This window comes from Bacillus sp. FSL K6-3149 (assembly GCF_038630515.1).
In the GTDB taxonomy this organism is placed as follows: Bacteria; Bacillota; Bacilli; order Bacillales; family Bacillaceae; genus Bacillus; species Bacillus pumilus.
The window spans coordinates 1960184-2017854 of sequence record NZ_CP152034.1 but is presented as its reverse complement, the minus strand read 5'-3'; the positions used below and the strand labels follow the sequence as shown (position 1 = coordinate 2017854).

At 40.9% G+C, this 57671-nt stretch carries 57 protein-coding genes and 1 pseudogene (2 of these 58 running past the window's edge); 26 read left to right on the top strand and 32 right to left on the bottom strand.

Annotated features, from left to right (window positions below):
* A protein-coding gene (locus tag MHB83_RS10115) for an SDR family oxidoreductase (RefSeq protein WP_342496288.1) crosses the window boundary here: on the bottom strand, window positions 1-19 show its start. 842 nt of this gene lie to the left of the window's left edge; 19 of the gene's 861 nt are visible here — the first part of the coding sequence; it begins with the start codon at window positions 17-19; its stop codon lies off the left edge, out of view.
* 145 nt (window positions 20-164) lie between these two features.
* On the opposite strand from MHB83_RS10115, the gene MHB83_RS10110 reads away from it, so the two are divergent.
* The 4 genes from MHB83_RS10110 to MHB83_RS10095 all read left to right on the top strand — a co-directional run bounded on the left by MHB83_RS10110 (window position 165) and on the right by MHB83_RS10095 (window position 5264).
* Window positions 165-1697, top strand: coding sequence for an FAD-dependent oxidoreductase (locus tag MHB83_RS10110; protein WP_342496287.1), 1533 nt, complete (start codon window positions 165-167; stop codon window positions 1695-1697).
* A gap of 91 nt (window positions 1698-1788) precedes the next feature.
* A complete protein-coding gene (locus tag MHB83_RS10105) occupies window positions 1789-3084 on the top strand; it encodes a globin-coupled sensor protein (RefSeq protein WP_003211980.1) in 1296 nt (431 codons plus the stop codon).
* 61 nt (window positions 3085-3145) lie between these two features.
* The gene (locus MHB83_RS10100; protein WP_251191019.1) at window positions 3146-3730 is read left to right on the top strand and encodes a histidine phosphatase family protein; all 585 of its coding nucleotides are present in this window, start codon (window positions 3146-3148) and stop codon (window positions 3728-3730) included.
* A 388-nt stretch (window positions 3731-4118) separates the two neighbouring features.
* Window positions 4119-5264 (top strand): S8 family peptidase, encoded by a 1146-nt coding sequence (locus tag MHB83_RS10095; protein ID WP_034620013.1) that lies wholly within the window; start codon window positions 4119-4121, stop codon window positions 5262-5264.
* Between the two features lie 40 nt (window positions 5265-5304).
* Here MHB83_RS10095 and MHB83_RS10090 read toward each other — a convergent pair whose 3' ends face one another.
* Entirely contained in the window at window positions 5305-6588 is a 1284-nt protein-coding gene (locus MHB83_RS10090; RefSeq protein WP_342496286.1) for a M48 family metallopeptidase, read from the bottom strand.
* Between the two features lie 177 nt (window positions 6589-6765).
* Here MHB83_RS10090 and MHB83_RS10085 point away from each other — a divergent pair, with 177 nt between their 5' ends.
* The gene (locus MHB83_RS10085; protein WP_003211259.1) at window positions 6766-7173 is read left to right on the top strand and encodes a hypothetical protein; all 408 of its coding nucleotides are present in this window, start codon (window positions 6766-6768) and stop codon (window positions 7171-7173) included.
* 86 nt (window positions 7174-7259) lie between these two features.
* Here MHB83_RS10085 and MHB83_RS10080 read toward each other — a convergent pair whose 3' ends face one another.
* The 3 genes from MHB83_RS10080 to MHB83_RS10070 form a co-directional block, all read right to left on the bottom strand.
* Window positions 7260-8813, bottom strand: coding sequence for a fatty acid--CoA ligase family protein (locus tag MHB83_RS10080; protein WP_050945383.1), 1554 nt, complete (start codon window positions 8811-8813; stop codon window positions 7260-7262).
* Window positions 8814-8984: 171 nt separating this feature from the next.
* On the bottom strand, window positions 8985-9974 hold the full coding sequence (locus tag MHB83_RS10075) for a lipoate--protein ligase (protein WP_137054826.1): 990 nt from the start codon (window positions 9972-9974) through the stop codon (window positions 8985-8987).
* A 2-nt stretch (window positions 9975-9976) separates the two neighbouring features.
* Window positions 9977-10720, bottom strand: a complete 744-nt coding sequence (locus MHB83_RS10070) for an MBL fold metallo-hydrolase (protein WP_050945473.1) — start codon at window positions 10718-10720, stop codon at window positions 9977-9979.
* Between the two features lie 156 nt (window positions 10721-10876).
* Here MHB83_RS10070 and yhfH point away from each other — a divergent pair, with 156 nt between their 5' ends.
* Together yhfH and MHB83_RS10060 are read left to right on the top strand one after the other, a co-directional pair.
* Complete coding sequence (gene yhfH / locus MHB83_RS10065; protein ID WP_008359029.1) at window positions 10877-11014, top strand: protein YhfH; 138 nt, start codon at window positions 10877-10879, stop codon at window positions 11012-11014.
* Between the two features lie 339 nt (window positions 11015-11353).
* Entirely contained in the window at window positions 11354-12643 is a 1290-nt protein-coding gene (locus MHB83_RS10060; RefSeq protein ID WP_003211494.1) for a cation:dicarboxylase symporter family transporter, read from the top strand.
* A gap of 33 nt (window positions 12644-12676) precedes the next feature.
* On the opposite strand, the gene MHB83_RS10055 is transcribed toward MHB83_RS10060, so the two are convergent.
* From MHB83_RS10055 to MHB83_RS10025, 7 genes are all read right to left on the bottom strand, one after another.
* Complete coding sequence (locus MHB83_RS10055; protein ID WP_003212389.1) at window positions 12677-13726, bottom strand: M42 family metallopeptidase; 1050 nt, start codon at window positions 13724-13726, stop codon at window positions 12677-12679.
* Window positions 13727-13844: 118 nt separating this feature from the next.
* The gene (locus MHB83_RS10050; protein ID WP_137054828.1) at window positions 13845-16154 is read right to left on the bottom strand and encodes a YhgE/Pip domain-containing protein; all 2310 of its coding nucleotides are present in this window, start codon (window positions 16152-16154) and stop codon (window positions 13845-13847) included.
* Between the two features lie 62 nt (window positions 16155-16216).
* On the bottom strand, window positions 16217-16795 hold the full coding sequence (locus MHB83_RS10045) for a TetR/AcrR family transcriptional regulator (RefSeq protein ID WP_034620016.1): 579 nt from the start codon (window positions 16793-16795) through the stop codon (window positions 16217-16219).
* A gap of 174 nt (window positions 16796-16969) precedes the next feature.
* Window positions 16970-18382: a protoporphyrinogen oxidase gene (hemY, locus tag MHB83_RS10040; protein WP_050945386.1), complete on the bottom strand. Its 1413-nt coding sequence runs from the start codon at window positions 18380-18382 to the stop codon at window positions 16970-16972.
* Window positions 18383-18404: 22 nt separating this feature from the next.
* On the bottom strand, window positions 18405-19343 hold the full coding sequence (gene hemH, locus MHB83_RS10035) for a ferrochelatase (RefSeq protein WP_137054829.1): 939 nt from the start codon (window positions 19341-19343) through the stop codon (window positions 18405-18407).
* A 32-nt stretch (window positions 19344-19375) separates the two neighbouring features.
* Entirely contained in the window at window positions 19376-20434 is a 1059-nt protein-coding gene (hemE, locus tag MHB83_RS10030; protein WP_003211982.1) for a uroporphyrinogen decarboxylase, read from the bottom strand.
* A gap of 124 nt (window positions 20435-20558) precedes the next feature.
* Entirely contained in the window at window positions 20559-22694 is a 2136-nt protein-coding gene (locus MHB83_RS10025) for a PBP1A family penicillin-binding protein (RefSeq protein ID WP_342496285.1), read from the bottom strand.
* 127 nt (window positions 22695-22821) lie between these two features.
* Here MHB83_RS10025 and MHB83_RS10020 point away from each other — a divergent pair, with 127 nt between their 5' ends.
* Window positions 22822-23307: an antibiotic biosynthesis monooxygenase gene (locus MHB83_RS10020; RefSeq protein WP_003211655.1), complete on the top strand. Its 486-nt coding sequence runs from the start codon at window positions 22822-22824 to the stop codon at window positions 23305-23307.
* Window positions 23308-23371: 64 nt separating this feature from the next.
* Here MHB83_RS10020 and MHB83_RS10015 read toward each other — a convergent pair whose 3' ends face one another.
* Window positions 23372-23524: a hypothetical protein gene (locus MHB83_RS10015; protein ID WP_253622765.1), complete on the bottom strand. Its 153-nt coding sequence runs from the start codon at window positions 23522-23524 to the stop codon at window positions 23372-23374.
* A gap of 282 nt (window positions 23525-23806) precedes the next feature.
* Here MHB83_RS10015 and MHB83_RS10010 point away from each other — a divergent pair, with 282 nt between their 5' ends.
* On the top strand, window positions 23807-24994 hold the full coding sequence (locus tag MHB83_RS10010) for a M20 family metallopeptidase (protein WP_050945390.1): 1188 nt from the start codon (window positions 23807-23809) through the stop codon (window positions 24992-24994).
* Window positions 24995-25022: 28 nt separating this feature from the next.
* Here the strand turns inward: MHB83_RS10010 and MHB83_RS10005 are convergent, their stop codons facing one another.
* Genes MHB83_RS10005 through MHB83_RS09995 form a run of 3 tightly spaced genes read right to left on the bottom strand, consistent with a single transcriptional unit; the run spans window position 25023 to window position 27737 of the window.
* Window positions 25023-25730: an EcsC family protein gene (locus MHB83_RS10005; protein WP_253622766.1), complete on the bottom strand. Its 708-nt coding sequence runs from the start codon at window positions 25728-25730 to the stop codon at window positions 25023-25025.
* Window positions 25731-25783: 53 nt separating this feature from the next.
* Window positions 25784-27004: an ABC transporter permease gene (locus tag MHB83_RS10000; RefSeq protein WP_106029917.1), complete on the bottom strand. Its 1221-nt coding sequence runs from the start codon at window positions 27002-27004 to the stop codon at window positions 25784-25786.
* The gene (locus MHB83_RS09995) at window positions 26997-27737 is read right to left on the bottom strand and encodes an ABC transporter ATP-binding protein (RefSeq protein WP_003212171.1); all 741 of its coding nucleotides are present in this window, start codon (window positions 27735-27737) and stop codon (window positions 26997-26999) included. Before MHB83_RS09995 ends, MHB83_RS10000 begins: the two co-directional genes overlap by 8 nt.
* A 487-nt stretch (window positions 27738-28224) precedes the next feature.
* Here MHB83_RS09995 and MHB83_RS09990 point away from each other — a divergent pair, with 487 nt between their 5' ends.
* From MHB83_RS09990 to MHB83_RS09980, 3 genes are all read left to right on the top strand, one after another.
* The gene (locus MHB83_RS09990) at window positions 28225-28653 is read left to right on the top strand and encodes an HIT family protein (protein ID WP_003212458.1); all 429 of its coding nucleotides are present in this window, start codon (window positions 28225-28227) and stop codon (window positions 28651-28653) included.
* 357 nt (window positions 28654-29010) lie between these two features.
* Window positions 29011-30090 carry a 3-phosphoserine/phosphohydroxythreonine transaminase gene (gene serC / locus MHB83_RS09985; RefSeq protein ID WP_342496284.1) on the top strand — a complete coding sequence of 360 codons (1080 nt, stop codon included), beginning with the start codon at window positions 29011-29013 and terminating at the stop codon, window positions 30088-30090.
* A 125-nt stretch (window positions 30091-30215) separates the two neighbouring features.
* Window positions 30216-30734 carry a tryptophan transporter gene (locus MHB83_RS09980; RefSeq protein WP_003212065.1) on the top strand — a complete coding sequence of 173 codons (519 nt, stop codon included), beginning with the start codon at window positions 30216-30218 and terminating at the stop codon, window positions 30732-30734.
* Between the two features lie 49 nt (window positions 30735-30783).
* Here MHB83_RS09980 and MHB83_RS09975 read toward each other — a convergent pair whose 3' ends face one another.
* Window positions 30784-30975 carry a hypothetical protein gene (locus MHB83_RS09975; protein ID WP_342496283.1) on the bottom strand — a complete coding sequence of 64 codons (192 nt, stop codon included), beginning with the start codon at window positions 30973-30975 and terminating at the stop codon, window positions 30784-30786.
* Window positions 30976-31103: 128 nt separating this feature from the next.
* On the opposite strand from MHB83_RS09975, the gene MHB83_RS09970 reads away from it, so the two are divergent.
* Window positions 31104-31460, top strand: a complete 357-nt coding sequence (locus tag MHB83_RS09970) for a YtxH domain-containing protein (RefSeq protein ID WP_007497160.1) — start codon at window positions 31104-31106, stop codon at window positions 31458-31460.
* Between the two features lie 187 nt (window positions 31461-31647).
* Complete coding sequence (locus MHB83_RS09965) at window positions 31648-32271, top strand: HTH-type transcriptional regulator Hpr (RefSeq protein ID WP_050945393.1); 624 nt, start codon at window positions 31648-31650, stop codon at window positions 32269-32271.
* On the opposite strand, the gene MHB83_RS09960 is transcribed toward MHB83_RS09965, so the two are convergent.
* Window positions 32246-32593, bottom strand: coding sequence for a YhaI family protein (locus tag MHB83_RS09960; protein ID WP_050945394.1), 348 nt, complete (start codon window positions 32591-32593; stop codon window positions 32246-32248). The genes MHB83_RS09965 and MHB83_RS09960 overlap by 26 nt on opposite strands.
* 233 nt (window positions 32594-32826) lie before the next feature.
* Between MHB83_RS09960 and MHB83_RS09955 the strand changes: the two genes are divergently transcribed.
* Window positions 32827-33345, top strand: coding sequence for a DUF3267 domain-containing protein (locus tag MHB83_RS09955; protein ID WP_003210901.1), 519 nt, complete (start codon window positions 32827-32829; stop codon window positions 33343-33345).
* An 82-nt stretch (window positions 33346-33427) separates the two neighbouring features.
* A complete protein-coding gene (locus tag MHB83_RS09950; RefSeq protein WP_072368131.1) occupies window positions 33428-33613 on the top strand; it encodes a hypothetical protein in 186 nt (61 codons plus the stop codon).
* 53 nt (window positions 33614-33666) lie between these two features.
* Here the strand turns inward: MHB83_RS09950 and MHB83_RS09945 are convergent, their stop codons facing one another.
* A complete protein-coding gene (locus MHB83_RS09945; RefSeq protein WP_017360317.1) occupies window positions 33667-33756 on the bottom strand; it encodes a YjcZ family sporulation protein in 90 nt (29 codons plus the stop codon).
* Window positions 33757-33902: 146 nt separating this feature from the next.
* On the bottom strand, window positions 33903-33989 hold the full coding sequence (locus MHB83_RS09940; RefSeq protein ID WP_008361129.1) for a YjcZ family sporulation protein: 87 nt from the start codon (window positions 33987-33989) through the stop codon (window positions 33903-33905).
* Window positions 33990-34150: 161 nt separating this feature from the next.
* On the opposite strand from MHB83_RS09940, the gene MHB83_RS09935 reads away from it, so the two are divergent.
* Window positions 34151-35035 carry a peptidylprolyl isomerase gene (locus MHB83_RS09935; protein ID WP_003211354.1) on the top strand — a complete coding sequence of 295 codons (885 nt, stop codon included), beginning with the start codon at window positions 34151-34153 and terminating at the stop codon, window positions 35033-35035.
* Window positions 35036-35088: 53 nt separating this feature from the next.
* Here MHB83_RS09935 and MHB83_RS09930 read toward each other — a convergent pair whose 3' ends face one another.
* The 4 genes from MHB83_RS09930 to MHB83_RS09915 form a co-directional block, all read right to left on the bottom strand.
* Window positions 35089-35319, bottom strand: a complete 231-nt coding sequence (locus MHB83_RS09930; protein WP_003211592.1) for a sporulation YhaL family protein — start codon at window positions 35317-35319, stop codon at window positions 35089-35091.
* A gap of 114 nt (window positions 35320-35433) precedes the next feature.
* Window positions 35434-36378: a 3'-5' exoribonuclease YhaM gene (yhaM, locus tag MHB83_RS09925; protein WP_003211952.1), complete on the bottom strand. Its 945-nt coding sequence runs from the start codon at window positions 36376-36378 to the stop codon at window positions 35434-35436.
* Window positions 36379-36440: 62 nt separating this feature from the next.
* Complete coding sequence (locus MHB83_RS09920) at window positions 36441-39230, bottom strand: AAA family ATPase (protein ID WP_342496282.1); 2790 nt, start codon at window positions 39228-39230, stop codon at window positions 36441-36443.
* Window positions 39231-39246: 16 nt separating this feature from the next.
* Window positions 39247-40461: a DNA repair exonuclease gene (locus MHB83_RS09915; RefSeq protein ID WP_212046112.1), complete on the bottom strand. Its 1215-nt coding sequence runs from the start codon at window positions 40459-40461 to the stop codon at window positions 39247-39249.
* 172 nt (window positions 40462-40633) lie between these two features.
* Between MHB83_RS09915 and MHB83_RS09910 the strand changes: the two genes are divergently transcribed.
* Window positions 40634-40822 carry a YhzD family protein gene (locus tag MHB83_RS09910; protein WP_003210963.1) on the top strand — a complete coding sequence of 63 codons (189 nt, stop codon included), beginning with the start codon at window positions 40634-40636 and terminating at the stop codon, window positions 40820-40822.
* Between the two features lie 31 nt (window positions 40823-40853).
* Here the strand turns inward: MHB83_RS09910 and MHB83_RS09905 are convergent, their stop codons facing one another.
* Complete coding sequence (locus MHB83_RS09905) at window positions 40854-41627, bottom strand: enoyl-CoA hydratase (RefSeq protein WP_137054839.1); 774 nt, start codon at window positions 41625-41627, stop codon at window positions 40854-40856.
* Window positions 41628-42065: 438 nt separating this feature from the next.
* On the opposite strand from MHB83_RS09905, the pseudogene MHB83_RS09900 reads away from it, so the two are divergent.
* Window positions 42066-42290 (top strand): annotated as a pseudogene (locus MHB83_RS09900) (hypothetical protein); the annotation flags it as partial.
* On the opposite strand, the gene MHB83_RS09895 reads toward MHB83_RS09900, so the two are convergent.
* The 5 genes from MHB83_RS09895 to MHB83_RS09875 all read right to left on the bottom strand — a co-directional run bounded on the left by MHB83_RS09895 (window position 42275) and on the right by MHB83_RS09875 (window position 48168).
* Complete coding sequence (locus MHB83_RS09895; protein WP_268458979.1) at window positions 42275-43549, bottom strand: SidA/IucD/PvdA family monooxygenase; 1275 nt, start codon at window positions 43547-43549, stop codon at window positions 42275-42277. The pseudogene MHB83_RS09900 and the gene MHB83_RS09895 sit on opposite strands and share 16 nt — an antisense overlap.
* A gap of 75 nt (window positions 43550-43624) precedes the next feature.
* Window positions 43625-45124: a coproporphyrinogen III oxidase gene (locus tag MHB83_RS09890; protein ID WP_137054841.1), complete on the bottom strand. Its 1500-nt coding sequence runs from the start codon at window positions 45122-45124 to the stop codon at window positions 43625-43627.
* A gap of 114 nt (window positions 45125-45238) precedes the next feature.
* On the bottom strand, window positions 45239-46105 hold the full coding sequence (locus MHB83_RS09885) for a Cof-type HAD-IIB family hydrolase (protein ID WP_050945401.1): 867 nt from the start codon (window positions 46103-46105) through the stop codon (window positions 45239-45241).
* 451 nt (window positions 46106-46556) lie between these two features.
* Window positions 46557-46913, bottom strand: a complete 357-nt coding sequence (locus MHB83_RS09880) for a YlbF family regulator (RefSeq protein ID WP_003211109.1) — start codon at window positions 46911-46913, stop codon at window positions 46557-46559.
* A 121-nt stretch (window positions 46914-47034) separates the two neighbouring features.
* A complete protein-coding gene (locus tag MHB83_RS09875) occupies window positions 47035-48168 on the bottom strand; it encodes a DUF445 family protein (protein WP_342496281.1) in 1134 nt (377 codons plus the stop codon).
* A gap of 214 nt (window positions 48169-48382) precedes the next feature.
* On the opposite strand from MHB83_RS09875, the gene MHB83_RS09870 reads away from it, so the two are divergent.
* From MHB83_RS09870 to MHB83_RS09840, 7 genes are all read left to right on the top strand, one after another.
* The gene (locus tag MHB83_RS09870; protein WP_050945403.1) at window positions 48383-49486 is read left to right on the top strand and encodes a YheC/YheD family protein; all 1104 of its coding nucleotides are present in this window, start codon (window positions 48383-48385) and stop codon (window positions 49484-49486) included.
* Window positions 49443-50801: a YheC/YheD family protein gene (locus tag MHB83_RS09865; RefSeq protein ID WP_321999213.1), complete on the top strand. Its 1359-nt coding sequence runs from the start codon at window positions 49443-49445 to the stop codon at window positions 50799-50801. Before MHB83_RS09870 ends, MHB83_RS09865 begins: the two co-directional genes overlap by 44 nt.
* A gap of 155 nt (window positions 50802-50956) precedes the next feature.
* The gene (locus tag MHB83_RS09860) at window positions 50957-51166 is read left to right on the top strand and encodes a YheE family protein (RefSeq protein ID WP_003211787.1); all 210 of its coding nucleotides are present in this window, start codon (window positions 50957-50959) and stop codon (window positions 51164-51166) included.
* Between the two features lie 20 nt (window positions 51167-51186).
* Entirely contained in the window at window positions 51187-52062 is an 876-nt protein-coding gene (locus MHB83_RS09855) for a helix-turn-helix domain-containing protein (protein WP_342496280.1), read from the top strand.
* A gap of 139 nt (window positions 52063-52201) precedes the next feature.
* Entirely contained in the window at window positions 52202-53308 is a 1107-nt protein-coding gene (gene ugpC, locus MHB83_RS09850; RefSeq protein WP_342496279.1) for a sn-glycerol-3-phosphate ABC transporter ATP-binding protein UgpC, read from the top strand.
* A gap of 231 nt (window positions 53309-53539) precedes the next feature.
* A complete protein-coding gene (locus MHB83_RS09845) occupies window positions 53540-53743 on the top strand; it encodes an alpha/beta-type small acid-soluble spore protein (RefSeq protein WP_003210761.1) in 204 nt (67 codons plus the stop codon).
* Window positions 53744-54029: 286 nt separating this feature from the next.
* Window positions 54030-54647 (top strand): NAD(P)H-binding protein, encoded by a 618-nt coding sequence (locus tag MHB83_RS09840; RefSeq protein WP_003212493.1) that lies wholly within the window; start codon window positions 54030-54032, stop codon window positions 54645-54647.
* A 103-nt stretch (window positions 54648-54750) separates the two neighbouring features.
* Here MHB83_RS09840 and MHB83_RS09835 read toward each other — a convergent pair whose 3' ends face one another.
* A complete protein-coding gene (locus MHB83_RS09835; protein WP_342496278.1) occupies window positions 54751-56766 on the bottom strand; it encodes an ABC transporter ATP-binding protein in 2016 nt (671 codons plus the stop codon).
* On the bottom strand, window positions 56763-57671 hold the 3' portion of the coding sequence (locus tag MHB83_RS09830; protein ID WP_342496277.1) for an ABC transporter transmembrane domain-containing protein. 849 nt of this gene lie beyond the right edge of the window; 909 of the gene's 1758 nt are visible here — the last part of the coding sequence; its start codon lies off the right edge, out of view — the gene reads right to left on this strand; it ends in the stop codon at window positions 56763-56765. Before MHB83_RS09830 ends, MHB83_RS09835 begins: the two co-directional genes overlap by 4 nt.

The following is a 57671-nucleotide window of genomic DNA, read 5'->3' as shown; positions in this document are numbered from 1 at the left end:
TCGGCTGCTTTGTTGACACGTCTGACCACTCCTTCCTTTTATCTTGTTTATTTTTATGTGTTGGCTATTTTTTTATGTATGCCAGACTAGTTTCCTTTCAAATGTATGATTTTCTTCATTGTGGAAAAATTATACACAATAAGTCACTAACTGGAGGCGACAGTATGGAGCAAGAACATAAAGGATTGGAACAGGCAAAATCGTTATGGATAGCGGATAGTCAAAAGCATTCTTTTCCTACAGTAGATGAGGATCTCACAGCAGATGTCATCATTGTAGGCGGTGGTATTACCGGTATCGCTACCGCGTTTGAAATGACAGAACGCGGGCTGGATGTCATCATCATTGATGCTGATCAACTGCTGCAAGGTACGACCGGACATACGACAGCTAAGATTACCTCACAGCACGATGTTTATTACCATGAACTGATCCAGCAAATTGGTATGCCCAAAGCCCGTTTGTATGTAGAAGCAAATGAGAAAGCAAAAGAGCTAATTCAAGCTCGCGTCCAAAAGTACGACATCGATTGTCAGCTAGAAGTCAAGGATGCGTACCTTTATACAAAGGAAGAAAGCGGTGTAAAAAAATTAAAAAAGGAATTAGATGCCTACAAACAGCTTGGGATTGATCGGGGATGGAAAACAGCGCTTCCTTTTGATGCTGACATCAAGGCTGCCCTAGCAATGACGCAGCAGGCACAGTTCCATCCCCTTCATTATCTCAATGCACTCATTGACCAGCTCCTAGAGCGTGGTGTACGTATTTATGAACAGACAACTGCTGTTGACGTAAAAGAAGGAAACCGCCCTGCTGTCGTCACAAAAGACGACCATCACCTGACAGGCCGCTATATCATATCCTGTTCGCACTTTCCTTTTTATGATGGAAAGGGACTTTATTTCACGCGCATTCACCCAGAGCAATCTTATGTGGTAGCAGCCAAAACAACGAAGCCGCTCCCAGATGGAATGTACTTAGGGATCGACCAGCCTGCTCATTCTTTAAGAACGACAGAATGGCATGGTGAGGAAGTCGTTCTCATCGGAGGAGAAGGTCATAAAACTGGTCAAGGCGGGGATGAATCTGCTCACTATGAAGGACTAGAAAGGTTTGGAGACGCTACCCTTGGAATTGAAGAGGTGCTGTATCGCTGGTCGACACACGATATGGTCACAATGGATCAAATCCCTTACATTGGCCGCCTAACCAAGCACCATCAAAATATCTTCGTTGCGACCGGTTTTAGAAAATGGGGCATGACGACAAGCCACGCGGCAGCTACTCTTATCGGTGATTTGATTGAAGGAAAATCGAATCCATACGAATCCATTTTTACGCCATCAAGACCTGTTTCTGATTCTTTCGTCAAAGATTTCGTTAAAGAAAACAGCAATGTCGCTACCAAGCTGATCAGTGGTAAATTAAAACGAACCGATCAAACCATTGATGATTTAAAGCCAGGTGAAGGCGGCATTGTATCGTACGAGCATAAAAAATGCGGCGCCTTTAAATCAGAGGATGGGAATATCTTTCTTGTCGATACAACGTGTACTCACCTAGGCTGTGAAGTCGCTTGGAATAATAGCGACCGCACTTGGGATTGCCCGTGTCACGGTTCACGTTTCTCCATTACTGGAGAGGTAGTAGAAGGCCCAGCAAAGAAACCACTAAAAAGGTCTTATAAAGAACAGTAAAATTTTACTGATCCCCTTTAAAAAATCCAATATTATCCGATAGATAATATAAAGTCTGATAATTTGTGATGATTATAGGGGGACAAAAACATTGTTATTTAAAAAAGAGACGAAAAGAAAAAACACTGCTTTTTTCACACAGCAGGATGATGGGATAAAACGTATCAACTTTTCTGACAATACGGATATCGCGAAACAAATTAAAATGATAGATCTGACGCAGCATGACCTATTTATTCTAAAACAGCTCAATCCAATTGTTCAGGAGGATATTGCACGTATCGTTGATAAATTTTATAAAAATTTAGAAGTCGAATCTTCCTTGATGCATATCATTCAAGATAATAGTTCTGTCGACCGTTTGAAAAAAACACTCCGCATTCATATTAGTGAAATGTTTGCAGGTGTGGTTGATGAAGCCTATGTGGCAAAACGAATTAAAATTGCGCAAGTTCATTTACGGATTGGCCTCCAGCCTAAGTGGTATATGGCTGCATTCCAGGACCTTCTGCTATCAATTATGGATTTATTTGCTCAGCATATCCAAGATTTCAAAGAATATCAGACAGCAGTCAAAGCGACGACAAAAATCTTAAATTTAGAGCAGCAGCTTGTCCTTGATACATTCCAAAATGAATATTCTAAAATTCGTGATGAAGCAGAACAGCAGCAGCAGGAGCTCCATACAAAAATCACAGAAACATCAAATTCACTTGCTTCTCTCTTCTCAAACACAACAAATGCCGTGGACAAGCTTGTATCAAAATCTGATGAGATGGCAGACATGTCGCAAGCTGGCACGCAAATTTCAGCACAGGTCGAGGAAAAATCGATTGGCGGTAAAAAAGAATTAGAGATTCAACAAACACAAATGAACCAAATTGATGGCAGCATGACAAAGATTGAAACAGAAATTAAGCGTTTAGAAGAAATCGCCAAACAGATTGAACAAATCTTTGGGATTGTCACAGGCATTGCAGAGCAGACGAACTTGTTATCTTTAAATGCTTCCATCGAATCTGCACGAGCAGGCGAACACGGGAAAGGCTTTGCTGTCGTCGCAAACGAGGTTCGTAAATTATCAGAGGACACAAAGAAAACGGTTTCAACCGTATCTGAACTCGTCAACAATACCAATTCACAAATCTCCATTGTGTCTCAGCACATTGGGGACGTGAATTTACTCGTGACAGATAGTAAAGAAAAAATGACTCAAATCAATTCGCTCTTCGATGATATCGTCAGCAGCATGAACTTAAGCAAAAATCAAAATGGAAAAATTGAAATAGACCTTCAAACCTTCCTGAACGAATTGAAGGAAGTCAAACAAACGGTTTCTCAAGTTGCCAGCTCAGTCGAATCCTTAACAAGTCTCACAAATCGCTAATCCAGTCTTTTTTCTTCTGCTTTAGTATAATAGAAGAAAAGATAGAAAAGGCGGGATTTGATTGACAACAATTTGCCTAGTCAGGCACGGGGAAACAGATTGGAATGCAGCGAAACGAATTCAAGGACGAACAGATATCCCTTTAAATGATACTGGTAAATGGCAGGCTGAACAAACGGGTCTTTATTTGAAGGATGCCCATTGGGATGTTGTCATTTCCAGTCCACTCACAAGGGCAAAAGAAACAGCACACTTGATTTTAAAACATATAGATGCGCCTCTTGTCATCATGGATGATTTCATTGAGCGTGATTATGGCGATGCTGAAGGCATGTCATTTGAGGAGCGCCAAAAGCTTTTTCCAGATAAACAGTATCCAAATATGGAGCCGCTTGAAGCGATTCAGGATCGAATGGTAGAAGGCATTGAGAAAGTTAGAGCAGCCTATCCGAATCAACAAGTCCTGATCGTGGCACACGGCGCTGCCATCCATGCTTTACTCACCACCTTAGCGGATGAACATCTTGGTCTTGAGAACACGAGGCTCGTCAATGCTTGCTTAAATTATGTGGAATGGAAAGATGGTAAATGGAAGGTGCTTGATTACAACGTGGTCAGCCATTTAACTCAATCCTCTCCTATTTAAAGAACCTGTTATGTAAACAGGTTCTTTTTAAATGACAAAAACAATGATAAAATAGTATTTTTTTATATCGAAATTCGAAATAGATGCTAGACATTTCTACCTATTTTAAGGCTTTTCGGGTATCGAATATTTCTCCGAAAATGGATCATAAGAAAAAAAGCACATTTCCTTTTTAATAGATAACCACTGAAATAGTAGAATAAACATATTTTACCATTATTTCCAAGTGACTTAATTCCCCAATTTTCGCTAGGACTTTCACAAAAATTCGGGTCTACTCTTATTTGCCTACTTCCCTTAAACTGAATATACAGAATAGTCAAACGGATCATTCTTATAGACTACGGATGATTATTCTGAAATAAGAAAAAAGGGATGTGGATTGTGCGTGAAAAAGAAAAATGTGATGACAAGTGTTTTATTGGCTGTCCCTCTTCTGTTTTCAGCAGGGTTTGGAGGCTCCATGGCAAATGCCGAGACGGTCTCAAAGTCAGATAGTGAAAAGAGCTATATTGTTGGCTTTAAAGCCTCTGCCACTACAAACAGCTCTAAGAAACAAGCCGTCACTCAAAATGGTGGAAAACTAGAAAAGCAATATCGTCTCATTAATGCCGCACAAGTAAAGATGTCCGAACAAGCCGCAAAAAAACTTGAACATGACCCTAGCATTGCTTACGTAGAAGAAGACCACAAAGCAGAAGCATATGCACAAACCGTCCCTTATGGAATCCCTCAAATCAAAGCTCCAGCTGTACACGCTCAAGGTTATAAAGGGGCTAATGTCAAAGTAGCTGTCCTTGATACGGGCATCCACGCTGCCCACCCTGACTTAAATGTTGCAGGCGGTGCCAGCTTCGTCCCTTCAGAGCCAAATGCCACCCAAGACTTTCAATCACATGGAACTCACGTAGCCGGAACCATTGCTGCCCTTGATAACACAATTGGTGTTCTTGGGGTCGCTCCAAGTGCTTCCCTATATGCTGTTAAAGTATTAGACCGCTATGGCGACGGACAATATAGCTGGATTATTAGCGGTATTGAATGGGCAGTAGCCAATAATATGGATGTCATCAACATGAGCTTAGGCGGACCGAATGGTTCAACAGCGCTTAAAAATGCCGTTGATACAGCGAATAACCGCGGAGTCGTTGTTGTGGCGGCTGCAGGTAACTCAGGTTCCACTGGTTCTACTAGTACAGTTGGCTATCCAGCAAAATATGATTCTACCATTGCCGTTGCCAATGTAAACAGCAACAATGTCAGAAATTCGTCTTCTAGCGCAGGTCCTGAATTAGATGTTTCTGCACCTGGTACTTCTATTTTAAGTACAGTACCAAGCAGTGGATACACATCTTATACTGGAACGTCTATGGCGTCTCCTCATGTAGCAGGAGCAGCAGCGCTTATCCTTTCTAAGTACCCGAATCTATCAACTTCTCAGGTTCGCCAGCGCTTAGAAAACACAGCAACACCGCTTGGTAACTCCTTCTATTACGGAAAAGGGTTAATCAACGTTCAAGCGGCTTCTAACTAAACAATAAAAAAATCCGGCTAATACAGCCGGATTTTTTTATTTATTGCTTCCTCGACGTTTCCTCTTTTTCCGCTGCTTTTTCCATTTCCATGATTCTCTCCATCATAGTTGGGTGCCCGTAGCGGAAGACCTTCACTAAAAGTGGCGGATTCACCTGAGACAGCCCTGATTTTGCAAGCTTTTGAAAAGACGTCACCCCTGCCTCTCCGTCTTTTGTCAAGTTTAGCGCATACTCATCAGCTGCACGTTCTTGATGTCTTGAAACTGCATTTGTAAAAGGTGATGCTGCAAATGACAGCATCGATACAATCATGAAAAGAAGCGGAAGAGCAGCGATGTCGCGCGGCTCCCTCAGCCGAAATAGAACTGCTCCTTTACGATAGAAATAAAAATAGAGACGGTCGATCGCAAAAAATCCCGCAAGTGACAGTACTAGATATCCTGCTAATCCTATATAGACATGCTTCATGACGTAATGTCCCATTTCATGTGCCATGATAAATAAAATTTCGCGATCTTTCAGCTTTTGCAGTGTCGTATCCCATAACACAATACGCTTATTTTCACCAATTCCTGTGACATAAGCATTCATCGTGTTCGTTTTCTCAGACATATTGACCTCATATACATGACCTGCCGGGATATGAGCTTTGTCTGCAAGTGTTAAGATCTTGTTCTCAAGAGTTTGATCCTTTAGTGGATAAAAATTGTTATATAACGGATCAATGACGACCGGCTGTATAAAGAAGAGAAATAGCGTGAATGGAACTGTCAAACACCAGGCATACAGCCACCAGCGCTTTCTTCTTTTTTGAATAAGCCAAAAGAATACAATAGCACATAGGGCAAGAAGCGGATATTGAATCCAGAAATCCAGTATTTGATCTTTCAACCAGCTTGCCGTACTTTGAGCAGATACTCCGTAGTGCAAAGACAGCTGATAACCAATCCACTTAATGGGAAGTGAAATCAGCATTGTCAAAAGCGACAGCACAAACACATATACAAGTTTACTTAAAAATGTGAAACGAGCTGCTGCCAGGCTCCAGTCTGCTAATTTTCGTGAAAACCCTGAAATGAGCAGAAGAAAAAAGACATACCAATCTAATGGAATTGTCATGAAAAATAGCAAGTTACGTAATCTCGAGAAATTCTCGCTGATGACAAGCTCATGGCTTGTCATAAAGGTATGCGGATCTGCACTTGTTCCTTTTACACTGTCAGGAACCGCTACATCCCCAAATAGAAACAAATAAGAATAAATAAAAAGACCGTACAATATGTATGCTACCGTTGCAAGAGCTACCCATTTACGTACTCGCACAGGTCAGCCTCCTTTCCATCCCTCTCTCTATTCTAATCATCCATTATTTTGTTTAGAACCTGTCTCATGTGGCTCCATCATAGCATGCCCTATCTGAAAAAGCTTTCACGAAAAAAATGATTATGCTACTCGAAAATCGGAGATGCTACATATAAAATAGAGAGTTGGAGGATCGAAATGAAGAAAATCCTTGCAGGAGTTGTGATCTTTGGACTTTTACTTATTACCTTCTTTTATGTATTCAGCCGGACGAGCGAAATTTTTGATGAGAATCGAGCTGAAAAATTGCTCCTTTCATCTGAAAACGAGTCCACTTCTTATGAAATAGATGATAAGGACACAGCAGAAGACTTAATAGAAGAATTAAACAAAGGCAAACAAACAAGCAATCATCTCAAGAAAAATTTAAAGAAACCAGATTATATCGCCAAGGTGATGTACGGCCGAACAAACGGCACCACCTTTCAGCTTTGGACAAACCGTTCGCAGGTCGTTTTTTTAGTAGATGGGACTTATTATGAGCTGAATCAAAAACAGTCTAATTCTTTTCAGAAACAGTTAAAAGAAGCGATTCTAAAGGGCTGAAATTTTATTTTATCCCTTTGTCTTCTTATCAGCGTGATAGAACCTTAGCACACTAAGGGAGTCTCTTCATAAGAGACCCCCTTTTCTTATTTACTTTCCTCTGCTTGATACTTTTCCTTTAGTGCTCTTCTTAAAATTTTACCTGTTGTGTTCTTTGGAATATCATCTATGAAATGGATCGTTTGGGGCTGCTTATATTTCGCTAAAAAGCGTGAACAATGTGTGATGATGTCTTCTTGATCGATGTGAGCATGTTTCTTGGGGGAAATGTAACAGACGACAGCCTCTCCGGTGTTCGGATCTGGCACACCGATGACAACGGCTTCTGCTACAGCTTCATGTTGATAAAGCACTTCTTCTACTTCTCTTGGATACACATTATAACCGCCAACAAGAATCATATCCTTTTTCCGATCGACAATATAAATGTATCCTTCTTCATCTCTTCTTGCTAAATCACCGGTGTACAGCCATCCGTCTCTTAGTGCAGCTTCAGTATCTTCTGGCATTTGATAATAGCCTTTCATAATGTTGGGTCCTTTTGCTATGAGCTCTCCGACTTCATTTGGACCGACTTCTTCTCCCAGTTCATTCACAATCTTATTCTTCACATTCATAATGTCGGTCCCGACTGAACCGGGTTTTCTTTTTCCATCAAGAGGATTGAATGCAGTTACTGGGGAAGCCTCTGATAATCCGTAACCCTCCAGCACCGTGACACCAAATTTTTTCTCAAAACCGTGAAGTAAAGCAACAGGCATTGAGGCACCGCCTGATATACAAATCCTCACAGAGGACATTGCTTTCTCATGCCCTTCCTGGCGGTACAAATAGTTATACATAGTTGGAACACCAACAAATAACGTTGGCTTCTCTTTTTCCATCATACGCAAAAGCTCTGATGGGCTGAAATGCGGCAGGACATAGATGGTCGCGCCATGAATCAATGGTGCATTCATACAAACCGTTAAACAAAATACATGGAACATCGGCAATGCAGCAATCACCTTGTCCTTTTCATCAATGGATAGGTACTCAGCAACGTCTCTGGCATTTGAATACAGGTTGAAATGAGTCAGCATCGCACCCTTTGGTTTTCCTGTCGTGCCAGATGTAAATAAAATAACTGCCGTATCGTCCTGATGAATAGATGGATGCACGTTCTCTTTCGCATGACCAGACACAAGCTTTCCAAAGAAGACAAGTTGATCTGATACTTCCTTAAAACTTGATCTGCACGCAGATTCATTTTCTGCACAAATAATCACCCGTTCAATAGACGGAAGCTGTTCATACACTTGCTCGTACACTGGCAGCAGTTGTTCAGGGGCAACAATGCCTTTTACATCACCTGTAATCAGCATATAGCCAATTTCACTAGGCGTGTATGTTGGATTGATTGGTACTACGACAAGCCCGGCTTTTAAAGCACCAAAAAAAGAAATGACAAAATGCGGTGAATTTCCTAAAATAAGCGCGATATGATCCCCGGCTTGAAATCCTTCGCCCACTAATCCATCTGCAAAGCGCTCGATACTTGTCATGAGCTCTCGATAGGTCCACTGATTTCCTTCAAAGATCAGTGCGATATCTTCTCCTTTCGTCATCGCCGTCTGCTCTAGATTTTTGATCAAATCCATTCTCCCACCCCTTACATGTCATCAATGAATGAATAACCATTCATTTTATGGCCAAACATTCCTCCTTTCTATTATAATAGACAATCGAAAAAATCCACAAGATCAAATGTAAATCGCTTTCAATTCTTTCAATCAAAAAAGCACCGCTATCTCTAGCCGTGCTTGTTCCTCTTAATAAATCAAATCAAGAAAATCCTCTTTTGATACATTGCCGAAGTAGTGGCGCATGTCCATATCTTCTAATACGTCGCTGATCGTTTTGCGATCATATTGTTGCCCAATGAGTCTTTTTTCAATATCAGCAATATCCCCTACACCGAAGAAATCACCAAAGATCTTGCAGTCCTGGATCATCCCTTTTTTCACTTCTAATCGAAGATCAATGGAGCCTGCTGAGAATCTTTTAGAATGCTGTAAATTAAATTTCGGTGAACGGCCGTAGTTCCATTCCCATTTTTGATATCGATCCCGGGAAATCTCGTGAATCTTTTCCCAATCCTTCTCAGTCAACTGATATTGAGGAACATCCCCATTCGTATCGAAAATGTAGCTTAACAGAATTTTTCTAAATTCTTCTGTTGTCATCTTTTGATCCATTAATTCACTAATATTGGCAACCCTGCTCCTAATGGATTTAATGCCTTTTGATTCAATCTTTTCTTTTTTCACATTTAAAGCCGAAACAACATGTTCAATTTCTGAATCAAATAGCAGCGTGCCATGGCTGAAAATACGTCCTCGTGTTGCGAACTGGGCATTTCCAGAAATTTTTCGACCTTCTGCCATGATGTCATTTCTGCCACTTAATTCAGCTTTGACGCCTAGCTTTTCAAGCGCTTGGATGACTGGCTCCGTAAATTTTTTAAAATTATGGAAGCTGTCCCCATCGTCTTTTGTGATAAAGCTGAAGTTTAAGTTTCCTTTGTCATGGTAAACTGCGCCACCACCGGACAGGCGGCGGACAACTTTGATGCCGTTGTCTTCCACATACTTCGTGTTGATTTCTTCTATTGTATTTTGGTTCTTTCCTATAATAATCGACGGCTGGTTAATATAGAACAGCAAGTACGTTTCTTCTGGGTCTAAATATTTTAAGCAATATTCTTCAATTGCCAAATTAATCATTGGATCATAATGTTGTTCGTTATCGATAAACAGCATCTCTATCTTCCTTCCTTGTTCCATCTAAGCCCTGAATGGGCAAGCTGTATATTGCCAGTATATAACGCCTGTGCTTCATTGACTAGGTCTTTATGACGACCAAAATGGGGCAGGTGGGTGATGATCAGTTCCCCAACATTTGCTTCCTTTGCAAGCTTGCCCACCTCTGTACTATTCATATGTCCTGCACTCGATCCATCCTGTCCAGCGTAAAAATTGCTTTCAGCAATCAGTAGATCTGCATCCTTGCTAAATGGGATAAATGCCTCCTGATCACTTGAGTCTGCTGTATACACCACCACAGCATCCCCCGCCTGAATTCTCATCGCATAGCATTCTGCCGGATGAACCGTTTTCAAAAAATCAATTTGAAATGGACCAATTTGAATACCCTCTTCTGGCTGATAAGCCTTTGCCTTAGTATGTACATCATCCGCAAGCCGCCCAAATGCTTCTTGATTACCTGTATGTCCATAGATCGGAAGCGGACCGCTGCTTTTTCCTAAATGATATCCCACTAGCTTCGCATATTGGAGTGGTCCGATATCTGCAATATGATCGTGGTGATAATGAGAAAGGAGAACAGCATCTAGTTCTTCTATATCTATGTATTGCTGCAGTTTGGAAAGAACACCGCTTCCGCAGTCTACAAGTAGACGAAAGCCATCTGATTCAAAAAGATACCCTGACGTCGCTTCACCAGCGGCCGGGAATCCTCCGTAGCATCCAATGACAGTTAATTTCATCGTCATTTTTCCCTCCTTTTCTAAAAATCCCCTTCTTACAATATACCCATTTTTCATAAAAAAAGCATTCTTCTTGCCTATTGTTACAAAACAGATTGACAATTATTAATCTGTTATAATACAATAATAGCAACAAAACGTATTGGAGGATGACAAATGCTAGGAAAAATCACAGAATTTTTTAGAAATTTGCCTTCAAAAAAATGCACAAAATGTGGAAATGATTTAATGGAACAACACGAGTGTTACGGTAATGAATGTGAGGAATGCTCACAAGTAAGTTATCTTAAATAAGGTAATAAATTGAATTAAAAAGCACTTTTTTCCTCCGTCGTCAGTTGGAGTCAAAAGTGCTTTTTATTTTTTCTGAAAAATAGGTAAAAAGGTAAAACCCTTGTCCTAAAAGGGTTTTTTAGTATTTTCATCTGATGAGTTTTAGTTCCGAAGGCACTTTTTATTGACTTGAATCAATAAAGGAGGTTCTAAATGTTCATTTTTTCAAATAATTTTGTATTTTCTTAATATAATTTAATCGTGGACGAACCTCTTTAATTTTAGTTATACTTTATTTCATATATTAAAACTTAATATGATGGGAATATTCCTTTAATGAATATGCTAGGGAGGAAATCTATGAAAAAATTAAAATTTGGATTAGCGACACAAATCCTAATCGGTCTTATTCTCGGTGTCGTTGTTGGGGCAATCTTTTTCGGTAACCCAGGCGTTGAGACTTATTTAAAACCAATTGGAGACTTCTTCTTAAGACTCATTAAGATGATTGTTATACCAATTGTCGTATCTAGCTTAATTTTAGGAGTTGCAGGTGCCGGTGATGGTAAAAAGGTAGGGAAGCTTGGTTTTAGAACCATTCTTTATTTTGAAATTATCACAACATTTGCGATTATCCTTGGTCTTGTGCTTGCTAACTTTGTTCAACCTGGTGCAGGCGTTGACTTTGGAAATACGGAAAAACAAGATATTAGCCAGTATGTTGAAACGGAAAAAGAGCAAAGCAGCAAATCAGTTGCTGATACGTTCCTTCATATCGTTCCAACGAACTTCTTCCAATCATTGGCGGAAGGTGATTTGCTTGCGATTATTTTCTTCACTGTGCTATTTGCTCTTGGCGTTTCTGCCATTGGTGAACGCGGCAAACCAGTGCTCGCCTTCTTTGAAGGTGTATCACACGCCATGTTCCATGTCGTCAATGTTGTGATGAAAGCTGCACCATTTGGTGTCTTCGCACTCATTGGCGTGACTGTATCAAAATTTGGTCTTGAATCTCTTATTTCATTAGGTAAGCTTGTAGGTCTTGTTTATTTTGCGCTCGCTCTCTTCCTTATCGTTGTATTCGGAATTATTGGAAAGATGATTGGCGTCAATATTTTCAGATTTCTTGCTTACATGAAAGACGAAATGCTTCTTGCCTTTAGTACATCAAGCTCTGAAACAGTTTTACCAAGAGTCATGGATAAAATGGAGCGCATTGGATGTCCGAAGGGAATTGTTTCTTTTGTTATCCCAATCGGTTATACGTTTAACCTGGACGGCTCCGTCTTGTATCAAGCGATTGCTGCGCTTTTCCTTGCACAGGTATATGGCATTGACCTCACGATCGTCCAGCAGCTCACACTTGTTCTTGTGCTGATGGTGACATCTAAAGGAATGGCTGCCGTTCCTGGTACGTCCTTTGTTGTATTACTCGCCACATTAGGAACGATTGGTGTTCCTGCTGAAGGTCTTGCATTTATTGCAGGTGTGGATCGTATCATGGATATGGCGCGAACAGTTGTTAACTTAACAGGAAATGCACTTGCAGCTGTTGTGATGTCTAAATGGGAAGGGCAATATGACCCTGAAAAAGGACATCGCGTGATGACTGGACAAGATGTACCTGAACCGACACAGCTTTCAAGCTAATGAAAAAGAACCCCATTTATTGGGGTTCTTTTTTTATACTGTGATTAAGGATGATTGCACGTAGTGATAAAGAAGATTCGCTGTATGGACAAGGGAATCTTCATGCGTTCGTTCAAAAGCATGCGAGGAATCGATCCCTGGACCAATCAGTCCATGAATGATATCATGCCCTGCTCGAATCGCTGCTGATGCATCAGAGCCGTAATAAGGGTAAATATCTAAACGGTAATCTATGTTGTTCTCTTCTGCTAATGCAGCTAAATGCTTGCGTAATCCATAATGATAAGGACCGCTTGAGTCCTTCACACAAATAGACACGCTGTATTCATCTGTTGATTGACCATCGCCGATCGCTCCCATATCGACAGCAAGATATTCCACCGTTTCTTCGGGAATATTGGAGTTACCTCCGTAGCCAATCTCTTCATTATTAGAAATTAAGAAGTGCGTCGTATGCGGCAGTGTGATATTTTCCTTTTGAATGCGGTGGATGAGTCGTAGCAAAAGCGCTACACTTGCCTTGTCATCAAGGTGTCTTGATTTAATAAAACCTGATGACGTCACTTCCACTCTAGGATCAAATGAGATAAAGTCCCCTACTTGAATCCCAAGTGCTTTGACATCGTCTGCATTTTTCACCTTTTCATCGAGACGAATCTCCATATTTTCTTGGTTTCGTTTTGCTTTTCCTGCATCCGCATAGACATGAACGGACGTTTGATGCATAAGAATAGTACCTGTGTATGTATGACCTGTTGCTGTTTCAATTTCACAATATTCGCCTTCAATTGAGTTATATTGAAAGCCTCCAATGAGTGCAAGACGAAGCCGTCCATTTGATTTAATTTCCTTTACCATTGCACCGAGCGTATCGACATGTGCTGTCAGCATGCGGTGTTCCTTGTCATCAGTTCCTTTAATAGTAGCAATTAAGCCGCCCTTACGATTTCGTTTTGTCTCAATATTTACATCTTGTAAAAAGCGTTCAACAAAGCCGATCACCTTTTCTGTATTCCCTGACGGACTGGGGATCGATACGAGCTTTTGAATTAGCTGAACGGTTTCGTTTACTTCAGTAGTCATTCGGCATTTCCTCCTTTGTGTGAAAGCAATTCCTTCCATTAAAATATATCGCTTCGGGTTCAAGATGTCTAATTTCAAATCAAAAATCCTTCCTCTATCAAGAGAAAGGATTCATTGATTAAGCTTCGTCTTGTTTCATTTTTCTTACGTTCCAAGCAAAGTATGCAGTTGTTGCCGCCATCATGATGATCGCAACTGTACCGAGAATCGCTGCTTGGTGCCATAAATAGCTGTCATCACCGCTTGCAATGATCGTTCTAAATCCATTGATTGTATACGTCATTGGAAGCAGACTATGAATGACTTGGAAGAACTTCGGCACAAGCTCAAGCGGGAATGTACCAGCACTTGCTGCGAGCTGAAGAACTAAGATAATGACGGCAATGAAGCGTCCTGGGTTCCCCATTGTTGTTGCTAGCAGCTGAATAATCGCTAAGAATGTCAGACTGACGACGATCGCAAAGAGATAGAAGCGCCAGAGGCTTTCCACCTCAAGACCAAGCCCAAAGATGAGCATCGTACTTGCAATGACTGCTTGAAGGATACCGACAAGTAGAAGCACGCTATATTTGCTGACAAACCATTCAAACGCATTTCTAGGGCGGCCAGCAGGGTCTTTCATTGGGAATACGACGGTGAGCATTAGAGCCCCAACAAAGAGTCCCATGGATAAAATATAAGGCGTGAGCCCTGTTCCATAATTATCAATCTTCTTCGCTGTATCATTTTCTGTTTTAACTGGGCTAGCAATCATATTGTAATTGTCTTGCCCCGCATCAATTTCTCCTGTTTCATCAGCGGCGCTTTTCAATTTATTGGACAGCTTACCTGTACCGCTCTTTAAATCTCCCAATCCTTTATCAAGCGATTTTGAGCCTTCGGCAAGCTTAGATGTATTGCTTTGGATATTTGTTGAACCACTTTCCAGCTTATTTAACGCTGCGCTCAGCTGGCTTGATCCATTCGCAAGCTTATCCGCACCGCTTTTCGCTGTATCAAGCTTTCCATTTGCTGTTTGCAGGCCATCTTGTAATTGGCCTTGACCTGTTTGAAGCTTCAGTGCACCTTGATACAATTTATTCGTACCAGACGTCATTTGGTCGATCGCATTTTGTATCGCAACTGTAGATGTGTACAGCTGTTCTGTTTTCTCTGGTAGCTGTTTGACTTGCTGCAGCTGCGCTTTTGCAGATGTAACTGCTTGTTGAACCTCACTTGCATCAGGCAGTTCCTGCAAGGCCGCTAAGCTTTGTTCGAGTCCAGACAGATCAGGCAGTTCGATTTTAGGCAGACTGTCAAGCTGATCCATTGCCGCCTTTTTCTCTTCATCTGTCATGGAGCTGTTTTGGATAATGCTTTTTACATTAGCATCTCGATTTGATAGTGCTTCTTTTAATGAAGCAAGTTTTGTACTGAACGTTTTTGCGTCTTCTTTCACCTGATCGAGTTTAGGCGCCACCTTCTCTAAATTCGCTAATTCTGGTGACGACAAGACTTTTTCTACTGCTGCAATTTTTTCCGAAAAGGATTGGGCTTTGTTGTTTAGCTGCTCAATGCCTGCTGTGAATTGCGGCATTTTAGAAGCGAGCTGCTGATGTCCTTCTCGGCTTGTGTTTAATCCTTCGGTTAATGTATCAATTCCTGTACCAAGCTCTCCAAATTTCTGATCAATGGTTTGATAGCCTGTTAGGAGCTGACCAAGCCCACTGTCTAGAGACTGTATGCCTGTGTTCAGTTCACCCATTTTCCCTGCGAACTGATGAACACCTTCGCTATAGGTTAACGTACCTTCAGCCAATTTGGCTAAGTTGTCTTTTAATTTCGTACTGCCATCTTTTGCGCTTTTTGTTCCGTCATCAATTTTCTTCGCGCCATCGCTTGCTTGATCTAATCCTTTTGCAATCGTTTTGAAGTTATCAAAGATGACCTCGGCGTAATTTTTTGTGACTTCTTTTGAAACCGAATCTTTTAATTTGATAATGGCATTATTCGCAATTTGTGACGCCGCATAGTTGGCGCCTGGATTCGTATAATATTTCAGATTCGATTTTTTCGGATGTTTATCTAGCACTGTACTTGCATTTTTCGAGAAATTCTTTGGTATTTCCACCACGAGGTAATAGTCCTCGTTATTTAATCCTTTTATAGCCTTTTCATGACTATCGACAAAGTTCCATTTGAAATTATCGTTTTTCTTTAATTCCTTTACTAAATCATCGCCGACTTGAAGGGTTTTTCCGTCATAATGACTGCCTTCATCCAAGTTGACAACCGCTACAGGTAATTGATCAACTGTACCATAAGGGTCCCAGTATGCTTTTAAAAATACACCACTGTAAATCAGCGGAATAAATAAGACAGCTAAAATCGGGATCAGTAGTTTTTTGCTCGTTACAATGTCCTTCCATTGATTCCGAATTAAATTCATTGCTGTTTCCTCCCATAGATGAATGACTAAATATACAATTTGGTCATTTGAACTCAAAAAAATTATGTTGTTGCAGATAGTCCTTTTAAGACATAAAGCTCCAGCGATTCGGCTACCTCTTCTTTTGTTAAAGGCTCGTATCGCTTTTCCCAATCAAAAATCAGTGCAATATATAGTTTCACCATCACAAATGCAGTCAATTCAGGATCACAAGGCTTAATGTCGCCTTTATCCATCGCTTCTTGCACTTTCATTTTGATATAGCGAATGATCATCTGCTCCATTTTTTCGATCATTTCCTTGACCGCTGACGTGCCAAGCTCTGCATTTTCCTGAAAAATCTTAATTGTGAGCTGGTGGTTTTTTCGAAATTCTAAAATTGCAAAGAGTGCTAAGTGAAGGTTTTCAGAGAAACTATTCTTCTCATCAATTGCCTCATCCGCAATTTTCCTCATCTCTAGTAAAAGGGATGTGAAAATTTCATCAAACAACTCTTCTTTGTTTTTGAAAAATGTATAAATGGTTCCTTTTCCGACGTTGGCAAGCTTTGCCACAAGGTCCATTGTGGTCGCTTTATACCCGAATTGAGTAAATGCTTTCGTCGCACCATCTAAAATCATTTGTCTCCTATCAACACTCATGTTCTCACTCCCGGAATGACTATTTGAACGTTTTGGTCATTAAGTACAGAAAGTAATATACCATATCCTTTTCCCCAGATGCAACAACTTTGTTCACATTTATGATTCCCAACTCTTTTTGAATGATTCGAACATGAAAAACTCCCTTTCCATGACAGAAAAGGGAGTTGTTTTTTATGAAAATAGATACGATACAGCCTCTGAGATGGCGGCTTTTCCTTGATCAATACAATCAGGGATTCCAACACCTTCAAATGCAGCACCTGTGATATAAACACCAGGATATGATTGCTTAAACGTTTCTCGCATGTTCGAAATAGCTTTCTGATGACCGACGTGATATTGCGGCATACTTGTCTTCCAGCGAGTCACTGTCGTCAATTCTGGATCTGCTTTAATATCCATGATTTTCTTTAAATCTTCTAGCACGATGCTGACGATTTGACTGTCTGACTGCTCGACAATCGATTCGTCACCAGCTTTTCCGACATACGCACGCAATAGCGTTTTTCCTTTCGGAGCGGTATGCGGCCACTTTTTGTTTGTCCACGTACAGGCTGTAATAGAGAAATCACTGTTTCTTGAGATAACAAAACCAGTGCCGTCATATTCATTATGAACATCCTCTTCTTTAAAACCGAGTGCTACTGTTGCAACAGAAGTAGAGGTCATGTCATGCAAATACTCTAGCCCTGCTTCTTTAGGAAACATGGAATAAATCGATTGATGCGGCGTCGTGACAATGGCTGAATCGGCAAAAAGCGTTTGACCGCTGTCTAATTGCAAGCCATAGCCTCCATCCGTTTTTTCAATCTGTTTTACTTTTGTCCCTTTATACACCTTTGTCAGCTTGAGCTTACTTTCTACTGCTTCCACAAGCGACTGCAACCCTTGATTGATCGTTTGGAACTGTCCTTGTTTTTTCGCAGTCACCTGCTGCGCTTTCGCATGCTGCTGTGATTTTTTCATCCCAAGAATCAAACTGCGATGCTGCTGTTCTGTTTGATAAAATTGCGGGAAGGTGGACATTAAGCTCAGGCGGTCAATATCCCCTGCATAAATGCCTGATAGAAGCGGTTCAATTAAATTCTCAACGACCTCATCACCCACACGTCTTCTAAAAAATTCACCAAGCGACTGATCTTCGGTCTGCTTGCTTTTTGGCAACACGAAATCCATCGCCGCTCTTGCTTTTCCCGCAACTGAAAAAAGACCAGTTGTAATAAATGGGCTGATTTGAGTTGGAATGCCCATAACAGCACCCTTTGGCATCGGGTGAAGCTTTTCATTGACCAGTACATACGCTTGCCCAGTTTCATTATTGACGAGCTGATCGGACAGACCGACATCTTTCGCAAGCTGCGGCCCACTGACCTTTCTTTCTAAAAATGAATCAGGCCCACGTTCAATGATGTAGCCGTCTTTATATAATGTTTGTATTTTTCCACCTAGCCTAGGGCTCGCTTCAATAAGTGATATTTGAATCGGAAGACCTTTTTCTTCGACTTCCTTTTCCAAATAGAAGGCGGCGGCTAAACCAGTGATGCCACCGCCAATGATGACAAGGTGTTTTTGATTGTCATGCATAGGATCGCCTTCTTTTATATGATTACTTGCTTTCGTCAAGCTTCTTTAATACGACTGTTGCCAGAGCATCAATAAATGCTGGTTTCGCATTTGGCATTTCTGGACGATAGTAGGCTGCACCAATTTCATCTGTCACGACTTTACATTCATAATCGTTGTCGTATAACACTTCAAGATGATCAGCGACAAAACCAACAGGCACATACACGAATGTTTGATAGCCTTTTTGTTCAAATAAGTCCCGCGTTAAGTCTTGTACGTCTGGTCCAAGCCATGGATCCGGCGTATTGCCTTCACTTTGCCAGCCAATTTCATAGTGTTCAATTCCCGCACCTTCTGCAATCATTTTGGCAGATTGTGCGAGCTGATCAGGATATGGATCTCCTGCTGCAATAATTTTTTCAGGAAGGCTGTGTGCAGACACAATAAGTACCGCGGAATCTCTTTCCTCTTGACTCATTGATGCATACGTATCCTTCACTTGCTTCACCCAATAGTCCACAAACTTCGGCTCATCGTACCAGCTTTCAACAGACGTAATCTGTAGATTGCCGAGCTTGTCTGCCTCATCTTGTGCACGTTTGTTATATGATTTCACACTAAAGGTAGAGAAATGCGGCGCTAAAACGATACTCACAGCTTCTGTCATGCCGTCCCTGTGCATGTCAGCAACTGCATCCTCGATGAAAGGCTCGATATGTTTTAAGCCAATGTACACATGAAATTCAATGTCGTCTTGAATGTCATTCAAGTGCTCACACAAACCATGTGCCTGCTGCTCTGTAATTTTTGATAAAGGAGAAATACCGCCGATTGCCTTGTATCGATCCTTTAAATCTTGCAGCATTTCCGGCTCCGGCTTTCTGCCTCTACGAATATGTGTATAATAACGCTCAATGTCTTCTTCTTTATATGGGGTGCCATATGCCATGACAAGAAGCCCCATTTTCTTTTTCTCCACAACCAACACTCCTTCAGATCAATTGAAATAGTTTAGATGGATGATTTTTTATGTGTAGCTGAATAGTCGTGAATAAAATCGGTCAGCTTCTTTAACGTATCTGGTGAAACATCTGGAAATACCCCATGACCTAGGTTAAAGATGAAGTGATCTGATTTCATCCCTTGATCTAATATGTCTTTTGCTCTTTCTTCAATGACTTCCCAAGGAGAAAGTAAGATCGTTGGATCAAGATTTCCTTGTAACGTTTTTGTGAGCCCTTCTTTTCGCGCTTCGTCTACACTCATACGCCAATCAAGTCCAACGACGTCTAGCGGCAGGTCATGCCAATCTTTCACGAGATGGCTTGCACCAACTCCGTACATGATCATTGGTACATTTTCACTCTTCAACTCTGTGAAAATTCGCTGCATGACAGGTTTAATGAATGTCCGGTAGTCTGCTGCATTTAAAGCGCCCACCCATGAGTCGAAGATTTGAAACGCACTGACCCCTGCTTTTACCTGCGCGCGTATGTACGTGATCGTCATATCAGCTAATTTGTTCATGAGCAGCATCCATGTCTCAGGCTCACTGTACATGAGCGCTTTTGTTTTATGATAGTTTTTAGACGGGCCGCCCTCAATCATATAGCTAGCCATCGTAAATGGTGCACCAGCAAAACCGATGAGCGGTACATTCAGCTGCTCCTTCGTTAAAAGCTGAATCGTATCAAGCACATATGGCAGGTCTTCTTCAGGATGAAGTTCCCCAAGACGTTCGATATCTGCTTTTGTCCGAATCGGTGAATCAATGACAGGTCCAATGCCATTTTTAATTTCAACGTCCACTCCAATAGCTGGAAGCGGGGTCATAATATCTTTATATAAAATCGCGGCATCTACACCATATTGTTCTACAGGAAGTCGTGTTACATAAGCACATAGCTCTGGCTGATGCGTAATTTCAAATAGCCCGTACTTTTCTTTAAGGGCACGATATTCAGGCTGTGAGCGTCCTGCCTGCCTCATATACCAAACTGGTACATGGTCTGTTTTTTCCCCTTTGCACGCCTTTAAGAACGTGTCATTAAAAGCCTTCGTTTTTCCCATTACCTTTCATTCCACCTTTCGCCTTACACTCTCTTTGTATAAGGCTCAAACACTGCTTTTACTATACCGCTTTTTCAAGGCACGGTATACTAAACCGGCTCATTGTTCAAAAAATCGCCGAATATTAACGTCCAAAAGCCTCTGGCTTGACATATGGACTGCCTTCTCCTTCTTCTTGCGTTTGGGTATTATATGGAACCACCTTATACTCCGCATCTGAAAACACATTGGCATACGGCATTGTGTAGCTGCCTACGCCTGTCACTGAATCGATCAGCGTCTCGTTCCCATTCCTCTTTTCATAAATACGGTATTCAACGCGTTTATCCTCCTGCTTGTCCCAAGACAGCTCTAATGTAAACAATCCTTTGATTTTAAACGCATAGCGGGCTTCAAATCCAGAAAGTCCTTCTAAATGAATTGGTGCTTGAAGTTCTTTAATCCCCTCTGGTTTTTTAAACGTTTCATTCGTTATTTGGGCTGCCGTTAAAATATCCTTAAACAGCTGCACTGGGTATTGACTTCCGCCAGTTAAATAGTGACTGTTATCGGTTTTGTCATACCCCATCCAAATCGCACCCGTTGTACTTGGCGTATAGCCGGCAAACCAAGCATCTTTTGTTGCACCCTTCACACCTGAATATGTGGTCGTGCCTGTTTTACCTGCTAAATCTCCAGCATATGAACCGCTCTGGGCTGTTCCGCCTTTGACGACTTGCTGCAGCATTCTTGTCATATTCCAAGCATTCTGCACGCTAAACACTCGTTCTGGCTTACTACGGTTTTTCTCTACCGTTTCTCCTTCATCATTGGTGATTTTCTGAATGAAGAAAGGCTTTTGATATACGCCTTCGTTTGCAAATGTGTGGAAAGCTCCTGCGATTTGAAGTGGAGAAACCCCTTTTTCTAAACCGCCAAGGGCTATCGCAAGTCCTTGATCCGAAATATCGATTCCCATTTTCTCGAGATATGTTTTCGAAGTATCAATACCAAGCTGGCTTAATGCCCACACCGCTGCTGTATTCTTACTTTTCATGAGGGCCTCCACCATCGTGACCTTGCCTTCATACTGTCCATCGTAATTCTTTGGTGAATAACCGTCATAGCTTTTTTCTTCGTCTTCAAGCAGGGAATAAGGTCGGAATTTTTTCTCCTGCAGCGCAGGTCCATATACCGCGATCGGCTTGAAAACAGATCCAGGCTGTCTAACAGCGGTCACCCTGTTATAACCCCTCGCTTGATATTCTCGTCCTCCAATTGCTGCTTTTACTCCACCTGACTCATTATCAATAAAGATGGCACTGCTTTCAGGAGAACCGCTTTTTCCCGGGAAATAACGGTTGTTTTTCATCGCATCGTAGGTGACCTTTTGCAGATTCATATCAATTGGAACTGTTATGGTATAACCACCTTGAAGCAATTGTTCATGTGAAATGGCATACTCTGATTCTGCTTCCTTAATGATAAGATCGACATAGCTATCGACCCAAGGCGTTTCTGATTTCTTTTTTAAATGAATGCCAAGTGTTCTCCCTTTTGCTTCTACTGTTTCTGTTGATGATAAATATCCTTGCTCATTCATTAAGTTAAGAATCGTGTCCCGTCTTTGTTTATTTTTATCAGGGTGTAAAACAGGCGAGTAAGTAGACGGCGCCTTTGGCATCGCAGCGAGTGTAGCCCCTTCGCTGACCGTTAAATCTTTCACATCTTTACTAAAGTAATAATTGGCTGCTGCTTGGATACCGTAGACGCCATGACCGAAGTAAAGCTGATTCAAATACATTTCGAGCAGCTTATCCTTTGAATAATCTCTTTCTAAATTAATTGCAATGATGACTTCTTTTGTTTTTCGCAGAAAGGTTTTGTCATTTGTGAGAAAAATATTTTTTGCGAGCTGCTGAGTAATTGTACTGCCGCCCTCTACCTTTCCACCTGCTAATATATCTCGATAAACCGCCCTTGAAATTGACTGTGCATCAATTCCATGATGCTCATAAAACCGCTTGTCCTCGACAGACACAAAGGCTTTTGCTACTTTATCAGGTACATCCTTTATTGACACAGGGTCCCGATTTTCTGAATACATACTTGTGAGTTCTTTTCCATTCCGATCAATGATTTGGGATGAAGCGTGAAATACAAGCTTCTTTTCATCTATGACATAATGTCCTAAAAATAAAATGGTCAGATAGCCAATAAATGAGAGTACGATTGTACTTCCTGCAATGACTAATGGAATGATTATCTTTTTTTTCTTCAAATTAGGTCACCTCATTCCTTTATACGGATAGTATGGGATGTATTGCTTCATAATATGTTTTATGGATTGACTACCAAAGAATTATATATCATTCTTTTGTTATACTATCAAGCGGGAGGCGGTTTAGATGAATGTCTATATAACCTATGGAACAGCAGATTTCTTACATAAAATCGCAAAGAAACACGATCAGGAAAATCTGCTTTATATGGTCGGAAAAGAACAAGCAGCTCTTTTCCATGAGACGGAGGGCGAGACTGTTTTTAAAGCCCCTCATGCCTATGATGTGATTTATGCGAAAGGTGAGCTAGTCCAACCTGGCTTCGTCACCTTGAATCATATCCCTGTGAAGCTTGAAAGCAGAGCACTGTTTGAATCTACTTTTCAGAAGAAGACGAACATTTCAGAACATCAGCGGGGCTTCCAGGCTCTTCGTGTTTTAAGACCGAAAAAAGATGAAGAAGTGTATTTGATTATGACACTCTGGGAATCAGAGGACTTATTTGAAGACTTTCAAGAATCAGAAGCATTCTTTCAGCCAAACGATGATACTGGCTCCATCTTCTCTCGTCCTGCTTATCTCACATCCTATCATGCCGTTACAGACAATTAAGGAAGTGCTGCTTTCAGCACTTCCTTTTTTTATGAAAAAAAGCCCAATCGCTGGGCTCTTCATTTTATTGTCGTGATGTCAGCTCGTACCGATGAATGATCGGCTGAAGTACATAGAAATTCAATAGGATCCATCCTAATAAGATCGGCCACTTCAACATGGGTGAAGCCCCTTTCAATTGAATGAGCATCACCAATAGCGGAATCAAACAGATCATGAAAAAACTCATTTTTGATACAAAGGTTTCTTTGATTTGATGCCGACAGCTTGGACACATCATCATTTTCGTATGTGATAAATGAAACTTTTCAACGAAAGAAAACGCTTTTGAACAATTTGGACAGCTTCCCAATACAATTCCTCCCTTTCTCCGCTTCATAGCACCTTCGACTTTTATGTAAAATGACCTTTTGATGCGCATACGACATTCTCTTCTGTTGAAAGATTCTAACAATTACCATACAATCAGTAAAAGAGCATGAAGGAGGTTTTCAAATCAATGACAATATCCACTTTACAAAAAAGCATCAATGAACGTCTTGATGAACATTATGAGGAAATGGTTGAAATTAGACGCCATCTCCACATGAATCCTGAACTTTCTTTCCAGGAAGAAGAAACAGCCGCTTTCATCGCCAGCTACTATGACAGATTACATATACCAACACGTACACAGGTGGGCGGCCATGGTGTACTCGCCTTTATCGAAGGAGCTTCTTCGGGCCCGACGATTGCCCTCAGGGCTGATTTCGATGCGCTTCCTATCCATGATGAAAAGGAAGTGCCTTACAAATCGACAAAGCCCGGTGTGATGCATGCCTGCGGGCACGATGGGCACACAGCGACACTACTTGTCTTAGCGAAAATTTTGAATGAGCACCGTGATCAATTAAAAGGGAAAATCGTCCTCATTCATCAGCATGCAGAAGAATATGCGCCAGGCGGTGCAAAACCAATGATCGAAGACGGCTGCTTAGACGGTGTCGATGTCATATTCGGGACGCATCTTTGGTCTCCAGAGCCTTGTGGCACGGTTCTTTATAAAAGCGGAAACTTTATGGCAGCTGCCGACCGCTTCTCTATCCGAGTTCAGGGGAAAGGCGGACACGGCGCCCAGCCTCACTTAACGAAAGATGCTGTACTTATCGGTTCACAAATCGTCACAAACTTGCAGCAAGTCGTTGCCCGTAAAGTCAATCCAGTTGATTCTGCTGTTGTATCTGTTGGAGGTTTTGTAGCAGAGAATGCTTTTAACGTCATTGCAGATTCTGCAGTTTTGACTGGTACTGCACGGTCCTTTGAAGAAAGTGCACGACACACCATCGAACGAGAAATTGAACAGGTCGTAAAAGGGGTGTGCGACATGCATGATGCCGGCTACACATATGAATATGTGAGAGGATATCCTGCTGTTAAAAATCATCCAAAGCCAACTGAATTTATTGCTGACATCGCAAAACAAACAGATGGTGTCACAGAAGTAAAAGAAGCGGAAACCCAAATGGGCGGAGAAGATTTTGCTTACTACCTTCAGCATGTCCCTGGTACCTTCTTTTACACAGGCGCCATGCCGGAAAACAGCGAAGACGCGTATCCCCATCACCACCCGAAGTTTGATATCAACGAAAAAGCAATGCCTATCGCAGCAAAGGTACTCGCCCGTGCTGTCCTTTCCTACGATGAATAAAAAAAGCCGCTGGCAAACAGCGGCTTTTCTATTTCATTTCTTTCAACACCCGTAAGTGAAACACATGACGAGCAACATCTCCGAGCTGTCCTGTCAGATGATGATTTGCCACACCGCCAACAGCGGCTCCGACAATCGGCATTAATTGAAACAGCTTCACTAGGTCAATGTAATCTCGATACTCCTGCTGAAAGCTGTACCAATCCATTTTCTCACGGCTCGTTTCCCAATCATCAATGATGCTGATCATTTTTTGACGATGCGCACTGCCGGAAAAGGCGAGTTGAAATATACAGAGCAAAAAGAGTCTTTCCTCTTTTTGAGACAAATCAAAGCCATAAATACATGCCAGTTCATAAAGACATTTCATCTTGATGCTAAGCAGCAGCGGAAAGTCTGCCATACCGAGCAAAATACCACCTGCACCTGTTCCAATTCCTTCGATCGCAGCTGCTTTTTGATAGTACTTCACTTTCTCCTTTGCCAGTTCATTTCGCTCAATGATGGATAATTGCTCATCAATGACTGAAAATGAAGTGAAGTGAGATCCTGATACGGTGGATTCAACCATTGTTTTGACCGCACTTGTGATGACTTGATGAAACCTGGCAGGGATTCGGCGGTTCACCTGCTGCTGAACTCCTTTTGAAAACCGTTCGATCTTTGAAGGTTTTCTTAAAAAACGCGTTTGAAAAAGAATGGCTTCTTCATATAACTCCCGTTCAGCTGCATTCATCCGGTCCCCTCCTTGATGTCATCATACGCTCGCTGTCAGAAACATATCTCTGCTTATCGCATCTTTTTTAATCGACTGAGTACGTAAGGCTTGAAGAGGACAAGCACAAATGCCAGTGAAATCAGAAGGGCAAGTCCACTTCCCTGCCATCCTCCTGCCGGTAGTACTGAACAGCTCAGCAATATCGATTGGATGATGAGCACGTTACGGACGAGAACAAAAAAGCTCCGATCCTTTTCTTGCTGAGCAACAGGATAAAGTGCCTGTAATGAAAGATGGGCAAAGTGCTTCGTTAACGGCACAAGCTGGACACCTGTGATGAACACGGTGAACAAGACAAGTAGCGCGCCCACCCAGCCTGCTGCACCTGTATACAAAATAATCAGGACAAACACGGCCGTTAATCTAAAAACGAGACCAAAATAGTCATTTGAGCGTACAAACGCCCTCACATACATATAAGAAAAAGTTTTACGCTGGTCATACGGAACAAACTGTAAAAGCCAGTCCATATAAGCTCTTCTTTTCACCTGTTTCTTTAAATGAGGCACATCTGTAAATAAATTGGCCAAACGATAAAAACGCTGTTTTCGTTTTAATTCGTCAGAAATATGCAATTCCCATTGAAAAGGCTGCTTTTTGACTGCATTGGTTAAGTAAACGAGATAGACACCATAGATGAGATAAAAAACGATTGCGATTGCATAAGATGCCTGTAAAACGGTATAGATTAAAATCATATTCAATAGAAAACGAAGGACTGCATCAAGCCATCTCATCTGTTTTCCTTGAAAATACGTCATTCTCCATTGAATCGCTGTATTCAGACCCTTGATCAAAATCATTTGCGCCAATATAAGCACATACATCTTGATGCCGCCTGAAGACACCGCCGAATAAAGCGGGAGTGCGACAATGGATACGGCAATGAGAGGAAACAGCTGAGAAATGAAGCTAAAGTTAAAAGCTTGTTTTAAATAAGGCTCCATCTTCCCTTCCAAAGGAAGCAAAAACACGAGATCTGCTTCTTTGATCAACGTCCGCACGTAAGAGCTTGTCAGCACCAATGAGAAAACAACTGCCATGACCCAGTAGGAAGGAAAATGAGCTGGAATTTGTTTGAGCCAGTTACTATACCAGCTCGCTCCGCCTGCAAGGAAAAAAATGAGCACAATGACAAGATGATCATTGAACATGTATTTTAAATATTTTCTTGTATCTTGTATGTGTTCCGCTAACCGGGATTTCCAAATGCTTTGCGTCGTTTTACTCATAGCTTTCTTCCTTTGTTAATTCCAAATAAAGATCATCGAGTGTCGCATCTCTCATATTGAACTGTTCTCTCAGCTCTGTCAGTGTTCCTTTCGCTCTAATTTCCCCTTCGTGCAAAATAATAAAGGAATCACAATAGCGTTCAGCTGTCGCCAAGATATGCGTTGACATCAGGACACTAGCGCCGTTTTTCTTTGCAGCATTCATCCGTTCAAGCAGTGCATTAATCGCAAGAGGATCAAGCCCTAAGAACGGTTCATCGATGATATACAGTTCCGGTTCAACAAGAAACGCACACATAATCATGACCTTCTGCTTCATTCCTTTTGAAAAATGAGCAGGGAACCACTTCAAACGTTTCTCCATTCGAAATTCTTTCAGCAATGACGGCAGACGCTCATCTAATTGTTCCTTTGACAGTCCGTAAGCCATCGCTGTCAGCTCTAAATGCTCTTTTAAAGTTAATTCTTCATATAATACAGGTGTTTCTGGAATAAACGTAAATTGCGAACGATACGCCTCTTGATCATCTTGAAGGGTTCGTCCATTCAATTCAATAACACCTTTATGCGGTTTCATGAGTCCGATGATATGGCGAATGGTTGTGCTTTTCCCCGCCCCGTTTAAGCCGATGAGACCGACGATTTGATTTCTTTCTAATTCAAATGAGATATTTTTTAGAACGGGATTCTTCGTATATCCACCCGTTACATCTTTTACAGTGAGAAGGGACATGAATTCGTTCCTTTCTTTCGTTTTTCCTTTATAGTAACAAAAACGAAAGGTAATTTGAAATGTTTACCTATAGACAAGTCAAGAATAAAAAATAGGCGTCTTGGTCATCATAATGTATGTAGAAGAAATGAACTTGATGACCAATAAGTAAATGAGGTGTTTGTTAAAGGCAAAGAACCGCATGACAAGTTGGTTTTTCATCTAAAAACCTTAGCTTCTGTTTTGCTTCACTGATTCTTGATTTTTGTGTCCTATACAATATGTATACGACAAACCAAAACGTCAAATGAGGTGTTTACGGCAGAAATAGCAGGCATATGAATTCTTTATTTCAGTAAATAGAGAATTCAAAAGGCATATCGAATGAAAGCATCAGCATTTCTTCTGCAGGAGCAGGATGAGCGACCAAAGGAGTTCGCTTGTCCTGTTTTCTTTTTTGCTCATTTTTGTGATACGATGAAGGAAAATGAATGAGGAGTGACATGACGTGAGCGATTGTATTTTTTGCAAGATCATTGATGGAGACATTCCATGTGCAAAAGTATATGAAGACGAGCATGTATTGGCTTTTCTAGATATTAGCCAAGTAACAAAAGGGCATACCCTTGTAATCCCAAAAATACATAAAGAAAACATCTACGAAATGACACCAGAAGTGTCTAATCACTACTTCCAAGCGATTCCGAAAATTGCAAGAGCCATCAAACAGGAATTTGAACCCATTGGATTAAACCTTTTAAACAACAACGGCGAAAAAGCCGGACAATCTGTGTTCCATTACCATATGCATATCATTCCGCGCTACGGCAAAGGCGATGGCTTTGGTGCCGTATGGAAATCACATCAAGATCAATACACGTCAGAGGATTTAAAAGAGATTTCTTCTGCCATCCACACGCGCCTTACCTCATCTTAATAGATGAGGTAAGATTGTTGACAAAGGGCTAAAATGATCTTTATTTTAGCCCTTTGTCTTCTTTTCAGCGTGATTGAAAACCTTTGAAGTCTAGGAAGGACGAGCACCGAAGCAGAGCGAATTTGACATTCGTGAGCACCAGCGCGCAGAACTGACAACGAATGCGAGGGTTTGTCTACACGCTGACCTCATCTTAATAGATGAGGTTTTTCTTATTTCTGCCCCCCTTTTATCCCCTCCATCTCTTAATAGTAAGATATTTAAAACGATTCAAATTTTTTGTCCAATTGCTTCAAATTTGTGATAGGATGGTTTTATCTTTTGATCCATTAACGCGAGAAATAGGGAGAGATTGTGATGAAGCGAACGACGAATTTTAATGCTGGTCCGGCGGCACTGCCGCTAGAAGTGCTTGAAAAAGCACAGGAAGAACTTGTTGATTTTAAACAAACTGGGATGTCTGTGATGGAGCTGTCTCATCGCAGCGGTGAATATGAAGAAGTCCACAATAAGGCAAAAGCACTGTTGGTGGAACTGATGGACATTCCTGAAGATTACGAAGTCCTCTTTTTACAGGGCGGAGCTAGCCTTCAATTTGCGATGATTCCGATGAACTTCTTACATGAAGGCGAAACGGCTCATTTCATTCAAACTGGCGCTTGGTCAGAAAAAGCATTATCAGAAGCAAAAGGGTTTGGTGAAACATCTGTGTTTGCTTCAAGTGAAGACGACAACTACTCGTATATTCCAGAAGTAGATGCCTCCGGTTTAACAGATGGCGCTTACTTACACATCACATCAAACAATACGATCTTCGGCACTCAGTGGAAAACGTTCCCTTGTACATCATTACCGCTCATTGCGGATATGTCCAGTGATATTCTCAGCAAAAAAATCGATGTTTCTCAATTTGATCTCATTTATGCTGGGGCACAAAAAAACCTAGGGCCTTCTGGTATCACGATTGTGATCGCGCGCAAACGTTTATTAGAAAAAGAGAAAAGCAGCACACCGAAAATATTAAAATATTCAACACACGCAAAAGCTGGCTCTCTTTATCACACACCACCGACTTTTGCGATTTATATGCTGTCTCTTGTCCTTGAGCATGTTAAACAGGCTGGCGGCGTAGAAGCAGCGGAAAAACGCAATGAACAAAAAGCAGGCATTCTCTATGACACAATTGATCAAAGCGGCGGTTTTTACAAAGGACACGCACGCACTGACAGCCGTTCGCATATGAATGTCACATTTACCCTTCGTGATGATGCGCTCACTGCTTCCTTTGTAGAGAAAGCAAAGCAGGAACAAATGGTTGGACTTGCCGGCCACCGTTCTGTAGGTGGATGCAGAGCATCTATTTACAATGCGGTATCGATTGAAAACTGCCAAAAGCTTGCGGACTTTATGAAAAAGTTCCAGCAAGAAAATGAGTGAAAAAGCTTTTCTATAGAGAAATAAATTTGTTATAATAACGAGAAATATAAAGTGATGACTCTTGCAATAAATGATGAGCCATATTATTGGAGAGTTCTAAGAGCTTAGCAGAGGAGAGCATAGAAATGAAAACAAAAGAATTAGTCATTATGTCATTGCTTGCAGCAATGGGAGCTGTTTTGCATACGATTTTCCCGCCCATCTTTTTCGGAATGAAACCTGATATGATGCTGGTTATGATGTTTTTAAGCATCATCCTTTTCCCAAAGGTACAGCATGTAGTGGTTATTGCCCTCGTAACAGGCGCCATTTCTGCATTAACAACAGGTTTCCCAGGCGGACAAATTCCGAATATGATTGATAAACCAGTAACAGCCTTTATCTTCTTAGCCCTTTTCTTATCTTGCATGAAGATAAAGAACAAAGTAGTGCTAACCGCTGTGTTAACTGCGATTGGAACCATCGTATCCGGCGTGATTTTCCTATCTGCCGCATTACTGATCACTGGACTGCCAGCTGCATTACCGGCACTTCTTGTAGGCGTCGTCCTGCCAGCAGCCGTGATTAATACCATTGCCATGGTATTTGTCTTCCCAATTGCTCAGTCCATTCTCAGACGTGCAAGAATGATAGAAGTTGCTTAACAAATAATCGAACCTCTTCATAATAGATGAAGAGGTTTTTTTCATACTTTTATAAAAGAAAAAGGGTCAGCAGCAAAATGAGGAGCGAAATTCCTGCACCTGCCGCACACACAAGTGCTTTTTGCTTTAATACATGTTTTGGCGGATAAGACCCTGCATACCCCAGCTGTCTTGCATAATGAATAGAACCACCTATAAAAACGACACCGATACACGTAAAAACGAACAGAAAGACAGACAACCTTCTCCCCTCCCTTTTCTTCAAAAGTATGCTAAAATAAAGCAAGCTATGTATGGAAGTTCAATGAAGCTGATCGTCAGCTCAGAGAGAACATGCGAATGTGTAAAATTTGACTAGAGGTGATTTGAATGGCTAGTGGACGTTCTTTATTAACAGGATTATTTGTAGGCGGTCTCCTCGGAGGTGCGGCAGTGCTCCTGACGACTCCCTCTTCTGGCAGAGATGTGCGCGGAAAGATGAAAGATGGCTATGACAAATTCGAAGATACGCTGACAAGATTAAAAAGAGATGGACAGGCTTTAAAAGAGCAAATTGTTGAAACAGCAAAAGAAAGCGCAGAGGTCATTAAAGAAGTCGGAACTGAATTACAAACATCGATTCAGCAATGGCGTGAAGAAATCAAGCCTCACCAGCAGGACTTGCAAAAGGAAATTCAGGAAATTGAGGAAAAGCTCAAGCAACTGGAGAAAACCTTACAAAACTAATATACTCAAGAAAAAATATTCGTTTACAAAAGTGTGCGGGGTGCGTATCCCGCACTTTTTTTGTTGAAAAAAGGTTATTTTGTCAATGTTTTTCATGAGTTTTAAAAATTCTTGAATTTTCAGCTTTATTAATCTTTATTTTATTGGCATAATAGAATTACAAGAAAAAGAGAAGTAGGTGAAATGGATGAATCATTCGGAAAAGCCTTTCGATGTAAAAGAAGCACTTTTATTCAGTCAAAGAATGGCCCAATTGAGCAAAGCTCTTTGGAAATCCATTGAAAAGGACTGGCAGCAGTGGATCAAACCGTATAACCTAAATATCAATGAACATCATATTTTGTGGATTGCGTATCAATTAAAAGGAGCTTCAATATCAGAAATTGCAAAGTTTGGCGTCATGCATGTATCAACGGCGTTTAACTTCTCCAAGAAACTTGAGGAACGAGGATTTTTAAAATTTTCTAAAAAGTTAAACGATAAACGCAATACGTATATTGAGCTAACGCCAAAAGGCGAAGAGACATTCCATAAACTACTCGAAGATTATGACCCTGCACGAACTGGTATTGTCAAAGGTGCACAGCCGCTTCATGACATTTACGGAAAGTTCCCTGAGATTTTAGAAATGATGTGTATTATCCGAAACATCTATGGTGAGGACTTCATGGAGATTTTTGAGAAATCGTTTTCAAACATTGAGAAGGACTTTTTGGATGAGCGAGGAAAAGTCACGAAAAAACCTGAGGAACTTGAAGACTCAGCTGATGCAGCAGAAAAAGCGGCTAATAAAGCAAATCAAATTGTTTAATGATCTTTATAAATTCATTCATTAACGGCTGAAACAGCCCTTGATCACGCAATGCAAATATCGTCTCATGCACATCCAGCTTTTCAATTAACTGTCCTGCAAAAAGCGCAAGCATATCGTCAAACATGACGTAGCCTTGTGCTTTTTGCTTGTCCATTTCCTCTGAAAGCTCAGCACAAATACGCTCAATTTCCTGCGCCTCTTCCTTCGATACCCGCTGCCTGATCAATAATGCATAATATGGATAACGGCTCATATCGGTCGCCGTCAGCAAAAGTTCCATATAATATTCGAGCTGGCTCATTCGTTCCTCAATACTCATGTACGTTCCCTCTTTCTCTTAGTCTTTCTATTCTAGCCGAAATTACTCATTGACGAAAGAGACGAACCTCCCTCTTCTGTCTTTTTTTCTTGAAAAATCCAAAGTTTCCTCTCTTTATTCCATGTGAACACAACATTTTATTTTTTTTCATGAAAACCATTGATTTTTATCCTCAGGAAGAGTAAATTATCTTGAGATATTCAATTAGTTTTTTAAGATTGGAAGGATGAAAAATGAATTGTTGGAAAACCATTAATCTTGAAAAGGATTATGGTTATACAAGACTGCTGATTTCAGCCATAAGTCTTGCTATACTTTTTTTCATTACGGCTTTTTTATGTTTTCAACTGACTCATCCTGAAACGAGACTAAGCAGTCACAACGCACCGCTTTTTGCGATGCTTTTACTTGTGACATTGCTTGTCCACCGCGTGGTTCACTTGATCCCAGTGATGAAAAACAAGAAAAAAATGACGCTATTTAAACGCAATTGCTGGCAGCGTGTACCAAAGAACATCATGCTTTATTCACTTCTCAGTCCATTTTGTGTGATTTCACCGGTTTACTTTGTGTTAGGTGTGGCTTTTCCTATGTATGCACACTATTTTATCATCATCGCAAGTATTCATGCAGGCTATTGTTTGCCTGACTTTTTATTTGCATGGAAACTGCTCAAAGCACCTAAATCCTGCATCATCGATCAAGCCCAAGACGAGTTTGATATTTTAGTTGACCAAACATCCTCATCATGAGGTTTTTAAAGCCAACTTCTATCTTTTTCATAAAAAATTTGGTAATGTAGTATGGGAATAGCATAGAGAGGGGGGATCTCCGATAGTTTTATTTTACTTCATCGTCTTTGCCGCGTTTATTGTGTATTCAATAAACAGGCTTACTAATACATTATGCCTTGTCAGAGAGATTCCTGAAGAACGGCAAGATAAGGTGTTTCGCTTTATCAATGTATCGATACTGATCTTACTGATCTCATCATTTGTTGAAATTACCATATCTATTTAAGATCAAAGCAAAAGCTGCCAGTTTGAGGGCAGCTTTTTGTGTATATTCATTAATTAGCAAATCCAAGATGCACCGATAATGATCAATAAGATGAATAACACGACGACTAGTGCAAAACCGCCAGCGAAGACTTCTCCTCCCATGTAAAAAACACCTCCTGCCAGTTCTTCCTCTGTTCTAAGCTCAGTGTATGCTATAAAATTGAAAACGTTTAGGCACCTGTCATCGTTTGAAAAAAGAACCGCCCGCACGCATGGCAGGACGGCTCCTTTCTGTCACAGCGATTTAATTAATAAAGATATGCTGCACCAACGATGATCAGCAAAATGAATAGCACGACCAATAAAGCAAACCCATTAGAATATCCTGCTCCCATATAATTCAGCCTCCTTTTTGTGATCACTATATGTGTATGTAGCGCGCAAATTTTTGACTAGACGAATGCCCTCCCATTTGCATTTCTTTTTACAGCGTGTCACAATATGTTATGATACAAGCAATGATAAATAAATTGGAAAGATTAGGAGTGTTTTTTGAATGAAAAAAATGGCTTTAGCAGCTGTAACAGCAGTTAGTGTTTTAACTCTTGGCGCATGCAGTAGCGGTGATAAAGATGTCATCGCAACAACAAAATCAGGAGATGTCACAAAAGAAGAGCTTTATACGACTCTTAAGAAACAAGCAGGTGGAGATGCTTTAAATCTACTTGTTCAACAAAAGGTTCTTGCTGACAAATACAAAGTATCTGATAAAGAAATTGATAAGAAAATGGAAGAATATAAAAAGACACTTGGTGAAGATCGTTTAAAACAACTTCAAGATGAATTCGGAAAAGATTACATCAAAGATCAAGTGAAATATGAGCTGCTGACTCAAAAGGCTGCCAAAGCTAACATCAAAATCACTGATAAAGAAGTAAAAGCGTATTACGATGACCTAAAAGGGAAAATCCGCGCAAGCCACATTTTAGTAGCTGATAAGAAAACAGCTGACGAAGTGGAAAAGAAATTAGATAAAGGTGAAAAATGGGATGCTGTTGTGTCTGAATATTCAACTGATACCGCTTCAGCTGCACAAGGCGGCGATGTAGGCTGGTTCGCAAAAGAAGGTCAAATGGACGAGAACTTCAGTAAAGCTGCATTTAAACTAAAAGTGAATGAAATCAGCAAACCAGTGAAATCACAATTTGGCTACCATATCATTAAAAAGACCGAAGAACGCGGTAAATACGATGACATGAAAGCAGACTTGAAAAAAGAACTACTTAATCAAAAACAAGCAGACACAAATGAAATCCAAACGATCTTAAACAAATTGGTGAAAGATGCCGATGTGAAAGTAAAAGATAAAGAACTTGAAAACACATTCAAAGAAAAGTCTCAACAACCCGCACAAAATCAACAACCACAACAAAACCAATAATCACAAAAAACCCCTCTGCCGTGATCGGGCAGAGGGATTTTTATATCACCTGATTAAGCAATCGAGTGATCTTCTTGTGCCGCCGTATCTTGGGATCTTTTCATTTGCTGCCCCTGTCGTCTGCGCTCTCTTTCTTGCTCCATTCGCTCGATAAAAATTTCTCCTTCCTTTTCAATAAAGGATTGATCAATCTCTTGCTCCTCTTTGGCCGTTGTCATTAATTTATACGCACAGAAAATAATGCCAATGATACATGCATACACCCACCATGGAAAAAACAACATTTTTTCATCGCCTCCTTTTTTTCAGAACAGCTCTCTTCCTTTGTGTTACATGCTTATGCGAGAAGAAGACAAGTTATGAAAAAAACGCCCGCATAAGCGGACGTTTTGACATGGTTATTCGTGAAAGGTTGGTTTATAAAATGAACGATTCTCTAGCGCAAAAATACGTTCTGTATATTCTCCTGGCTTCACATGCTCAAGCGCACGATCCATCATATTCATCTTCGCATCTAAATTATCAATATAGTGGAGAATTTCGGCTTCCTTCACCATTGGTGGTTTCGGGCTGCCCCACTCTCCTTTGCCGTGATGACTTAGTACTAAGTGCTGTAGAATCAGAATTTCTTCTGAATCAATGCCAAGCTCTTCAGCAGCTTTCGCAATTTCTGTCACCATAATCGAAATATGACCAATTAAATTCCCTTCCACCGTATAGGTGGTTGAGACTGGGCCTGAAAGCTCTTTGACTTTTCCTAAATCATGAAGAATGATGCCTGAATATAAAAGATCTCGATCTAGTGATGGATATAGATCCACAATTGATTTAGCCAAATGCAACATAGACACTACGTGATAAGCAAGACCAGAGACAAATTCGTGATGGTTTTTTGTCGCTGCTGGATAGTCAGCGAATTCCTGTCCATATTTTTTCAGCAAATGTCTTGTGACACGCTGTATATTAGGGTTTTTCATATCAAAGATATATTGCATAATCGTATCCATCATATCATGTTTTGGAATAGGAGCTGTTTCGAGAAAATCATCGATTCGAATTTGCTCATTTTCAGCAACAGGGCGTATATTCCTAAGTTTCAGCTGATTCCTCCCGCGATAATGATGAATATCGCCTACTACCTTCACAATGGTTTGTGCGGCATAGGTTTGTTCATCATTCTGCTTCGCATCCCATAGTTTCGCCTCAATATCTCCACTTTGATCTTGAAGAATTAACGTTAAAAATGGTTTGCCATTACTCGCAATCCCTTTAGTAGATGATTTAATTAATAAATGCAGGTCAACTTGTTCGCCGACATCATAGGTCATGATCCCTTTAGCCATTCAATAAAAGCTCCTTCCATGTTTCTGCTCATATAAGTATAACATAAGTCATTATTTGTCAATCATTCAACAACTAAACTCGTAACCTGTCCATCTTCTGCTGCTTGCTTCATATGCTCATGACAGGTGAAATAAAACAGCTGTGTTTCAAAGCGTGTGAGCTCGTCCATCATCTCCAGCACTCTGCCTAGACGAACGTGATCGAAATGAACAAAGCTGTCATCCATCATAAACGGAAGCTGACAATCTTGCTGATGAGACAAAGCAAGCGCAAAACGAATCGCCAGATAGATCTGTTCACACGTTGCCTGTGAAAGCTCCTCAGGACGGAATATTCGTCCATCCATTCTTTTCACCATGAGCAAGTCATCTTCAGGTGAAAATAAAATCGCTTCATAACGATCATTTGTTAACGGTTGAATAAAACTAGAGGCTGTTTGAAGCAATGCAGGCAGCCTTGTTTCTTTATGCTCATTCAATTTTTCTCGTATGACGGAGCGGACAAGCTGAATGGCCGCCCATTTTTTTGCAAGGTGCTTCGCATGCTCCTGCTCTGCGGCAAGCTGATGAGTCAAATCAGACACTGTTCCAGAAGCTTCTATTTGCCGGATTTCCACCGCTAGTTCTGCTAAACGCTTTTCCATATTCTCCGCATTCAATTGAACGTCATGAAGGTGCTGCTTTGCTTCTGCACACTCCTCCTCAAGGAGAGGTAGTCCTTTATGAACAATCCATTCTTCCTCATCAAAACAACCGCTTCTATGAAGCTCTTGATTCAGCTGCTGCAGCTCAGAAAGCCGTTTCCGGTATTCTTTCGATAGATGAGAAAGCACTTGGTAATCTTCTTTGGACTCTGCTTCTACTTGACGAAAAAGCTCGTCAGTTTGTTTTTCGTAATATTGAATTTCACCTTCTAGTGTCGAGAGCTGCTGCATCGCATGTTGAATGGATACATGTAATGTCTGGCGTTCTTTTTCTCTTTTCGCCTCATCTTTCAATATCTCTTGAAAGGCTGAAATATTCTCCTGAATAGTTCCTTCCTTATTTTGAAGGAGACTGCTTAACGCTGAAACCTTGCGCTCATAAATCGATTGCTGATCGGAGAGCACATCTATTTCACGCTGAAGCTCCTCATATGCCGCTGTATTCATTTTTAATTGTTTTAGAATATGGAAGGCCTCTACTAGGAAAGAAAGCTCAGACGACAAGCCAAGCTGTCTCTTCTTTTCCTCTACTTGCTGCTGGACAGGCTCTAGCTCTAGCTCCCAGTCTTCATATTGCCGGATGATTCTTTCGTACAGCAGCTCCTTCTGCCTCATAAGTGTTTCAGCTGAAGCTGCCTGCACTTGAAAGGAATCTAAGGCGTCTTCGCCGCTTCTTTGTTTCATAGGACTCATTTGACTGAATGAGTAAATGACAAAGAAGAGAAAAACAGAAAATCCCGCAAACAAGAGCGTGATCCACCACTCTGTTAAAAAGAATAGAACACACAGAAACACCACATCAAATGCGATCAAGCCTCGGAATAACCACGACAGGGAATGAATCGGTTTCTTTTTCGTTCTTGTCCCCTTCGCATCATCTTCTGTTCCGTGCAGTCTCACTTGCTGTTCCTTTAATCCCTTTAAAGCGGCTTCTGCTTCGTCCAGCTCATGTCTTGCGTGATCAAATCGTTCATCTAACTGCGCCTTTCTGTCCATGAGACGGACGTATTGAGTGACAGTCTCCTTTAATTCCCACTCAAATTCAAGCGAATCGTCGATTTGTTCGAGCTTTATCGGGCGATCCCACTTTAGCTTTGCTACCGCTTCGTCGATTTTTTGTTTCAATGAATCACGGTTTGCTCGACACTCTGCTATGCGCTTTTTCACAAGCTCAGCATTAGATGCTTCATCTACAAATCGTTTCATCTCCATTAAGGTATCCTTGTCATAGAGCGGTTGAACTTGTACGAGTGAGGTTTGCAAATGTTCTAACCTCTGTTTCAGTGCAGTCAATTGAGCCTTTTTCGGGTGAAGGTGTGATTCTAGTTTATCCAGCTCATGCTCTGTTTCTGCTCTAAAACGTTTGACCCGGTCTGGATAGCGGGCTAATTCCTTTTTCAAGTCCACTTTTTTCTCAATCATGGGATACACTTGAATGGATTCAGTCAGTTTCTGAAGGTGTTCTTCTGCTTGCTTCATTTCATTTTGAAGCTTTTCGATCGTCTCCGTTAATTCAGATTGCTCCCGTTTCTTTTCGGTATAGCTACCTTCTATCAATCTCGCTTGTTTCAGCTGACCTGTTAGCTCTTTTAAATGATCAAGCTGCTGGTTTAATTCAGGCTTGCGGCCATTTGGTTTAAACAGCTGCTCCTGCTGCTTTAGCAGCCTGCTATCCATCTTGGTGGCTGCATCTGAGCCAAATAAACTTGAGAAAAGTAGAAATTCACCTATCTGATCCTGATTTAAGGCTTGGACATTTTGCAGTCCGAACACATCAAATGAATAGATTGATTGATATAATCTGCGATCCGTTCCCTTTAAAAGTGTCTGTAGAAAAGCTTCGTCTTTCACTTCACCATTCGGTAAAAACACCTGTGCTTGACCACCGCGGTCGGATGTTCTCTCAATGTGAATAACGCCTAACTCGTCATCTTGGCAAGTGAGGGAACCGCCATAAAAAGAACCCTGTTTCGTCTTGTACATCTTGTTTTTCGGAAAACCAAATAACATCGATTCAATAAACGTTTTCAATGTCGTTTTCCCCGATTCATTCAGGCCGTAAACTAGCTGAAAACCGTCATCAGAAAAGTGAAAGGTCCGATTTGAAAATTTCCCGAAATGGGCGATATGGAGTGAACGTATTTTCATTGTGCCTCTCCTTTTCTCATAATTGCTTTAGCTGTTCTGTCAGCAGCCTTTGTGCTTCTTCTTTTATATCCACCTCATCCTCTTTTGTGAGAGTTTTGCCTGACTTTCTATAGGTTGGGTGACGCTTGATCGGTGATAGAAGCTCTTCATATGCCTCAAACTGTGAAATTTCAGCAGTGAGTTCCTTTAAAAAAGAATCTTCTGGATAGGCGACATCCTCATTTGTTCGGCAATCAATCGAGATCACCCAAACGAATACATCTTCATCTTCCTCCTGTTCATGAAGAACGATCATGAGCTCCTCAACCAACTCAAGCTGCGTATGCTCAAAGTAAGGTGGTGCCTCACCCGTCAATTCAATTTTCACAAAATGAGGGACGCCATCCTTTTTCAGTTCACTGATTTTGTTATCCACAAGTATCACAAGATCCGTCATATGAACCGTCTCTGTGATGTCTATTGCAAGTGTCTCAAACATCACATCTGCACAGCTCATAAATTCCGCTGTCGCAGAATCCTTGGAGAGTTGAACAACGTAACAGCCTTTCTCTCCTGTTTCTTTTATATGTCTGCCCTGCATGTTACCAGGGTAAATAATCAACGGGTCTTCATGCAGAAGGGCTCTCTTATGTATATGTCCAAGCGCCCAATAATCGAAATCTCGGGAAACGAGCTGCTCAAGCTGAAAAGGTGCATACGCGTCATGACCTTCTTGTCCAGCTAATGTACCGTGAAGCATCGCAATGTGAAAGGCAGCATCTGTCGTTTTGACGTAATGTGAGGTCATATTTTCATAGACAGCACGCTCCTTGTAGCTAAATCCATAAATACTTGCGACAAGCTGATCTCCTCTATAGTAGGATCGCTCACTTGGGGTACTGGTTGAAAAAACGTGCACATTCTCAGGCCACTCAATCGGTGTCCATTCACCGCCTAAATGATCATGATTACCATAAATAATAAAGACTTCAATCCCTTGAGTTTGCAGTCTTAGAAACTGATTTCTTAAAAACAGCTGTGCTTTCAGGCTACGGTTGGATTCGTCAAATAAATCTCCACTCAGCAGCACAAAGTCTACTGCTCGAGCAATGGCGAGATCAAACATATTCTTCGCACTTTGAAATGTACTTTCTTTGAGCCGCTTAAAGGGTAAGCTAGGGATATTCGACATTCCTGCAAATGGACTGTCTAAATGTAAATCTGCGGCATGAATAAAGGTGAGCTTAGTCAAACGTCTATCTCCTTGTCCGATACTGTCATTGTCCATATTTTATCATGCCATTTTTGCGAATGCACGTTCTATCACTCTCATTCTAAAAAACACATTTTTAAGGGCTAAAAAAGAGGTTTTATCTTATTCCTTGTTTAATTACATAGACAAGTAGAGGAAAGGAAGATGAGGAATGGAGAAGACATACTTTTTAACTGTATTTGACCCATCGGGTGAGACTTTATTAAATGAAAAAATCACAACGGATAGTGATGAAAAGGCAAAGGAATTAGGTCGCCATCGCTTAATCGAACAGCAATACACGAAGCATTCTCATCGGCTCGTTGATGATGCAGGCAAGCTGCTTTTATTTGAACGTTAAAAAAGCCGGCATTCGCCGGCATCACATCCGTTTATACATTCTGGAACACAGGTCGTCTTTTTTCTAAAAAGGCCTGAATGCCTTCCTTATGATCATGACTTTGCCTCAGCCTTGCCTGTGCTGCCCTCTCCTTTTGAAGAACGGCTAATAGCTGTGATTCTGACTGCTGGAAATAGATTAGCTTTGTCTCGATAAATGCTTGAAGCGGCATGTTCATAAACGGCTTCACACATACCTTTTGATACGCATCGACTTCCTCTTGAAACACGCCGTCTGCAAGGCCCAGCTTTAGCGCTTCTTCAGCAGGAAGCTTTTGTCCGCTCCAAATCAATTGTTTCGCGGTTTGTTCACTGACTCTTTTTGTAAGGAAAAAGTGTCCTCCGCCATCTGGTATTAAGCCTACTCCATTAAAATTCATGGCGAGCTTTGCATCATGATGCATAAACAAGTAGTCACAGCTTAAAGCAAAGCTAAAAGCAAGGCCTGCCGCTGACCCGTGGACAAGAGCAATCGTCACTTTTTTCATACCGGCAAGAGAAAGCGTAATCCCCTCGATCAGATCCATCACACGATGGAAATCTTCTTCACTTTCCTGCTTAAGCATCATGCCAATATCTCCGCCTGCTGAAAATCCTTTTCCCACACCCTTGATCACAACGACTTTTGCACTACTTTCCTCCGCCGCATCACATGCCTCTTTGAATTCAGCAAACATGTCCACATGAAATGAATTGTAAGCATCTGGTCTGTTGAAAACGATTTCAAAAATATCCCCGTCTAGCTGACAATTGATATATGTCATCATGCATCCCCCTTTTCTTTTAAACACACAACTTACTTCCATTTCAACCCGAATAATCCCTTTTCCTCTGCGTAAAAAATTTCAAGATCAGTTGATACCAAAATAAGCATAATTGTTGAAACAAAAAATATATTTTTATATAGTAAATGAGGAAAGAAATTGATGATGAAAGGGGGAGGATGGTTGATAAGGCATTCTATTCTATTAAAGAACAGATTATCACTGGCTGATTCAAAGATTTTCCCTCTAAAGCCTGCTCCATCAGCTGCGTTATCGATTGATCTACGTTTTTTGAAAATGAAGTGTGCGATCCCCATCATGTGTCAATCAAATGATCCATACTGATTCATTTTATTTCATCCGTATTACGATATGAAAATCACAACCTATCATATTTGGAGGGATAAAATGAATATGAAAGAAAATGATCTTCCTGGGAGTATTGCGGGCGGACTTGCCGCTACCTTAAAGCCATTTGCTGCATTGTACGTCTTAATCCTTGCGATATTAGGTCCACTAGTGACGAAGGAATCTAAGCGAATTTATCAAATTCTGAACAAAGTGTTCAAATGGCAAACAGAAAAGCCAAAAGTGAAAAAAGAAACGAATCTAATGAAAAAGGGCCCTATGCTTGGGGCCCTTTTTATCTCTTATTCAAATTGCTGAAAGGCTGTTTCTTGCTTAACTGGCGCTTCTTTGACCCCGCGAATGGTTTGAATCACTTTCTGGTTGCGGTAGATGGATAGTTTTAAATTGGTCGCCGCTGTTCCATGAGAGTGATCTAGGTGCGTGAATGTAAAGAAATGATGCGGACGCTTGTCTTTGAACACAAGCCTGAAGTCTTCTGTCACTTTAAAATGCTCTTCACTTTCCCATTCAATTAAAGGTTCATACGCACTAAACCATGCCGGGATATTCGGTGTATACCCTGTAGCCAATACAGCACGATCTACTGTTATATTCTTTTTTTTCTTTAACTGCCACTGCTTTAGGTGTAGCTTCAGGGACTGATTCTCCTCCACCTGTATGGCTTCAAGCTCGGTCATTGGCTGAATAATCACAGATGGCTCTTCGCCTGAAACAGACCGATGATACAATTCCTGATAAATGCGTGAGAGTGTCGATGCATCTATCCCATTTCTTAATCCAGTCAGCCTAGGTAATGTGTTCATTCGTTCTTCATAAGGAAGCGAATGGAAATATTCAACGTACTTTGGTGTAAACAGCTCCTGACCAAGCTCAGCCGTCTCCAGCTCTCTAAATTCACTAGATCGCGTAAACCAAGATAGCTGCTGCCCTTTCTTGTGATGCTGAAGCAGGTCTAAGAAGATTTCGGCTGCACTCTGCCCAGAGCCAATGACCGTCACCGCCTCAGCTTCATGAAGTTCTTTCTGTTGTTCTAAATACCGGCTGCTATGGGTCACATATGGCAGTGCAGCAGCAGGCACATCGACAGGAATCATCGGTTTGCTCCCTGTTCCGAGCACGACATGCTTTGCCTGATACTCAGAAAGCGATCCATCCTTCAATCGCCGGACTTTCACAAGATAACCACCTTGGCAGTCCGTCACTTCCTCTACCTTCATGCCAAATTGACAGCTATCTAATTCACCTGCGACCCATGACAAATACTCATTGAATTCTCTTCGCGGAATGTCAAACTGTTCAAATGTATAGAACCGGTGAAGTCTATTTGATTCATGTAAATAATTTAAAAATGTATATCTGCTCCTTGGATTCGCCATCGTCACAAGATCAGCTAAAAAGGAGACTTGTAAATCCGTTCCTTTGATCAGCATACCAGGATGCCAGGCAAATTCAGTCTCCTGTTCAAAAAAACAGCATGAAACATCTTCATACTCCGCTAACAAAGCCGCCAAACCTAAATTGGCAGGCCCAATCCCAATTCCGATCACATCAATCATATGTACACCTGCTTTAACTTTTTATCACTTATATACCCTTTTACAAATGAAAAAAACACTGCGTCACCGCAGTGTTTAAACATGAGGAACAAATAATGACTCAAGAAACTGAATTTTCTCTTCAGTATAGTGTTCATAACGGTCATTATATGATTTTGGATCTTTTGGATTGGCATATTGCGTAATTTTTCCTGAACGTGGATCAATAAACTTACTAGCAGCACCGCATCCAATCCCAATGATTGTCTGCACTTCTTCCATAATAATGATATTATACAAACTTTCCTGTCCATCTAATGAATACCCGACATTTTCAAGGTTTCCTAAGATGTTTTTTTGTCTATATAAATAATAAGGATGATAGTCATGTGCTTTCGTCCAAGCGACCGCTTCATCCATCATACGTGTGATCTCTTCTCGGTCAGCTACTTGATATTTGTCCTTATTGCGCGTCATCTCAGACGCTCTTTTAAAGGAGAGTGTATGCACAGTTAACGATTCAGGCTTAAGTTCTTCAGTCTGTTGCAAGGAATGCTGGAATTCCTTTAGCCCTTCTCCCGGCAAACCAATAATTAAGTCCATATTAATATTATTCATGCCATACTGTCTTGATAAGTGATACTTTTCAATCGTTTCTTCTACACTATGGTGCCGGCCAATGGCTTTCAGTGTTTCATTCTCATACGATTGTGGATTGATACTAATACGGTCAATATGATATCGGTTTAGCACCTCTAGCTTATCAGGCGAAATCGTATCAGGACGTCCTGCTTCGACAGTCACTTCCCGTATATGTTTCACATCAGGGAACGAGCGATACATTTCTTCATACAGCAAATCCATTTCTTCTGCAGTGATACTCGTCGGCGTACCTCCGCCAAAATAAACAGTCGTCACTTTGATCCCATGTTCTTTTAGCCAAGTCCCAATTTTTTGCATCTCATAATGCAGACCAAACAAAAACGTTCCCACTCTTCCAGCTTGTCCTTTAATCGCATAAGCAGGAAACGTGCAATAAGCGCATTTTGTTGGGCAGAAAGGAATACCAATATAAATACTTACTTCCTGCTGAAGGTCATACAGGTCAGGAATCGCTTGAAGCTGACGGTCAACAATCTCCTGCATCAAATTGATTTTTTCATCATGAATCAAATAATCACGCTTTAACGCGGCATGCGCATCTTCCTTTGTCATACCTTCTCTCAGCATTTTATGAAGTAATTTTGTAGGACGTATCCCTGTAAGAATACCCCACTTTTGCGTCATTCCTGTGTGCTCCTGTAGCAGATGTAAATAAACAGACAGCACTGTGTTTTTGATTTGCTTCCAGCGCTCCTTGTCATTCAAGCCGTCTGGGACGTCTCGCGAAAAACGACTAGTGATGTCTAATCCAGCGATGTGACCAGATGCCTCCACCGTTCCATTTTCTTCTTTCCAGCTAAACTCCATGACTAGTCCATCATGCAATTCATCTGGATCAAACAGCACTTCACTATCTTCTTCAAATAAATTGGCTATATTGACAAGCGGGCGATGAAATCGTTCATCTGACAGCCCTTTAATTAAAATTCGCATCATATCACCTTTATCTTCAAACTTGTTTCATTTTACAAAATCTATGTAGGAAAAGCAATGACTGGAACAGTTGAAGACCCTGCCATTTCTTGATTGACAGGGCCTTCGCCTATATTATCGTTTAATATCGAATTGATGTAAGAATCCTTCTCTTTGCTGCATTCTAAAGTATTCTTTGATCATATAAGCGACTCCCTGTTCATCGTGCGAACGTGTCACCCAATCGGCTTTACGCTTAACAGAATGAGGTGCATTTCCCATCGCAACGCCTAAACCAGCCAATTCAAGCATTGCGATGTCATCTGTTCCCTGCCCAATGACCACCGTATCTTCTAAAGTCAAATCTAATGCTGAGGTCAAAAGAGAAAGCCCCGCTTCTTTCGATACGCCTTTGCATACAATATTCATTTTCTCATCACTGATCCGAATAAGATCGACAGATGGAAAAGCTTGTTGAATGGTTCGGTGAATTTCAGGCTGCAGCTCTGCCGTTGAATATACTTCAATCACTGGTGTACTGACCGGTTCATCCATCAGCATATCACTTAGCGATTCAACAAATTGCACGGGATAGAAAATTGGATCAGATGGATGAATCAACGTCTTTCCCATCAGCTGTGACTGCGTTTTTTTCCGGTTGCCAATCGAGAATTTTTCATGCAGCAAGCGAACATTACAATCAAAGCTTTCAAGAATTTGTACAAGATTAAATGTTTTTTCTTCCGTTAGTTTCTTCACATGAAGCGGCTCATCGAGTTTATTCGCGATAAATGCACCACTATGCGTTACAAGGGTTGACGTTGGAATCTTCAACGCCTTGGCAATTTTTTGTGCGGAACGAAAATGCCGGTTGGTGACAAGCGTCACGTAAACCCCTTTTTTCTTCACGTATTCCACAGCTTCTTTTGTAGCGGAATGGATTTTTCCATTGGAACGAAGTAACGTTCCATCTATATTGAGTGCAAGTAGTTTTTTTGACACTGAGGCATCCCCCTTCTTGATGACTGTACTTACGATGAGGATATGCCCTAGCTTGGTGCTTTAGAACATGCAGTTGAAAGAGCCCTGTGTGTTATGAATCTTTTGCAAATAAAAAAAGCCTACCCCTAGGCTTTTTTTTATGTATGGTTTGGATGCGTCACAATGAGGTGATGAAGCTCCCCATGATCCCCTTATCATTCACACACCAAAGCATTGCTTATATCAGATCCCCTTATGCTTTGTGTTTCTCCCAGAAGCGCTTCTCTCTCGTTTGGCTAATCGCCATAAATCCCAAGTGAAACGCACCCAATTGTCCCATGAGAGCGCTCATTTGAAAGCACTTTCAATATAAGTATTATCGCAAAATTTATGAGCTTCGACAACCTTTTTTTGAAAAGTTGGACAGGGAACATGTGAAATAAAAAAAGGGCGAATATCATCGCCCTTTTCATTAATTTTCTTCTGGATTCCCATAAAGCTCTTCAAGAGGCTTCATGATCACTTTATTTAATTCTCCGATGAGAACACTCACACGTTGTTCTGCTTCCATCAACTGCGAGATTTTATCGTGCTGTTGAACAAGTGCCACTGTTTTTTGAGCTTGCTCCACTTCTTCTTGTGTGATCTCTTGACCAGTCATTTGTTTTTGTTGAAGGTTTACTTGAATGTCACGGAAGTTATCGAACATTCTTTTAGAGGATTCATCCGCGTTTACCTCATCATAAAGATTTTTTAAAGTTGAATATTCTTCGCTATGACGCAGTGCTTTTTCAAGGTCATATGCAACATCATAAACATTTACAGACATGTTATGTCTCCTTTCTATCCGTTATCACCGATATGATCGGCGGACACCACTCCACTATAACAAACTATGGCTTTCGTTTCACATATATACAATGAATTCATCAAAATTTCTCTAGTCTGTCTTAAAATAGCGTGACAAATATTGCTTGGATTGCGCCGATCAATCCGCCTAAAAGACCGCCTAAGAATGTAATCATCTTGAGCTCATTATTGGAAATACTGACGACAAGCTCTTCCATTTTTTCTAGCGGGAAAAGTTCAATTTGTTCACGAATGATGTCTTCAAATTGCAGCTTTGCAAGCAGATCCTCTAAAACATTTGATGCCGCACTGATCCCCTTTTGAATCAGTACTGGTGCAACGTGTGTTTTAAGATCATCCGCTACAGCACTGACATATGCACCAACTGGTTTGTCTAATATCAGCTTTGTTGAGAAATGAGAAAGCAATTGGTTTTTCACGCTAAACATAAGTTCCTTCACATTCCATCTTTCATCAAGCTCATGTAGAGAGAACTGCTTCACCTTGTCCCATTCTTGAACAAGCAAATCTGATAAAAACCTTTTTGTCTCTGCGTTTCTTAAAAATTTGATGATTTCAGGATGTACCCGATCAATTAAGCTTGAATTTCCTAGAAACATTTGGACCATACTGCCGAGCATTCCTCTTTCTTTTAAGAAATCATCAATCATATTACCGAGTCTTGATTTTCCTTCCTCACTTTCAAAATAATGAATCCCTCTCTTTAAAATATAATCTGCTGCATCTGGAATTTTTGAAGATATTTTGTTTTCCACATCTAGCGGAAGCAATTCAGATAAAGTTTGCTCATTATAATTTTCAAGTAGTGAATTGAGCTTATGATCAGACCACTCATGGATCCATTCATCTGCTTTGACGTCAGCCTGTGATACGCCGAAGCTTTCAAGCAAAGATAGCACTGTTATCTCCATTTCAGCGCCTTTGTCAATATATCGATGGACTGTATGTAAGATTTCTTGCTTTGCCTCCGATGATTCAAATCGCTTTTGAATACCTTCTGGCGTGAGCAAATGCTCCATCACCATGACACCAACTTGCTTGGCTACTTCGTCTCTTCTTTTCGGAATGAGCCCTGGTGTAAAAGGAAGCTGTTTCCCGAATAAGTAATACGGCTTATAAGGGCGAAAAAGCATTTTAATCGCAAGATGGTTTGTTGCTGCTCCAATGACTGCGCCTATCACAATCATAAAGATAAACGTTGTGAATATATTCAAAGTCGTCATCAACCTTTCAAATAACACCCGATGTTTATTGTTTTAACCTATACGTATTATAGTTGTTGTCAAGTTCCCAAGCAAATGAAGCATGCTGCTAGACATATGATCAATCGATCTGTCGTAATGATAAAGGAGCGCAATCTTTATGTAAAATCATGAAAAAGTGTTTTTCTGCTGGTAAAAAAAGAAGTTGAAAAGAAGGTGTTTTTTAATGACATCAACATTAGGTATTGTGACCCTTTCACCGAAGTATGAAGAGGCATTCACACGTGGGCTAGCCAAAGCTGCCCCTGCTTATGGTTTAAAGGTTGTCCGTTTTACACCACTTGATTTAAAGCCGGCTTCAAATTTGATACAAGGTCAAACATATACGAATGGTCATGGATTCGTCGCAGCAGAATTTGAGATTCCTGACTTGATTTACGATCGATGCCTTTACAAGCATGACGCACAATCTAAAAAAGCAAAACCAATCATGGATTGGCTGAAAAAGTATCCGAAAACAGATTTTTTGAATACAGGTATTTCAAATAAAATGATGCTATTCGAGCAGCTCCGCCTTCTCCCTGCTTTACAGCCATATTTACCTGTCTGCTCATTATTAAAAAAGACATCAGACCTTCTCAGCATGTTAAGGAAAGACGGTTATTGTAAAATGCAGCCGCTCTCTCAACACCATGCAGCATCTACTTATTTCATTTTCTTAAAAGACAACACTTTCACTGTTCAGCTAAGTCCCGAGCAAGTCATCACATTTTCGCGTCCATCAGATATAGAGCGCTGGTGTAAAAAATATGTAGGCCGATATTTCCTTCAATTTTTTCAGACGAGTGATGAAAAAGACTTTTTATTCAATGAAATAAGGATTTTCCTGATGAAAGATTCACAAAATCAGTGGAATCGCATAGGAATTCACACAAAATCACCTACAGAAAATAGTCATTTAAGCATTACACAAAAATCAGCAGCCATGATAGGCTTTGATCACTATCTAAACACCTTGCAGCCGCACATCAAAGAACTTCTTTTAGATGATATTGCATCCATTCAAGCATCTCTGCCAGCATATATAGATAAAACCCTTTCCCCTTGCTTTGAATTCGCTGTAGACTTACTCCATACAAGTGAAGGCAGGCTTTTCATATCAAATATAAGATCAAAACCAGGGCGATCCGCTTTTTTAAAAGCTTATCCTGACAAGGAAAATCATTTGATTCGTACCATTCTTGCACATGCCCAATCGATGAAGTCTCAACCGAAGGAGGTATCTTATGAACAAAAATCGCTGCATCATCGCTCCTCATCCCACAAGTGAAAAAACAATTCATCTTCCCGTCCGTTTTAAACAGCAGGAGGCGATCTATTCTCTTGCTTTAGGTTCCCATTTAATAGATGAATTCACCGTTTCCTATCATCAACATCCGAAGAAAATTTTATTATCAGAAGATCTATATAGAGATTTACGAATTCCTTATCAATCAAAAGCTGATGTGATCGCCATTGATCATACCCTGTTTTTAGGGCCACTGCTTGGTATTTTCACCGCAGGTTTTGAGCAAAGCACGCAGCCACTCGGAACGAGATCAGACTTTTTTATCAAACTGCTGCGCTCTTTCAAACAACATGCCGGTTTTGCCTATCTTTTTGGTACTCATTCTATTGATTGGGATAAAGGAATGGTAGAAGGATTGTTGTACCAACAGCAAACATGGGTTAAAAAACAGATGCCCCTGCCTTCAGTCATTTACGACCGTCTTCCAAGTAGAAAGGCTGCTCAGTCAGCATTCATTCAAGAAACAAAACGCAAACTCACTCAAGACTATGATATTCCTTGGTTCAACCCTCATTTTTTTAACAAATGGGATATTCATGAACAACTGTTAACAGATGAAAAAACATGTCCTCTTCTTCCACATTCCATACAATTGGACCCGGTGGACGCTCTAAATAAAATAGAAACACTCCTCCATCTACATCAGGTCATTTACTTAAAACCGTCAAACGGCAGTCACGGCGACGATATTTATCAATTAAACAAGAAGGCTCATGGAATCATTGTATGCTCAAATCAAGGAAGAGCTGTTCCATATGACTCATTAGAGGATTTCGTGACCAATCTCCGGAAAGATCACGCAGTTCAAGACTTTATGGCTCAACAAGGCATTGCACTCCTTCAAATAGACAATCAACCAATGGATTTCAGAGTCCATACCAATAAAAATAAGTACGGTCATTGGACAGTTACAGCAGCAGCAGCAAAAATTTCTGGCAATCACACCGTCACGACTCACCATTCACATGGTGGCTCGGTGAGAACACTTTATGATGTTTTTCCAGAAAAGAAGAAGCGTTTCAAAATCTTAGAGCAGCTTTCTTATACGGCCATCACGCTTAGTCAGGTAATTGATGAAAAAATGTCCGGTCATATTGGTGAAATCGGTTTTGATTTAGGTATTGATCAGACAGGAGCTATCTGGATGTTTGAAGCCAATTCTCGTCCTGGCCGCGAGGTTTTCCAGCACGTCTCATTGCGAAACTCAGAAAGGCTGATCGGCAAAAGAATCATGGATTACGCATCTTACCTTTCACAAACGACCTCAACAACTACAGACCATACAAACGTCTACTGAATGTTTTTCGTTTTAAAGTGAGGGTGCTATGAAATCTATGCTTTTCCTATGCTCTTTTCATCAGATGAGATACAATAAAATCAAGTTCAAGGTTGTTTCCGTATTGTCGTGTTTATTTATTGTTTCATCAATAAAAGCAAGGAGGCAATAATGATATGATTTCTCATTTTCAATGGAAACCTCTCTTTAAAAAAGCACAATTGCCAGGCTGGAAAATATCCTTTTTTCACAATGGTGCGCACTACGAAGGCATCTACCACAAAACAGGTGATATTGAATGGGGCTCTCAGCTTCCGCCCCATGAAGTCGAACCAACATTAAAAGAAGAAATCCACGAATTAATGCTATTCCATGTCTATGATTAAACTGTTTAAGGAGCTTCGCCATGTTAGAAAAATTAAAGCTTGTTTACGGAGAGCATATCATCAGCTCCCCTACAGATGATCATCAAATTCTTTGGTACCAAACAGACGAAGGCGAATTATTTGGAGTAGACAAATCAAAGCTTACAGCTAGAGAAACACTTCTTCTCAATACTTTCCTTACACCAATTGATCTTTCTCACACAAAGCAGACTGAGGATGAACAAAAATGGTACAGCTATCTTTTTGATAACAAACCACTAACTGTTCAGCACCTCGTCCGTGTATATTATTTTAAAATGTCACATCAAGCAGAACAAAGGCAGCAAATAAAAGAGGCTGTGGTCCACAGCCTCGAACAAACTCATTTCATTTGGACAGGCGCTCATACAGCGATGCTGATTCAAACAAACGCTACATCAGAAAATAGTCAATTAGAGCTGCTATATGATTTGTCTCTAGCCATTACAAGTGACTTTTTAACAGACTCAGTCTTTTTACAAGGACAGCTCCATTTGCCAAATGAACATTTACAGAAGAAATTGTTAAAAGAACAGCAGCTTGTCTTGGGCCATATGCAGCGAGCTAAGCCTAGGTCAGGGATTTCCACATTTTATCAATGTCTGCCATCACTCTTGCGTTATGATGAATCCGCCCTCTCTCATGCTATTTCAGATGCTTTTAAAGAGGCGGTCCTTGATCGGGACGTTTACCGTACCCTCATGACTTATATGCAATGTAACTTAAATGCATCTAAGGCAGCAAAAGCTTTATATGTTCACAGAAACAGCCTTCAATATCGAATTGATAAATTTATTGAGCGAACAGGAATTGATATACGACATTTTCCAGAAGCATCTGCCGTCTATTTTATGATGAATCTTCTCGACCTTTCATAACATTCAGTGACATGAGCACCCTGCCCAAAAATGAAAATGAGATGTTGTGCACGTTGTCCATTTACAGACGCTTCCCCATTTTATACACTTTACTTACAAGTAAAGCGCTTTCAATAAGTAAATGGGGAGGTTATCATCTATGGCTGAAATTATGCTCAATCAAATTTATAAAGTGTATGATAACAAGGTAACAGCAGTAGACAACTTTAATCTACATATAGAAGATAAAGAATTTGTTGTGTTTGTTGGTCCATCTGGGTGCGGAAAATCAACAACCCTTCGCATGATTGCAGGACTTGAAGAGATTTCACAAGGGGATTTTCTTTTAGACGGAAAACGGATGAATGATGTAGCACCAAAAGACCGGGATATCGCAATGGTTTTCCAAAACTATGCATTATACCCTCACATGAATGTATACGATAATATGGCTTTTGGATTAAAGCTACGGAAGTTCCCGAAAGCAGAAATTGATGAGCGGGTTCGAAATGCCGCTAAAATATTAGGCCTTGAGCAATATTTAGACAGGAAACCAAAAGCACTGTCTGGAGGTCAAAGACAGCGTGTTGCACTTGGGAGAGCAATTGTGCGTGATGCAAAGGTCTTTCTTTTGGATGAGCCGCTTTCTAATTTAGATGCAAAACTCCGCGTTCAAATGCGTGCTGAAATATCTAAGCTTCATCAGCGTCTGCAAACGACATTTATCTATGTCACACATGACCAGACTGAAGCTATGACAATGGCTACTCGTCTTGTTGTAATGAAAGATGGCTTTATTCAGCAGGTTGGAGCGCCGAAGGATGTATATGAAAATCCAGAGAATGTATTTGTAGGTGGATTCATTGGCTCTCCTGCGATGAATTTTTTTACAGGAAAGCTCTCTGACGGTGCCATTGCAGTTGGAAAAACGCATATACGTGTACCAGAAGGAAAGATGAAGGTATTACGCAGCCAAGGTTATATCGGAAAAGATATCATCCTCGGGATCAGACCAGAAGATTTTCATGATGAACCCGTGTTTATTGAGGCATCTGAGGGCACAAAGATCGATGCCAACGTAGAAGTTGCTGAATTAATGGGAGCAGAAACGATGCTTTACTCTTCTCTCGATGGTCAGTCTTTTATTGCACGTGTTGATTCTCGTACCGATGTTCAGGCCGGACAATCTATACCTCTTGCCATCGATATGAACAAAGCCCACTTCTTTGATTCGGATACGGAGCTCCGCATTCGTTCCGCTGAATAAAGAAATATATGCAGTGCCATCACTCATGATTGAGTGATGGCTTTTTTGCATGTTGAACAACATTTACCATGTACTTTTCTCGTATGTTTTTTTCGGAAATCACCATAATACTTAGTACAAAGAAGTTACTGCATTGGGTTTCGCCAAGTGGCAAATGACTTGATCATTTCGCTGGTGCGATTCCAGCAAACCCAACCATAAAAAATCATATACAAAAAGGAGATTCACATCATGGCTAATTCTAATAGTTCAAATCAATTACTAGTTCCTGGAGCAGAGCAAGCAATCGATCAAATGAAATACGAAATCGCTTCTGAATTTGGCGTTAACCTTGGAGCAGAAACTACAGCTCGTGCTAACGGTTCAGTTGGTGGAGAAATCACAAAACGTCTTGTGTCTTACGCTCAACAACACATGGGTGGAACAAAAGCTTAATTTCATATCTGGATCATAGAAGGCACCTCTTAAGGTGTCTTCTTTTTTTGTTATTCCCCCTCACCAATCTCCTTTCCAGCTCATATCATGGAGTAGAAAGGAGCGGATCTTCATGGACATTATTTCCGGTATGAACTTTGAACTTCTACAATTCGTAGGTATCTCTCTATTATGTGAATATGCTCATAGTATTCGGTCCTTTCATCTTTATAAAAAAAGCATCACATAAAAGTTGTACCATTTTGGGTTCTTTTCACTTATAGTATGTAGTGGAGGGATCGAACAGATGAAAATAGCTCTTTTCGGTGCTCATGGACGTGTAGGACAAGCATTTCTTCGTTTCGTTCAAGTAGATGATCGTTACATAGTTCGTTCATTGATTCGGACAAACCGAGAAGAAATGCTTGCGGGTATGTTTCAAGTCACCGGCAATTCAAGAAATCGAGAAGATGTACTTGAGACGATCAAAGGAGCAGATATTGTTGTGAGCTGTCTATCGACAGATGGTGATGATACATTATCTGTTTCAATGGAACATATCGTACAAGCCATGAAGCAATCAAATACATCAAGAATTATTACAATAGGTACAGCAGGTATTTTAAAGGCAAGGCAGCAGCCGGAACTTTACCGTTTTGAAACAAATGAATCAAGGAGGACCACTTCCCGAGCAGCTAAGGAGCATGCCAAAGCGTTTGAACTCCTTCAATCGACTGATTTAGATTGGACCATTATTTGTCCAACCTATTTACCAGACGGAGAAGTGACACGGTCATATCGCTATGAGAAAGATTTTCTCCCTATAGATGGAAAGAAAATTTCAGTTGAAGATACCGCACACTTTTTATATCAGCAGTTAAATTCGAAGGAATTTGTACATCAACGCGTCGGCATTGCTTACTAATGTCGCATAACGAGTAAAGATCGCGGTCTAAAACGATTTCTCGACTTTTTTATGCAAATAAAAAGAGCCTCATTCATAATGAATAGGCTCTTTTTGTGATTCATCAGCTGTTTGCCACAGCACCTTTTTGCAGTTCGTACATTTGCGCATATAGCCCTTCTTGCTGCATGAGTTGATCATGACTGCCCCGCTCGACAATTTCCCCTTTTTCTAAAACCAAAATCATATCGGCTTTCTTAATGGTGGATAATCGGTGAGCAATGACAAAAGTTGTTCGTCCTTCTTTGACGACATCAAGCGCTCGCTGAATGATCGCTTCTGTTTCTGTATCAATGTTTGCGGTGGCTTCATCTAAAATTAAGATCGCTGGATTGTATGCTAGTGCACGAGCAAATGAAATGAGCTGACGTTCCCCTGAGGAAAGAGTACTTCCCTTTTCAACGACTGGTTCATCAAATCCTTCTGGCAGATGCTTCAATAACTCTACTGCGCCTACTTGTTTTAATGATGCTTCAATCGTTTCTCTTTTAATGTCTTCATTTCCTAAGCTGACATTGGATGCAATCGTTCCGGAAAATAAATACGGGTCTTGAAGGACAATGCCCATTTGTTTCCGCAACGTTTGCCGGGACTGGCGATAAATGCTTTCTCCATCAATGAGAATGTCTCCTTGCTGAATGTCATAAAAACGCAGCAGTAAGTTCATGATCGAGCTTTTCCCAGAACCAGTATGCCCCACAAGTGCAACCGTCTGGCCTTTTTTGGCCTCGAACGTAATGTTCTTTAATACATTTTTCCCTTCATTATAAGCAAAGGTGACATCTTGGAACTGAACGTGTCCTTCCATTTCCTTCTGAACGGGTTCTTCCACTGTTGTTCCTGGCTCATCCAATAATAGGAAAACCCTTTCCGAGGAAACCCGTGCTAATTCCAATCTCGAGAATTGGTTCACAATGCCTGTAATCGGCTGAAATAATCGATTTAAATAATCGACAAACGCATAGAGCACACCAATCGACACAATCCCCGTCGCACTTAAGGACGCACCGCCAAAATACCAAATGAGTGACACATAGGCTAAATTCCGAAGCAGGTTAACTAAGTTATGCGAAAGAAGTGAATTTAAATGGAGCATCTTTCGCTGATATCGAAAGTGATTGTTGTTCAGCTCATCAAATTCCTCTTTCGTCACTTTTTCATGACGAAACGCTTGAATAATGGTCATCCCTTGAATGGCTTCATTTAGCTTGGCATTGATGTCACTAATGATCGAACGAATGCGGTGGTTGTACACCGATGCAAACTTTCTGTAAGTCATTGACCATAGGAAAATAATCGGTACCGCCACTAAACAAATGAGTGCCAGCTTCACATTTAATAAAAACATGGCAATATAAATCCCAATCATGTAAATCGCACTCGTCACGAAATTGGCGAGGACTGTCACATATAAATCACGAATGGTTTCTGTGTCATTGGTGATCCTCGCTACAACCTTTCCAGCCGGTAAATTATCAAAATACCGGATAGGCAGTGTTTGAATATGCTCAAATACATCAACCCTCATTTTTTGAATAATTCGGTTGGCTATTCGCTGTAACAGATAATGCTGCGCATATTGAAAGAAAATCGCAATAACGAGAAGCCCTAGATAAAATAGAACAAGCTGCACCAAACCACTGATTTCCGGCTCATAAAAAGAGAAAATTTCCTCTTTTGATAAAGGCTGTACTTGATAGGTCTCGCGCTCGTTTCCATTTTCAATGGTAAGCTGATCTCCCGATATTTTTCGGTTTCCGTCAAAGCGAATCGGCTCATTTACAAAATAGTAACCGAATCCGACCTGCACCACATTGATTTGTTTTCCGGATTCCATCTCACTGTCTAATCGATCGCTTCGTATATAGTTATTTCCCTGGTAATAAACGGTTTTGTCTGTTTTTTCATTGACCTCGACATATGGCTTTTCTACACCTAAAATATGATCATCAATCATTTTCTTCCCAATAAATGGTCCTGTCAGTTCAGCACCTACTGCAATGATGAGAAAGATCAAGGCAACAGACAGTACTTTCTTATAAAGGAGTGCGTAGGCGAGGAGTCTTCTTCCCGTTGTCATGCCTCATCCCCTCCTTCCAGCTGGTTTGTCAGCTGCTGACGCAGAAATTGTTCTTTGTACCACCCATCTTGCTGAATGAGCTCTTCGTGAGTTCCCTTTTGGACGATGCGTCCTTCTTCCATGACAAGTATAAGATCTGCATGCTCAACAGCTGATAGACGATGAGTCGTAATAAACGTCGTTTTCCCATGACGATTTTGCCTTAAATTTTCTAAAATAGCGGTTTCTGTTTTTGCATCTACCGCAGAAAGCGAGTCATCCAGTATTAAAATGTCGGGATCTATTAATAAAGCGCGTGCAATGGAAATTCGCTGCTTTTGTCCACCTGACAGCGCCACACCTTTTTCTCCGACCATGGTTTCGAGACCCTCAGGCAAAAGACGTAAATCTTTTTCAAAATAAGCATCTTTGATCGCTTGTGCTAATTCATTTTGTTTTGCGTCTCGATGACCAAAACGCATATTCTCTTCTACACTTTTAGAAAAAAGAATATGATCCTGCGGTACGTATCCGATCCATTGAAATAGCTGATCCAATTCGATCTCTTGGATTGGGACTCCTGATAGCAGGATTTGACCATCACCTGTTGGGTACTGGCGCAGAAGCTGTTTTACGATAGTCGTTTTACCGCTTCCTGTTTTGCCTGTAATTCCGATCGTCTGCCCCTTTCGAATCGTAAAGGACACATCAATTAAATTATCTTTAGGGGAAGTTGGATACCTAAATGTCACGTGGTCAAACTGAATATCGCCAGGCTCTTGTAACGTTTTTGGCTGAGAAGCGTCTGTGACATCCGGCTTGTAGCTGAGTGTATGATTCAACCGGTCTAACGACGCATTTCCTCTTTGCATAATATTAATCAACTCGCCGATCGCAAACATTGGCCAGATCATCATCCCAAGATA

What these genes read in the sequence shown, in the direction of transcription:
- serC (WP_342496284.1), top strand. Translation starts at nt 29,011, where the DNA reads ATGAAGCGAACGACGAATTTTAATGCTGGTCCGGCGGCACTGCCGCTA.
- MHB83_RS10005 (WP_253622766.1), bottom strand. Translation starts at nt 25,730, where the DNA reads ATGAATGCAGCTGAACGGGAGTTATATGAAGAAGCCATTCTTTTTCAA.
- MHB83_RS09945 (WP_017360317.1), bottom strand. Translation starts at nt 33,756, where the DNA reads ATGGGAGGAGAAGTCTTCGCTGGCGGTTTTGCACTAGTCGTCGTGTTA.
- MHB83_RS09845 (WP_003210761.1), top strand. Translation starts at nt 53,540, where the DNA reads ATGGCTAATTCTAATAGTTCAAATCAATTACTAGTTCCTGGAGCAGAG.
- MHB83_RS09860 (WP_003211787.1), top strand. Translation starts at nt 50,957, where the DNA reads ATGATTTCTCATTTTCAATGGAAACCTCTCTTTAAAAAAGCACAATTG.
- MHB83_RS10015 (WP_253622765.1), bottom strand. Translation starts at nt 23,524, where the DNA reads ATGATCTGTTTGATTCCGCTATTGGTGATGCTCATTCAATTGAAAGGG.
- MHB83_RS09890 (WP_137054841.1), bottom strand. Translation starts at nt 45,124, where the DNA reads ATGCGAATTTTAATTAAAGGGCTGTCAGATGAACGATTTCATCGCCCG.
- MHB83_RS09970 (WP_007497160.1), top strand. Translation starts at nt 31,104, where the DNA reads ATGGCTAGTGGACGTTCTTTATTAACAGGATTATTTGTAGGCGGTCTC.
- MHB83_RS09980 (WP_003212065.1), top strand. Translation starts at nt 30,216, where the DNA reads ATGAAAACAAAAGAATTAGTCATTATGTCATTGCTTGCAGCAATGGGA.
- ugpC (WP_342496279.1), top strand. Translation starts at nt 52,202, where the DNA reads ATGGCTGAAATTATGCTCAATCAAATTTATAAAGTGTATGATAACAAG.
- MHB83_RS10085 (WP_003211259.1), top strand. Translation starts at nt 6,766, where the DNA reads ATGAAGAAAATCCTTGCAGGAGTTGTGATCTTTGGACTTTTACTTATT.
- MHB83_RS09955 (WP_003210901.1), top strand. Translation starts at nt 32,827, where the DNA reads ATGAATTGTTGGAAAACCATTAATCTTGAAAAGGATTATGGTTATACA.
- MHB83_RS09880 (WP_003211109.1), bottom strand. Translation starts at nt 46,913, where the DNA reads ATGTCTGTAAATGTTTATGATGTTGCATATGACCTTGAAAAAGCACTG.
- hemY (WP_050945386.1), bottom strand. Translation starts at nt 18,382, where the DNA reads ATGCATGACAATCAAAAACACCTTGTCATCATTGGCGGTGGCATCACT.
- yhaM (WP_003211952.1), bottom strand. Translation starts at nt 36,378, where the DNA reads ATGGCTAAAGGGATCATGACCTATGATGTCGGCGAACAAGTTGACCTG.
- MHB83_RS09895 (WP_268458979.1), bottom strand. Translation starts at nt 43,549, where the DNA reads ATGATTGATGTGATCGGAATTGGGATTGGGCCTGCCAATTTAGGTTTG.
- MHB83_RS10000 (WP_106029917.1), bottom strand. Translation starts at nt 27,004, where the DNA reads ATGAGTAAAACGACGCAAAGCATTTGGAAATCCCGGTTAGCGGAACAC.
- MHB83_RS10070 (WP_050945473.1), bottom strand. Translation starts at nt 10,720, where the DNA reads ATGAAATTAACTGTCATTGGATGCTACGGAGGATTCCCGGCCGCTGGT.
- MHB83_RS09840 (WP_003212493.1), top strand. Translation starts at nt 54,030, where the DNA reads ATGAAAATAGCTCTTTTCGGTGCTCATGGACGTGTAGGACAAGCATTT.
- MHB83_RS09920 (WP_342496282.1), bottom strand. Translation starts at nt 39,230, where the DNA reads ATGAAAATACGTTCACTCCATATCGCCCATTTCGGGAAATTTTCAAAT.
- MHB83_RS09995 (WP_003212171.1), bottom strand. Translation starts at nt 27,737, where the DNA reads ATGTCCCTTCTCACTGTAAAAGATGTAACGGGTGGATATACGAAGAAT.
- MHB83_RS09960 (WP_050945394.1), bottom strand. Translation starts at nt 32,593, where the DNA reads ATGAGTATTGAGGAACGAATGAGCCAGCTCGAATATTATATGGAACTT.
- MHB83_RS09870 (WP_050945403.1), top strand. Translation starts at nt 48,383, where the DNA reads ATGACATCAACATTAGGTATTGTGACCCTTTCACCGAAGTATGAAGAG.
- MHB83_RS09865 (WP_321999213.1), top strand. Translation starts at nt 49,443, where the DNA reads ATGAACAAAAATCGCTGCATCATCGCTCCTCATCCCACAAGTGAAAAA.
- MHB83_RS09905 (WP_137054839.1), bottom strand. Translation starts at nt 41,627, where the DNA reads ATGATGACATATATCAATTGTCAGCTAGACGGGGATATTTTTGAAATC.
- MHB83_RS09910 (WP_003210963.1), top strand. Translation starts at nt 40,634, where the DNA reads ATGGAGAAGACATACTTTTTAACTGTATTTGACCCATCGGGTGAGACT.
- MHB83_RS10055 (WP_003212389.1), bottom strand. Translation starts at nt 13,726, where the DNA reads ATGACTACTGAAGTAAACGAAACCGTTCAGCTAATTCAAAAGCTCGTA.
- MHB83_RS10020 (WP_003211655.1), top strand. Translation starts at nt 22,822, where the DNA reads ATGAATGTCTATATAACCTATGGAACAGCAGATTTCTTACATAAAATC.
- hemE (WP_003211982.1), bottom strand. Translation starts at nt 20,434, where the DNA reads ATGGGAAAAACGAAGGCTTTTAATGACACGTTCTTAAAGGCGTGCAAA.
- MHB83_RS10110 (WP_342496287.1), top strand. Translation starts at nt 165, where the DNA reads ATGGAGCAAGAACATAAAGGATTGGAACAGGCAAAATCGTTATGGATA.
- MHB83_RS10080 (WP_050945383.1), bottom strand. Translation starts at nt 8,813, where the DNA reads ATGGATTTGATCAAAAATCTAGAGCAGACGGCGATGACGAAAGGAGAA.
- MHB83_RS09935 (WP_003211354.1), top strand. Translation starts at nt 34,151, where the DNA reads ATGAAAAAAATGGCTTTAGCAGCTGTAACAGCAGTTAGTGTTTTAACT.
- MHB83_RS09965 (WP_050945393.1), top strand. Translation starts at nt 31,648, where the DNA reads ATGAATCATTCGGAAAAGCCTTTCGATGTAAAAGAAGCACTTTTATTC.
- MHB83_RS10075 (WP_137054826.1), bottom strand. Translation starts at nt 9,974, where the DNA reads ATGCTGTTTATCGATAACGAACAACATTATGATCCAATGATTAATTTG.
- MHB83_RS09835 (WP_342496278.1), bottom strand. Translation starts at nt 56,766, where the DNA reads ATGACAACGGGAAGAAGACTCCTCGCCTACGCACTCCTTTATAAGAAA.
- MHB83_RS09855 (WP_342496280.1), top strand. Translation starts at nt 51,187, where the DNA reads ATGTTAGAAAAATTAAAGCTTGTTTACGGAGAGCATATCATCAGCTCC.
- MHB83_RS09940 (WP_008361129.1), bottom strand. Translation starts at nt 33,989, where the DNA reads ATGGGAGCAGGATATTCTAATGGGTTTGCTTTATTGGTCGTGCTATTC.
- MHB83_RS10010 (WP_050945390.1), top strand. Translation starts at nt 23,807, where the DNA reads ATGACAATATCCACTTTACAAAAAAGCATCAATGAACGTCTTGATGAA.
- MHB83_RS10045 (WP_034620016.1), bottom strand. Translation starts at nt 16,795, where the DNA reads ATGAGTGTTGATAGGAGACAAATGATTTTAGATGGTGCGACGAAAGCA.
- MHB83_RS09930 (WP_003211592.1), bottom strand. Translation starts at nt 35,319, where the DNA reads ATGTTGTTTTTTCCATGGTGGGTGTATGCATGTATCATTGGCATTATT.
- MHB83_RS10060 (WP_003211494.1), top strand. Translation starts at nt 11,354, where the DNA reads ATGAAAAAATTAAAATTTGGATTAGCGACACAAATCCTAATCGGTCTT.
- MHB83_RS10050 (WP_137054828.1), bottom strand. Translation starts at nt 16,154, where the DNA reads ATGAATTTAATTCGGAATCAATGGAAGGACATTGTAACGAGCAAAAAA.
- yhfH (WP_008359029.1), top strand. Translation starts at nt 10,877, where the DNA reads ATGCTAGGAAAAATCACAGAATTTTTTAGAAATTTGCCTTCAAAAAAA.